Raw genomic sequence first — 56868 nt, forward strand, 5'->3', positions numbered from 1 at the left:
GGCCCAGGCTGCCGCTGCCCAGGCGGCCGTGCGCGCCGCCGAGGCGCAGCTGGTCGGGGCGCAGTCCACGGTCCGCGCGGCCGAGGCCGCGGTGGCGCGGATCCAGGCCGACATCGACGACAGCGCGCTCAAATCGCCGCGCGCCGGCCGGGTGCAGGTGCGCGTGGCGCAGCCGGGCGAAGTGCTCGGCGCCGGCGGGCGCGTGCTCAACCTGCTCGACCTGTCCGACGTCTACATGACCTTCTTCGTGCCCGAGACCAGCGCCGGTCGCATCGCCATCGGCAGCGAGGTGCGGATCGTGCTCGACGCCGCGCCGCAGTACGTGATCCCGGCCACGATCTCCTTCGTCGCCAGCCAGGCCCAGTTCACGCCCAAGACGGTGGAGACCGCCAACGAGCGCCAGAAGCTGATGTTCCGCGTGCGTGCGCAGATTTCCGAGGATCTTCTGCGTCGGCATCTGGAGCAGGTCAAGACCGGAGTGCCCGGGGTGGCCTGGATCCGGCTCGACAGCGACCAGGCCTGGCCCGCCGATCTGGTTGCCAATGTGCCGGCGGAGTGAGCGGACATGACCAAGCCGATCGCGCCCACCGTCGTCCACCTGCAGGGCGTGCGCCTGGACTACGGCAAGGTGTCCGCGCTGGATGGCGTCGATCTGGACATTCCCGCCGGCCGCATGGTCGGCCTGATCGGCCCGGACGGGGTCGGCAAGTCCAGCCTGCTGGCGCTGGTGTCCGGCGCCCGCCGGATCCAGGCCGGCCGCGTCGAGGTGCTGGGCGGCGACATGGCCCGGCGCGGCCACCGCAACGCGGTCTGCCCGCGCATCGCCTACATGCCGCAGGGTCTGGGCCGCAACCTGTATCCGACGCTGTCGGTCGAGGAAAACCTGCAGTTCTTCGCCCGCCTGTTCGGCCACGGCGCGGCCGAGCGCCGCCGCCGCATCGACGAGCTGACCCAGGCCACGGGCCTGTATCCGTTCCTTTCGCGCCCTGCCGGCAAGCTCTCGGGCGGCATGAAGCAGAAGCTCGGGCTGTGCTGCGCGCTGATCCACGACCCCGACCTGCTGCTGCTCGACGAGCCGACCACTGGCGTCGACCCGTTGGCACGGGCGCAGTTCTGGGACCTGATCGCGCGGATCAGGCGGCAGAGCCCGGAGATGAGCGTGGTCGTGGCCACCGCCTACATGGACGAGGCGCAGCGCTTCGACTGGCTGGTGGCGATGGACGACGGCAAGGTGCTGGCTACCGGCACGCCGGCTGAACTGCTGGCGCGGACCGGCTCGGCTTCGCTGGAAGAGGCCTTCATCGCCCTGTTGCCGGAAGAAAAGACCCGCGACCACCAACCGGTCGTGATCCCGCCATTGAGCGGCGATGACGGCGACATCGCCATCGAGGCCCAGGACCTGACCATGCGCTTCGGCGACTTCGTGGCGGTCGATCATGTGTCCTTCCGCATCCGCCGCGGCGAGATCTTCGGCTTCCTCGGCTCCAACGGCTGCGGCAAGTCGACCACGATGAAGATGCTGACCGGCCTGCTGCCGGCCAGCGAGGGCCGCGCCTGGCTGTTCGGCAACGAGGTCGACCCGCACGACATCGACACCCGCCGCCGGGTGGGCTACATGTCGCAGGCGTTCTCGCTGTACTCCGAACTGACCGTGCAGCAGAACCTGGTGCTGCACGCACGCCTGTTCAAGGTGTCCGAGGACGGCATCCCGGCGCGGGTGCAGGAGATGGTCGAACGCTTCGGCCTGGAGGCGGTCGTGCACAGCCTGCCCGCCAGCCTGCCGATGGGCGTGCGCCAGCGCCTGTCGCTGGCGGTGGCGATGGTGCACAAGCCGGAGCTGCTGATCCTCGACGAGCCGACCTCGGGCGTGGACCCGGTCGCGCGCGATGCGTTCTGGCGCCTGCTGGTGGAGCTGTCGCGCCGCGACCGGGTGACGATCTTCATCTCCACCCACTTCATGAACGAGGCCGAGCGCTGCGACCGCATGTCGATGATGCATGCGGGCAAGGTGCTCGACAGCGATGCCCCGGCCGCGCTGGTGGCCAAGCGCGGTGCGCAGACCCTGGAAGAGGCCTTCATCGGTTATCTGGTCGAGGCCGGCGGCGGCACGTCCGGGCAGACCGGCGACGACCCGGCGCCCGCGCAGCCCCGCGCCGATGGCCATCGCGACGCCCGTCGCAAGCCTTTCAGCCTGCAGCGCATGATCAGCTACGTCTGGCGCGAAGCGCTGGAGCTGCAGCGCGATCCGGTGCGCGCCACGCTGGCGCTGGTCGGTTCGCTGCTGCTGATGTTCGTGGTCGGCTATGGCATCAGCCTGGACGTGGAGGATCTGCGCTACGCGGTGCTCGACCATGACCAGACCAGCCTCAGCCGCAGCTATGCGATGAGCCTGGAAGGCTCGCGCTATTTCATCGAACGGGCGCCGCTGGCCGACTACGAGGAGCTGGACCGGCGCATGCGCAGCGGCGAGCTGGCGCTGGCCATCGAGATCCCGCCGGGCTTCGCGCGCGACGTGCTGCGCGGCAACAGCGTCCAGGTCGGCGCCTGGTTCGACGGCGCCATGCCCACCCGCGCCGAGACCATCCAGGGTTACCTGCAGGGCATCCACCTGCATTGGCTGGCCGAGCAGGCGCGCGAACGCTTCGGCATGCAGCTGGCCAGCCCGATCGCCATCGAATCGCGCTACCGCTACAACCCCGACGTGCGCAGCCTGCCGGCGATGGTGCCGGCGGTGGTGCCGCTGCTGCTGCTGATCCTGCCCGCCATGCTCACGGCGCTGGCGGTGGTGCGCGAGAAGGAGAGCGGCTCGATCACCAACCTCTACGTCACCCCGGTCACCCGCAGCGAGTTCCTGCTGGGCAAGCAACTGCCCTACGTGGCCCTGGCGATGCTCAATTTCCTGGCCATGGCGCTGCTGGCGGTCACCGTGTTCGGCGTGCCGATCACCGGCAGCTTCCTGGCGCTGACGCTGGCGGCGCTGATCTTCACCACGGTATCCACCGGTTTCGGGCTGCTGGCCTCCACGGTCACCCGCAGCCAGATCGCCTCGATGTTCCTGGTGGTGGTGGGCACGGTCATCCCGGTGACCCAGTTCGCCGGCCTGGTCGACCCGATCTCCTCGCTCGAAGGCGTCGGCCGGGTGGTGGGCGAAACCTATCCGGCCAGCCACATGATCGCGATCAGCCGCGGTGTGTTCAGCAAGGCGCTGCACCTGCGCGACCTGGGCGGCGCGCTGTGGCCGCTGCTGCTGGCCGTGCCGGTGGTGCTGGGGCTGGCCATCGCCCTGACCCGCAAACAGGAGCGCTGACGTGAAACTCCCCCACCTGGCCAACGTCTATCGCCTGGGCATCAAAGAGCTGTGGAGCCTGGCGCGCGACCCGATCCTGCTGGTGCTGATCGCCTATGTGTTCACCGTGTCGATCCACACCGCCGCCACGGCCATGCCCGAGAGCCTGCACAACGCGCCGATCGCCATCGTCGACGAGGACCGCTCGGCGCTGTCGCAACGCATCGCCTCGGCGTTCTATCCCCCGCAGTTCTCGCCGCCGGCGATGATCTCGCTGGGCGAGGTCGACCCGGGCATGGACTCCGGCGCCTACACCTTCGTGCTCGACATCCCGCCCAATTTCCAGCGCGACGTGCTGGCCGGCCGGCAACCCGCGCTGCAGCTCAACATCGACGCCACCCGCATGAGCCAGGCCTTCACCGGCAACAGCTACGTGCAGCAGATCATCAACCTGGAGGTCAACGAGTTCGTGCGGCGCCAGCGCGGCAGCACCGCGATGCCGGTCGAACTGGCGCTGCGCGCGCGCTTCAATCCGTCGCTGGACAAGACCTGGTTCGGCGGGCTGATGCGGATCATCAACAACGTCACCATGCTCTCGATCATCCTCACCGGCGCGGCGCTGATCCGCGAGCGCGAGCACGGCACCATCGAACACCTGCTGGTGATGCCGGTCACCCCGGCCGAGATCATGCTCTCCAAGGTCTGGTCGATGGGGCTGGTGGTGCTGGTGACCGCCTTCGTCTCGCTCAATCTGGTGGTGCGGGGTCTGCTGGGCGTGCCGATCGAAGGTTCGCTGGCGCTGTTCGTGGTCGGCGCGGCGCTGTGCCTGTTCGCGACCACCTCGCTGGGCATCTTCCTGGCCACTCTGGCGCGCAACATGCCGCAGTTCGGCATGTTGATGGTGCTGGTGCTGGTCCCGCTGCAACTGCTGTCGGGCTCGATGACCCCGCGCGAGAGCATGCCGCAGCTGGTGCAGGACATCATGCTGGCCGCGCCCACCACGCATTTCGTGGAACTGGCCCAGGCCATCCTCTATCGCGGTGCCGGCATCGGCGTGGTCTGGAAGCCCTTCCTGGCCCTGGCGCTGATCGGCTCGGCCCTGTTCGCGCTCGCGCTCACCCGTTTCCGCAGGACCATCAGCCAGATGGCCTGAATCCGTCCCTGACTCGGGACTTCCACTCAGTGAGGCACTACCCATGACCACCGAAACGCTTCCCCTGAACCTCCTCAAGGCCAACGCCGAACTGCAGTTGCGCCTGACTCGCTTGCTGCAGGAAAGCAGCCACCAATGGCTGGATTCGGTGAAGGAGGCCAGTTCGCAGGGTATCGCGGAAACCTCGGCCGAGATCGAAGGCGTGCTGCGTTCGGCCAACTGGCAGGCACTGGCGTCGTTGCCGCCTGAAGCCTTCTGGCGTCAGTTCCAGGGCCGCGTCGCGCACGTGCAGACGTTCCAACAGGTCGCGATCAAGAACCAGGCGGCCTTCACGTCGGGACTGCAGCAGGCCATCGAGAGCTGGCACAAGGCCGTGAGCAGCGCGCTCGGCAGCGACAATTCCGCGTCGCCCTTCGCCGACGTCTTCAAGCAGTGGAATGCCTTGTGGTCGCAGACGACCGAGGCCACCCAGCGCAAGGCGCCCAAGGGAGACTGATCGGAATGGGCAGCACAACACATACTGCGCTGGTCACTGGCGGCATGGGAGGGCTGGGCGAGGCCATCGCCCGCCATCTGCACGATGCCGGACATACGGTGCTGGTCACCCACGCCCGCAGCGACGAAGCCGCCAACTTGTGGCTGCGCAAAGAGGCCGATGCCGGTTACACCTTCCAGTGCTACGACGTGGACGTGGCCGACTGGGCTTCGACCCAGGCCATGGCCGAGCGCATCGCCGCCGACGGGCATGTGGTGGACATCCTGGTCAACAACGCCGGCATTACCCGTGACGCGACCTTCCGCAAGCTGAGCAAGGAGAACTGGGACGCGGTGCTCCGGGTCAACCTGGACTCGATGTACAACGTCACCCGGCTGTTCATCGACGGCATGCTCGAACGCGGCTGGGGCCGCATCGTCAACATCTCCTCGATCAACGGCTCCAAGGGCCAGTTCGGCCAGACCAACTACTCGGCGGCCAAGGCCGGCATCCACGGCTTCACCAAGGCGCTGGCGCAGGAGGTGGCGCGCAAGGGCATCACCGTCAACACCATCTCGCCAGGCTACCTGGCCACGCAGATGGTGATGGCCGTGCCCGAGGACGTGCGCAACCAGATCATCGCCGGCATCCCGGTCGGGCGCCTGGGCCGTCCCGATGAGATCGCCGCGCTGATCGGCTTCGTCGCCGGCGATGCCGCCGGCTTCCTCACCGGCAGCAACCTGTCCATCAACGGCGGCCAGCACATGTATTGACGCCGCGCCCGCCCCCCCGGCGCCTGTCGCGCCGGCGGTCAGGCGCCCTCCAGCGAAGAACAAGGACATGAGATGAGCAACGACATTGCAATCCTGGCGGCCACCCGCACCGCCATCGGCAGTTTCCAGGGCACGCTGTCCGGCCTGCCGGCCCACGCCCTGGGCGCGGCGCTGATCCGCGGCATCCTCGAGAAGACCGGCATCGCGCCCGCGGAGATCGACGAGGTCGTCCTGGGCCAGATCCTCACCGCCGGCAGCGGCCAGAACCCGGCGCGCCAGGCCGCGATCGCGGCGGGCCTGCCGCACGCGGTTCCCGCGCTGAGCCTCAACAAGGTCTGCGGCTCGGGCCTGAAGGCGGTGCACCTGGCCGCGCAGGCGATCGCCCTGGGCGACGCCGACCTGGTCCTGGCCGGTGGCCAGGAGAGCATGAGCCTGGCCCCCTACGTGCTGCCCAAGGCACGCACCGGCCTGCGCCTGGGCCATGCGCAACTGGAGGACAGCCTGATCCGCGACGGCCTGTGGGACGCGTTCAACGACTACCACATGGGCATCACCGCCGAGAACCTGGCCGAGCGCTACGGCATCACCCGCGAGCAGCAGGACGCCTTCGCCGCCGACTCGCAGCGCAAGGCCGCCGAGGCCATCGCCGCCGGCCGCTTCGGCGACGAGATCACCCCGATTTCGATCCCGCAGCGCAAGGGCGATCCGGTGCTGTTCGACACCGACGAGCAGCCGCGCGCCGGCACCACCGCCGACGCGCTGGCCAAGCTGCGCCCTGCGTTCAAGAAGGACGGCACGGTGACCGCCGGCAACGCGTCCACGATCAACGACGGCGCCGCGGTGCTGCTGCTGGCCAGTGCGCAGAAGGCCAAGGCACTGGGCCTGCCGGTGCTGGCGTGGATCCGCGGCTATGCCAGCGCCGGCGTGGACCCGGCGGTCATGGGCATCGGCCCGGTGCCGGCCACGCAGAAGACGCTGAGCAAGGCGGGCTGGCGCATCGGCGATCTCGACCTGATCGAGGCCAACGAAGCCTTCGCCGCGCAGGCGCTGGCGGTGAACCAGGAACTGGGCTGGGACACGGCCAGGGTCAACGTCAACGGAGGCGCGATCGCGCTCGGCCACCCGATCGGCGCGTCCGGTGCGCGCATCCTGGTCACCCTGGTCCACGAACTGATCCGCCGCGATGCCCGCAAGGGCCTGGCCACGCTGTGCATCGGCGGTGGCCAGGGCGTGGCCATCGCCATCGAACGCTGATCCCGACGCAGGCCCCGACGACATGAGCGACGATCGCGCCCCCCACGAGACGACCGGGGACATCCCCGCAGACTGGCCGACCGACCCGCTGCGGCTGGGTGCCGCCGCGGCCGAATACGCCATCGACGCCTGGCAGCGCGGCCTGCTGTATGCCGACGTACGCCGCCAGCGCGGCAACCAGTACCAGGCGCACCTGCGCGAGCGCGTGCCCAACGTGCTCGACTTCGAGGCCGAGCTGGTGCTCTCCGGCCTGGACTTGCCGCGCCCGGTCAACTACGGGCTGGCGCGCATCGTGCCCGGCGCCGGAACCCCGGTCGACCCGGCCAAGCGCCCGTTCGTCGTGGTCGATCCGCGCGCCGGCCACGGTCCCGGCATCGGTGGCTTCAAGCCCGACAGCGAGATCGGCGCGGCGATGAAGGCCGGTCATCCGTGCTACTTCGTCGGCTTCCTGCCCGACCCGGTGCCAGGGCAGACGGTCGAGGACGTGATGCGCGCCGAGGCCGCGTTCGTGCGCAAGGTCGGTGAACTGCATCCGGGCAACGGCAAGCCCGTGGTCATCGGCAACTGTCAGGCCGGCTGGCAGGTGCTGATGACCGCGGCGGTCTGGCCGGAGCTGTTCGGGCCGATCATCCTGGCCGGCGCGCCGGTCTCCTACTGGGCCGGCGACAACCCGATGCGCTACGGCGGCGGCCTGACCGGCGGCAGCTGGTTGACCGCGCTGACCAGCGACATCGGCGCCGGCCGCTTCGACGGCGCCTGGCTGGTGCAGAACTTCGAGCATCTGGACCCGGCCAACACCCTGTGGAAGAAGCAGTACCACCTGTACGCCAACATCGACACCGAGGCCGACCGCTACCTGGGCTTCGAGAAGTACTGGGGCGGTTACGTCTTCCTCAACGACGTGGAGATGCAGTACATCGTCGACAACCTGTTCATCGGCAACAAGCTGGCCACTGCCGAGCTGCTGACCTCCGACGGCGTGCGCGTGGACCTGCGCAACATACGCTCGCCGATCGTGGTGTTCTGCTCCTACGGCGACAACATCACCCCGCCGGGCCAGGCACTGGGCTGGATCACCGACCTGTACCGCGACAAGGACGACCTGGTCGCCCACGACCAGACCATCGTCTACGCCACCCACGACAGCATCGGCCATCTGGGGATCTTCGTCTCGGCCAGCGTCGGTCGCAAGGAACACCGCGAGTTCGCCGCCAACATCGACATCATCGACCTGCTGCCGCCCGGGATTTACCGCGCCGAGGTCGAGGACCATCCCGACGGCGTGCCGGCGGGCGAGCTCGACGACGCCGAGTACCTCATGCGCATCCGCGGCAGCAGCCTGGAGGAGGTCGGCCGGATCGTGCGACCCGATCCCGAGTCCGACCGCCGCTTCGCCGCTGCCGCGCGCCTGTCGGAGATCCACCTGGCGCTGTACCGCAACACGCTGCAACCCTGGATCCGGGCGATCTCCACGCCCTGGTCGGCGCGCTGGCTGCAGGCGCTGCAGCCGCTGCGGGTCGGCTTCGAGTGGTGGTCGGACCAGCACCCACTGGCCGCGCCGGTCGCCGCCGCCGCCGCACAGATCCGCAAGGAGCGTGCGCCGGCCGCCGCGGACAACCCCTTCCTGCTGGCGCAGGAGCGCCTGTCCGAGACGATCGTGCAGGCGCTGGATCAGTTCCGGGACCATCGCGACGCCTTGCAGGGACGCCTGTTCGAGCTGATCTTCGGCTCGCCCCTGTTGCAGGCGCTGGCCGGGCAGACCCTGTACCAGCCGCAGCCGCCCAGGACGCATCCGGGCGATTCGCCCGAGCACCGCGCCTTCCTGGCCGGCGAGCTGGCACGGCTGGAGGCCGACCTGGACCGGGGCGGGCTGGCCGAGGCGGTGATCCGCGGCCTGTTCTTCGTGCTCAAGACCCGCGGCGAGGCCGACGGACGCCATTTCCGCCATGCCTGGGAACTGCTGCAGCCGCGCCTTGACCGCCCCGACCTGGGCGTGCCGGACCTGGCGCGGTTCCGCGAACTGGTGCGCCGGCAGGGCCTGCTGGTCTGGCGCGACGGCGAGGCCGCACTGGCGGCGATCCCGCGCCTGCTGGCCGGCACGCCACCCGACATCATCCACCGCGCCAGCGACATCATCGCCGGTCTGGTGGAACTGGCCGGCAGCCTGTCTGCCCAGGAGCAGGCCAGCCTGCGACGCGTGCTCGACCTGTTCGCACACGCCGCGCAAGCGGCGACCGCTGCGGCCGCGCCGGCCGCCTCGGTGCCGGTGACACCTGCCCATGCGCCCAGCGTGCCTGCGAAGGTCGGCAAGGCCGCCACCGCCAAAGCGGCTTCCGCGGCAAAGCACGCGCCGCGTCCCGGGACTGCGCAGACGCGAAAGCGCGGCACCAAGGCAGGCGCTGCAGTCCCATCGGGGACCGCTGGCGAGCCCGCCACCCGTCCCGGCCCCTCCGGTTCGCCTGGGCGTCCCGGCAAGAAGGCCACCGGCAAGAAAGGAACCCGCCCATGACCGCGACAACCGGCCAGGCCGCCGGCAACGAAGGCCTGCTGCACCTGCTCGCCCACGTCGCGGGCAAGTCGGCGATTCGGGTCGCAGTGGTGCATCCCTGCGATGCCTTGAGCCTGTCGGCGGCCCTGGAGGCGAGGACGGAGGGATTGATCGAGCCCATCCTGGTCGCCCCGCGCCCGAAACTGGAAGCGGTCGCCAGCCAGGCCGGCCTGGAGCTGGCCGGCCTGGCCATCGAGGACGTGCCGCACAGCCACGCCGCCGCCGCGCGCGCGGTCGAACTGGCCCGCGAGGGACAGGTCGAGGCCCTGATGAAAGGCAGCCTGCATACCGACGAACTGATGTCGGCAGTGGTGTCCTCCACCACCGGGCTGCGTACCAAGCGCCGGGTCAGCCATTGTTTCGTATTGCAGACGCCGCAGTATCCGCGCCCCTTCATCGTCACCGATGCGGCCATCAACCTGGCCCCGGACCTGCTGCAGAAAGCCGACATCGTCCGCAATGCCATCGAACTGGCGCAGGTCATCGGCGTGGCCGAGCCCAAGGTCGCCATCCTGGCGGCGGTCGAGACCGTCAACCCGGCGATGCCGGCCACGCTGGACGCCGCCGCGCTGTGCAAGATGGCCGACCGGGGCCAGATCACCGGCGGCGTGCTCGACGGGCCGCTGGCTTTCGACAACGCGGTGTCGATCGCCGCCGCGCGTACCAAGGGCATCGCCTCGCCGGTGGCCGGGCAGGCCGACGTGCTGGTGGTGCCCGACCTGGAGAGCGGCAACATGCTCGCCAAGCAACTCATCTACCTGGGCAACGCGGAGAGCGCCGGCGTCGTGCTCGGTGCCAAAGTGCCGATCATCCTGACCAGCCGTGCCGACAGCCGCGAAACGCGCCTGGCCTCCTGCGCGATCGCCCTGCTGCTGGCGCACCGCTACCGGCAGATCCCGCCCTGAACAACGGCCCCCGATGCCGACGACGGTTCCATCAAACGAAGGAGATGACATGAAATACACATTCCAGGGTGACGTGGTGCTGGTCAGCGGCGCCGGCTCGGGCATCGGCGAGGCCACCGCCAGGCTGCTGGCCGCCAACGGCCTGCGTGTGGTGGTCTCGGACATCGACGCCGGCACCGCCGGGCGCGTGGCCGGGGCCATCGTCGCCGACGGCGGCACCGCCGTGGCCCACGCCGGCGACGTCTCGCGCCCAGAGGACGCCGAATCGGCGGTGGCGCTGGCCGTGCGCGAATTCGGCGCGCTGCAGCTGGCGTTCAACAATGCCGGCATCGGTGCCCCGTTCAAGCCGGCCGGTGAACTCACCACCGAGGAATGGCGCCGGGTCATCGACATCAACCTCAGCGGCGTGCAGTACGGCCTGCGCTACCAGATCCCGGCGATCCTGGCCGCCGGCGGCGGCGCCATCGTCAACATGTCCTCGATCCTCGGCCTGGTCGGCGACGCCGGCGCCCCGGCCTACGTGGCCGCCAAGCACGGCGTGACCGGCCTGACCCGCTCGGCCGCGCTGGCCTATGCCAGCCAGGGCGTGCGCATCAACTCGATCCACCCCGGCTACGTGGAGACGGCGATCCTGGCCAACCTGGACGGCGCCACGCGGCAGGCGCTGGTGGCCAAGCACGCGATCGGCCGGCTCGGCCGCGCCGAGGAGATCGCCCATGCCGTCGCCTTCCTGCTGTCCGATGGCGCCAGCTTCCTGGCCGGCAGCGCGCTGGTCGCCGACGGCGGCTACACCGCCGCCTGAACGCAGGCCGCATATCCATGTCCGAACCCACCCGAGACGTCCTGCTGGTGCTCAACTGCGGCTCGTCGAGCATCAAGTTCGCCGTGTTCGATGCCGGCGCCGTGCCGCTGCCGCGCAGGCCGCTGTGGAACGGCAAGGTGCAGGGCATCGGCGGGCCGGCGCCGGATTTCGGCGAGACCGACGTGGCGCCGTTCCCGATCGAACTGGGCCCGGACCACCCCTACCGCGACGCGCTGGCGCTGATCCGGCAGCGCGTCCTGGCCCGGCTCGACGGGCGCGGCGTGGCCGCGATCGCGCACCGCGTGGTCCACGGCGGTAGCAAGTACTTCGACCCGGTGCGCGTCGATGCCCAGGTGCTGGCCGACCTCAAGGGCTACATCCCGCTGGCGCCGCTGCACCAGCCGTTCGCGCTGGAGGCCATCGAGATCCTGCTGCGCGAGCGCCCGGACATCGCCCAGGTCGCCTGCTTCGACACCGGCTTCCACCACACCCTGCCAGTGGTCGAGCAGATGCTGCCGCTGCCCTGGGATGCGTGGCAGCGCGGACTGCGGCGCTATGGCTTCCACGGCCTGTCCTACGCCTACATGGCCGCGGTCCTGGGCGAGCGCCACGGTGCCGTCGCGCATGGACGCACCATCGTTGCTCACCTGGGCAGCGGCGCGAGCCTGTGCGCGATGCAGGATCTGCGGAGCGTGGCCACCACCATGGGCTTCTCGGCGCTGGACGGGTTGATGATGGGCACCCGTACCGGCGTGCTGGACCCGGGCGCGGTGCTGTATCTGATGGAGATCGAGAAGCTGTCGCTGGAAGAGGTCGGCCGCATCCTCTACCACCGCTCCGGCCTGCTCGGCGTGTCGGGAATCTCGGCCGAGCCGCGCGTGATCGTGCAGCACGAAGGCGACGATGGCGAACGCGGCGAGCGTGCCCGCATCGCACTCGCGCTGTACGTGCGCCGCATCGTGCGCGAGATCGGTGCGCTCACCGCCGTGCTCGGCGGGCTCGACCTGCTGGTGTTCACCGCTGGCGTCGGCGAGCACAACGCTTTTGTACGCGAGCGCGTCTGCCGCGCGCTGGGCTTCCTCGGCGTGCAACTCGACGACCAAGCCAACGCCGCCGACGCAGCGTTGATCTCCACTTCCGACAGCCCCGTGCGGGTCGCGGTGGAGCCGACCAACGAGGAGTGGATCGCCGCCGGCCATGCACTTCAAGTGGCCGGGTGAGTGGCGCCGCCATGCCCGTGAGCCATCGAGTCGGCAACCGTTTCCGGCGACTCCGGGCGATCTGCCTCGCGCTGGTGGTGCCGCTGCTGGCAGCCTGGGGCGCGTTGGCGCTGTGGTTCCAGGGTCCGGGGACACCGCCGGTACGTGGTTCGCTGGCCGCGCTGTGGTGTGTCGCCTGTGGCGTATCGCTGGGCCTGCGTCTTCGCGCACGCGCACCGCTCGCCATCCCGTTGCTGGTCCTGGCCACCGCGCTCCTGCTGGGCTGGTGGCAGACGCTGGCGCCATCGCACGAGCGCGACTGGGCCGATGACGTCGATCGCCTGCTGCGGGCAGAGATATCCGGCTCGCAGGTGGTGCTGCACGATGTCCGCAACTTCGACTGGCGCGACGAAGGCGACTACACCGCACGCTGGGAAACCCGCAGCTACGATCTCGACCGGCTGGTCTCCGCCGATCTGATCCTGTCGTACTGGATGGGGCCGCACGTCGCGCACACCCTGGTGTCGTTCGGTTTCGACGACGGGCGCCAACTCGTGTTCTCGCTGGAGATCCGCAAGGAACGCGGCGAGTCCTTCTCCGCCCTGGGCGGCCTGTTCCGCAAGTTCGAGGCCGTGCTGATCGCCGCCGACGAGAACGACATCGTCCGGGTGCGGACCAATGTGCGCGGCGAGGACGTCTACCTGTATCGGCTCGACCTGGCGCCGGAAGCGCTGCGCAGCGCCTTCCTTGGCTATCTCGAGCAGGCCGACGACATTCGCCGCCGGCCGCGCTTTTACAACACCCTGACCAGCAACTGCACGACCATCGTGTTCGGGCTAGCCAAGCGCCTGTCGCCGTCGTTGCCGCCGGACTACCGGCTGTTGCTGTCGGGGCATTTCGCCCGCTATGCCCACGATCACCAGGGCCTGGTGCCGGGGTACGACTTTCGGACGCTGCACGCGCGCGGCCACATTGTGGCGCGCGCGCAGGCTTTCGCGGGTACCGCGGAGGATTTCCCGAAAGCCATCCGGCATGGCGTTCCAGGCACGGAGCCTTCCCGATGACCCGGCATGCACGCTCCCTCCGCCTCGTGCTGCTGGCGACCGTGGTGCTGCCGCTGTTCAACGGTTGCGCCGTGTACCGCGAACTGCAGCCGGCGGTCAGATTCGACCCGATGAGCGCGGGCGAGTACATTGCGATGCAGCGCGGCGACATCCTCACCACCGGCAGGCTCAGTGCCGCAACCGTGCAGACGCTGCGCGTGGCGGGGCTCGATGCGTGCTGCAGCCAACCTTCGCTGGGCTGCATCGACGCGGCGGCGCAGCAGACCACGCTGTCCGACGAGCAGCGCCTGTCGGCGCTGTCCGAGCTTTGGCTGCAAGCGGCCATGCAGACGCCATCGGACGCTGCGCACGCCGAAGCGCGCATGCAGGCCTGGATGGAAAGCGCCCGCCACGCCTACGCCTATCTGTTCTTCACCCGGCGCGATCCCAGTGAACGCGCATTCGAGGATCGCCAGACTCAGGCACGCGACTGGTACAACCACGCGGTCCAGCAGGCCTCGACCCTGCTGTTCGACGTGCTGGACGAGCAGGGGCGCATCCATGCGGCGCAGGACGTCCCGCGCAACGATCAGCCAATCGCCTACGCCGGCTGGAATCTGCATCTGGACCTTAGCGGCATCCGTCTTCCCGAGGGCACACGACTGCCGCACGAACTCCTGCCCGCCAGGCAGTTGGCCTTCACCGGTCTGCGCAACACGTGGCGCCGCGACGGCTTCGGCGCCGAACTGGTCGCCTCGGTCGAACCCGCCGTTCGCCTGCTCGACAAAGCCGGGCGACCTGCGCCCTCCCTCGACGGCGACGGGGCCGCAGCGCGCGGCTGGAGCGAAATGCCGTCCCCCGGTGTCACCGCACTGTTTCGCTTCCAGGGCGATGACCTGGACGGCGTGCTCGGCACCCGGACGGTACTCGTCAGCGCCCATGACCCTTACCTGCAGGACAGCATCGCCTTGCAGGGCCAACGGGTTCCCCTGGCCGCCAACTTCACCGCCGGCTACGGCCTGTGGCTTGCTCGATCCGGCTTCAATCGGCAGTCCTTGCGCACCCTGTTCGGTCGCGGCGAGGGCATCGAGCGACCGCACCTGTACCTGCTGCAACCATGGGATCCGAACCGTCGCATCGTCCTGCTGCTGCACGGCCTGGCGAGCAGCCCGGAGGCCTGGGTGGACGTGGCCAACGAACTGCAGGCCGACCACGATGTGCGGGAGCACTTCCAGATCTGGCTGGCCTACTACCCCACCAACATGCCGATCGTCCTCAACCACGCGTGGCTGCGCGAGTCGGTGAGCAACACGCTGGCCCACCTGGATCCGCAGGGAACGGCCGCCGCCTCCCAGAACATGGTCCTGGTCGGGCACAGCATGGGCGGGGTCATCGCGCGGCTGATGGTGTCCTCGGCCGACCAGAAGCTGTGGAACTGGGCGGTCGAGCAAAGCGGATTGGACTCGGAGCGAATCGAACGACTGCGCCCGCGCGTGGACGCGGCCCTGCGCTTCGAGCCGATGGACAACGTCGGGCGGGCCGTCTTCATCGCCGCCCCGCACCGGGGCACCCCCGTTGCCGCGGACCGGTTGGCCCGGCTCGCCTCGCGAATGGTGCGCATGCCACTGACGGTGCTGGAAAGCCTGTCCGAAATGGCCCAGGGCGTCCCGCGCGAACAGGCACTGGAACGCCTCTCGCTGCTGCCCAACAGCATCGACAACCTGCGCGAGGACGATGCCTTCATGCGAGCGGCCGCCGACCTGCCGATCTCCGCCCGCGTGTCCTACCACTCGATCATCGCCCGCCGCGACCCCGCCGTCAGCCTGGCCGCATCCGACGACGGCCTGGTGCCGTATCGCAGCGCGCACCTGCCGGGCGCCCTGTCCGAAAGGGTGATCGACGCCGACCACAGCGTGCAGGGCACCGCGCAATCCGTCCTCGAACTTCTCCGCATCCTGCGCGAAGACATGGCCATGCATGGCAAATCGTTCCCACCACCGGAGCAGCGCTCCCTGTCCATCGTAGAGGTAGTCCCATGAGCATTCGGCATGTCACCCTGGTCGGCGCCGGCGTCCTCGGCGCGCAGATCGCCTTCCAGACCGCCTTCAAGGGTTTCGACGTCAGCGCCTATGTTCCCGACCAGGCCGCCCTGGACAAGGCCGGCAAGGCCATCGACTGGCTGCAGCGGCGCTACCTGCAAGACATCGACGGCGCCGATCCGCAGGCGCTGGCGGCAGCGGCGGGACGCATCCGCTGGACCACTGATCTGGCCGCGGCCGTCAAGGACGCCGATCTGGTCATCGAAGCCATTCCGGAACAGCTGGAGCTCAAGCGCAGGGTATATGCCGAACTGGGGCGCCTGGCACCGGCGAAGGCGATCTTCGCCACCAATTCCTCGACCCTGCTGCCCAGCGCGATGGCCGACGCGACCGGCCGCCCGGAGCGATTCATTGCACTGCATTTCGCCAACGAGATCTGGCTGCACAACGTGGCTGAAGTCATGGGGCACGCCGGAACCGACCCCGAAGTGTTCTCGACATTGGTTCGCTTTGCCAACGACATCGGCATGGTGCCGGTCGAAATCCATAAGGAAAAAGCCGGCTACGTGCTCAATTCGCTGCTGGTACCGCTGATGTCCGCGGCTTCCGAACTCCTGGTCGATGGCATCGCCGAGCATGAGGCCATCGACAGGACCTGGAAGATCGCCACGGGTTCGCCGAGAGGACCGTTCGAGATATACGACATCGTCGGCTTGGGCACCGCGTACCACATTTCCTTGGCCGGCGGGCCAAAGCAGCAGGCGTTCGCCCGTCTCCTCAAGGAACGCTACATCGACCACGGCAAGCTCGGCGTGGAGACCGGCGAAGGATTCTATCGTTACGAGTCCTGATCATGCGGGCACGGCCGTCACCAACGCTGCAGCGACTCACGTGATGCACCATGGAGGAAGAAATGGAACTTCGACACCTTCGCTGCTTTCTTGCGGTTGCCGAAGAACTCCACTTCGCCCGAGCCGCCGAGCGGCTGCATATCGAGCAATCGCCACTGTCACGCACCATCAAGGAACTGGAAGAAGAGCTGGGCGAACAACTGTTCGTTCGTACCAGCCGGAGCACGCGCCTGACCCGTGCGGGCAAGTTGTTCCATGAACATGTGCCACGCGTCTTCACCGCCCTGCAGCAGGCCCGCGACAGCGTCAAGGCGGCGGCCAACGGCTTCCACGGCCAATTGCGCATCGCCCTGTCCGATGGCATCACCCCGTCGCGTCTACCGAGCTTGCTGGCCCTTTGTCGGCAGGAGGAGCCAGAAGTCGAGATCCGTCTGTTCGAGGTGCCGCTGTCGCAGCAGATCAAAGGGATGAATGACGATCTGTACGACGTCGGCTTTGCGCAGTCCGACGAGGTAGGCGAAGGCATCGCAACAGTAGCGGTATGGAGCGATCCATTGATGGTGGCAGTTCCTGCCCGTCACCCGCTGCTCAGGCACAAGCGCATTCCGCTGGAAGAGGTGCTGCGCCATCCCCTGGTGCTGTGCGATCCGCAGGTTTGCGAGGGCTATGCCCGTCAGGTGGATCGCGTGCTGCGACGTGCGGACATGGAGCCATTGATTGCCGAGCGTGTGGCGTCGTTCGACCTGATGATGGCACTGGTCGCGGCGGGCTTTGCCTTGGGTCTGGCCGGAGCGCCACACATCACGGGCAGCCGCGAACCCGGTGTGGTCGCCCGTCCGCTGGCGGGGCGCTCCCCCATGCTGACCACTTACGTGCTGTACCGCGAAGGTGAATCCTCCGACGTGCTGGCGCGTTTCATCGAGCGGGTGCAGGCCATCGAATCACCAGAAGGCCACAGATCCACACCACCTGTTGAACCTGACCCCCAAGAGGAATTCGAGCCATGATCGTGAAGCTGATCGCGCCTGTTCTGATGTTGGCTGTGCTGTCTGCCTGCCGCCCGTCCGAGCCACCGAAGCAGGGAGCCAATATGCCGACCGTGGAAGAACTGGCCTCCGACCCCGAACGCTTGAAGGAACTGCGCCGCCAGTGCAAGACCGAGCGCCCGACGATGGGCGACGTGCTGTGCAACCGCGTGGCCGAAGCGACGAACAAGCGCTTCTTCGGCGACGGCAAGGTGCCTTACACGCCACCTGAAACGCCGCCGAAGTTCTGACCGTTAGCGGCTTGCTGCACATCCTGATTTTCTTTCTCGACACGCCGCAGCGCGCCCACGCCTGCGGCGTTTTGACTGGTCTCTTCCCTGCATGAAACCATGCTTTTTGCATCACCTTGCTGCCGATAACGGTCTTTGACCGGCACTGAATCGGCACCGATCCTGACGCCTGCGGCACGCCGATGTGCCGCGTTTTCCACGAGGAATCAGCGCAGGAGAAATCGGAGGCCAAGGTATGCAGGCTCAGGGCGTGTTGTTCGGGCAGATCGCCGCCGTCTTCGGCATCGTGATCGCCGGTGTGTGGGGTGCCACGCAATGGACAGCCGCTGCATTGGGCTATCAGCTACGCCTTGGCTCGCCCTGGTTCGACTTGTACGGCACGCCGATCTACTACCCGTGGAAGCTGTTCGAGTGGTGGTTCTTCTTCGACGCCTACGCGCCGCAGGTCTTCGACACCGGCGGCATGATCGCGGTGGGCAGCGGCCTTTTTGCCGTGGCGGTCGCCATCGCCATGTCGGTGTGGCGCTCGCGCCAGGCGCGCCAGGTGACGACCTATGGGTCTGCCCGCTGGGCCGATGCCGCCGACATTCGCAAGGCCGGGTTAACACAGCCCGCTGGAGTGTTTCTCGGCCAGCATGATGGCCACTACCTGCGCCACGAAGGGCCGGAGCACGTCCTGACCTTCGCGCCGACCCGCTCGGGCAAGGGCGTGGGTCTGGTGGTGCCGACGTTGCTGTCGTGGCCGGCATCTACCGTCATCCACGACATCAAGGGCGAGAACTGGCAGATCACGGCCGGTTGGCGTTCGCGCTTCTCGCATTGCCTGCTGTTCAACCCGACCGATGCGCAGTCGGCGGCCTACAACCCGCTGCTGGAGGTACGGCGCGGCGCGCATGAAGTGCGCGACGTGCAGAACATAGCCGACATCCTGGTCGATCCCGAAGGCGCGCTGGAGAAGCGCAACCACTGGGAGAAGACCAGTCACGCGCTACTGGTCGGCGCGATCCTGCATGTGCTCTACGCGGGCGAGGACAAGACGCTGCGCGGCGTGGCGAACTTCCTCAGCGACCCGGCTTGTCCCTTCGAGCTGACGCTGCATCGGATGATGACGACCAGGCACCTGGGCGATGCACCGCACCCAGTTGTCGCGTCCGCCGCGCGTGAAGTGCTCAACAAGTCGGACAACGAGCGATCGGGCGTGCTCTCTACCGCCATGTCGTTCCTCGGCCTGTACCGCGATCCCACGGTGGCCGAAGTCACGTCGCGCTGCGACTGGCGCATCGCCGACCTGATCGCATCCGAACATCCGGTATCGCTGTACCTGGTGGTGCCGCCTTCGGACATCAGCCGCACCAAGCCACTGATCCGTCTGATCCTCAACCAGATCGGGCGACGACTGACCGAATCGCTCGACGGTTCCGACGGTATCGAGCGCCGCCACAAGCTGCTGCTGATGCTCGATGAGTTCCCGGCGCTGGGGCGCCTGGACTTCTTCGAGACGGCGCTGGCCTTCATGGCCGGCTACGGCATCCGCAGCTTCCTCATCGCCCAAAGCCTGAACCAGATCGACAAAGCCTACGGCCAGAACCATTCGATCCTGGACAACTGCCATGTGCGCGTGACGTTTGCCACCAACGACGAACGCACGGCCAAGCGCATTTCCGAAACGCTCGGTACGGCCACCGAACTGCGCGCGCAGCGCAACTACGCCGGCCATCGCCTGGCGCCGTGGCTCGGGCACCTGATGGTGTCGCGGCAGGAAACGGCGCGGCCGCTGCTGACGCCGGGCGAGGTGATGCAGCTTCCGCCCGATGAATCCGTGGTGATGGTGGGAAGCAGTCCGCCGATCAAGGCGAAGAAGCTGCGCTACTACGCCGACACCAACTTCAAGCGTCGCGTGTTGCCGCTGCCCGTACTCGCGGCCGGGCAGTACGCCGACGCGCCGCCGGCTCGCCCCGACGACTGGAGCGCCTTGGCGATTCCCGCCGTCCCCGCCGCGCCGGCCACGGCATCCGCCGATGCCCTGGGCGGCCCCGATGACGGCGGCCCGCGCCGCCAGCCGGAGCTGACCGAAGTCACCGAATACAGCCCCGAGCCACTGATCGCAGGCAACGACCTGGGGCTGCTCGATGACGACGACGACCTGCCGCTGCCTTACATGGCCTCTCTCCCCGGCCAGTTCGACCCGGCCATGCAGCGCACGGCCCGGCTGGCTTCCCTCGACCCCAACGACGGCATCGACTTATGAGCCAATACCGATTGAACCTGTTCATTCAGCACGAGCACGCAAAGCGCTTGGAAGAATTGGCCGCCAAGAAAGGCGTGTCGAAGTCGTCCATCGTTGCGGCGGCGCTGGCGTCCTGGCTGTCGCCGGACGCGGGCGACCAGCGTGAGGCCGCCATCGCCAAGCGGCTGGATCGCCTGTCGCGGCAGGCCGAGCGCCTGGAGCGTGACCAGAACATCCAGATCGAAACGCTCGCGCTGTTCGTCCGCTACTACCTGACTGTCAGCACGCCGGTGCCCGAAGCCCATCAGGATGCTGCCCGCGCGCAGGGTAAGGCGCGCTTTGAGCAGTTCGTCGAACAGCTCGGCCGCCACCTGCTGCGTGGCCGCAGCCTGGTGCGCGACGTGGTGGAAGAACTGCATCCCAACCCGATGCGGATGGATGACGCCGCGGCGCTGGCCGAAGCGCAGGAGCGTTCCTCATGAGCGCCGTCCCCCAGATCCCGCCCGAACCGCATTCGTCGGCAGCGGCGTCCCAGGATCGCCGCATCCAGATGCTGCGCACGGCGATGGGGCCAGTGATCGCTGCCGCGCTTGAAGACCCGGACGTGGTGGAGGTGATGCTCAACCCCGACCGGACATTGTGGGTGGATCGCCTGTCGTCTGGTCGGATGCCTGTCGGCGTCGAACTGCCCGAGGCCGATGGCGAGCGGATCATCCGCCTGGTCGCCGCCCATGTCGGTGCGGAGGTGCATCGCGGCCAGCCGCTCTTGACCGCCGAGCTGCCGGAGACGGGAGAACGCTTCGAGGGCATCTTGCCCCCGGCCGCGCCCGGCCCGGCCTTCGCGCTGCGCAAGCGGGCCGTGAGCATCATCGGCCTGGATCACTATGTAGCCGACGGCATCCTGACCGCCGGACACGCGGACTTCCTGCGCCGCGCCGTGCACGAGCGCCAGAACATCCTGATCGCGGGCGCGACCAGCAGCGGCAAAACCACGCTCGCCAATGCCTTGCTGGCCGAGATCGCCGCCACCGGCGACCGCGTGCTGGTGCTCGAAGACACCATCGAGCTGCAATGCGCGGCCCGCGACCATGTACCGCTGCGCACCCGCGTCGGCGTGGTGTCCATGACCGAGCTGGTGCGCGCCACGATGCGGCTGCGCCCCGACCGCGTGATCGTCGGCGAAGTACGCGGCGGCGAAGCCCTCGACCTCATCAAAGTGTGGGGAACGGGGCATCCCGGCGGCATTGCCACCATCCATGCCGGTTCCGCGTTGGGCGCGCTGCTGCGGCTGGAGCAACTGATCCTCGAAGTCGCGGTGAACCCGCCGCGGGCGCTGATCGCCGAAGCGGTCAACGTCGTCATCCACATCGCCGGGCGCGGCCGCAAGCGCCGCGTCGGAAGCATCGCCCGCGTCGTCGGCTTCGACGGAGTGGGCTATCGCCTGGCGGACGCCTTCGAAACACCGTTTCCCGAGCTGCCGCCACTTTCTTCCCCGTCCCCTCACCAACCTGGAGAACTGCCATGACGCAGATGCACGTTCGCGCTTTCCGCTTTTCCGTCAATCCGCTTCCCCGCCTGTCCAGCCTCGCCCGGCTGCGCAGTCTGACCCGTCCTGCGGGGCAAGGGCTGCTGCTGGCCGCGCTGCTGCTGTTTCTGGCCGGCACGGCCCAAGCCGCCGGTTCCTCGATGCCCTGGGAAGGGCCGCTGCAATCCATTCTGGAGTCGATTCAGGGGCCGGTGGCGCGCATCGTCGCGGTCATCATCATCATAGCCACCGGCCTGGCGCTCGCCTTTGGCGACACGTCGGGCGGCTTCCGCAAGCTGATCCAGATCGTCTTCGGCCTGTCCATTGCGTTTGCCGCGTCGTCGTTCTTCCTGTCGTTCTTCAGCTTCTCCGGCGGGGCGGTCGTATGAGTGCGGCCAACGATCTTCCGGGCTTTGAAGTGCCGCTGCATCGCTCGCTGACCGAGCCGATCCTGATGGGCGGCGCGCCGCGTACCGTGGCGATCGCCAACGGTACGCTGGCCGCCGCCGTCGGGCTGGGCCTGCAACTGTGGATTCCCGGCGTGGTGCTCTGGATCGTCGGCCATTCGCTGGCCGTCTGGGGCGCGCGCGTGGATCCGCAGTTCATGCAGGTCTTCGCCCGGCACATCAAGCACAAGCCGCTGCTGGACGCGTGAGGGAGATGCCGCGATGCTGAATCTTGCCGAATACCGCCAGCGGCCCGCCTTGCTCGCCGACTGGCTACCCTGGGCCGGGCTGATCGCGCCGGGTGTCGTCTTAAACAAGGACGGCAGTTTCCAACGCACGGCCCGCTTTCGCGGCCCCGACTTGGACAGCGCCACGCAAGGCGAGCTGATCGCCGCATCGGCGCGGCTCAACAACGCGCTGCGCCGACTGGGATCGGGCTGGGCCTTGTTCATCGAGGCCGAGCGCTGCGCAGCGGCTACCTATCCACGCTCCGAGTTTCCCGAACCACTGTCATGGCTGGTGGACGAGGAGCGCCGCGCCGCCTTCGAGGAGTCGGGCCATCACTTCGAGAGCGGCTATCACCTGACGCTCGCATACCTGCCGCCGGAGGAATCCCGCGCTCGCGCCGCGAAGATGCTCTACGAGAACGCACCCGGCGACGGCGTGGACTGGCGCGGTCGCCTCAGTGCGTTCGTGGCGGAAACCGATCGCGTATTCGACCTGCTCGACGGCGTAATGCCGGAAATCGCCTGGCTCGATGATGCCGAGACGCTGACCTATCTGCACGCCACCGTCTCGACGCGCCGCTACCGCGTGGGCGTGCCCGAAGTGCCGTTCCACCTCGACGCGCTGCTGGCCGATTCCGCGCTGGTCGGCGGTCTGGCGCCCGCACTGGGCGTCCAGCACCTGCGCGTGGTGTCGGTGCGCGGGTTCCCGACGTCCACCTGGCCGGGTCTGCTGGACGACCTCAATCGCCTTGGCTTCGGCTACCGCTGGAGTACGCGCTTCCTGTGCATGGACAAAGCCGAGGCGGAAAAGGAACTCGGCCGCCTGCGCCGCCAGTGGTTCGCCAAACGCAAGAACGTCGTCGCGCTATTGCGCGAAACGATCTTCCAGCAGGAAAGCCCGCTGGTCGATACGGACGCCAGCAACAAGGCCGCCGATGCTGATGCGGCTTTGCAGGAGCTGGGCAGCGATCAAGTCGCCTTCGGCTATCTCACCGCCACGGTGACGGTGCTCGACGCCGCCCCGGCCGTGGCCGACGAGAAGCTGCGCATGGTGGAGCGCGTCATTCAGGGCCGTGGTTTCGTGACGATCCCCGAAACGCTCAACGCCGTGGATGCGTGGCTGTCCTCGATCCCGGGCAACGCCTATGCGAACGTGCGACAGCCCATCGTCTCGACGCTGAACCTGGCGCACATGATGCCGCTCTCGGCGGTATGGGCCGGGCCGGAGAAGAACGACCACCTCGACGGCCCGCCGCTGATCGTGACGCGCACCGATGGCGCGACGCCGTTCCGGCTGGTCACGCACATCGGCGACGTGGGACACACGATGATCGTCGGCCCGACCGGCATGGGCAAATCGGTCCTGGTCGCCATGATGGCGATGCAGTTCCGCCGCTATCCCGGCTCGCGCATCTTCGCCTTCGACGTGGGCCGATCCATTCGTGCTGCCACCCTGGGCCTGGGCGGCGAGCACTACGACTTGGGCGCGGATGGCGACATTGCCTTCCAACCGCTGGCGCGGATCGACGACGAGGGCTACCGCACCTGGGCCGCCGATTGGGTCGAAGGTCGGTTGATACGCGAAGGCGTGGCAGTCGGCCCCGACGAGAAGGCGGCGATCTGGTCGGCGCTGGAAAGCCTGGCCGGTGCGCCCGTGGCGCAGCGCACGATGACGGGGCTTTCCGTCTTGCTGCAATCGAACGCGCTGCGCCAGGCACTTTCGCCCTACGTGCTCGGCGGCGCCCACGGCAAGCTGCTGGACGCCGACCACGACCGGCTGGGCATGGCGGACGTGCAGTGCTTCGAGATGGAGGAGCTGATGCACAGCAAGGCCGCTGTTCTGGCCGTGCTGAATTACTTGTTCGCGCGTCTGGAAGAGCGATTCGATGGTGCTCCGACCATGCTTTTCCTCAGTGAAGCATGGACTTTCCTGGATGACCCGGTGTTCGCCGCACGGCTGCGGCAGTGGCTGAAAACCTTGCGGAAAAAGCAGGTCTCCGTCGTCTTCGATACGCAATCCCTCGCGGACATCAAAGAGTCGTCCATCGCGCCAGCCGTCATCGAAAGCTGCGCCAGTCGGATTTTTCTACCGAACCCGCAGGCCACCGAGCCGCAGATGCGTCCGATCTACGAGGGCTTCGGCCTCAACAGCCGACAGATCGAGATCGTCGCGAACGCCCAGCCCAAACGTGACTACTACTACCAATCGCGGCTCGGCAATCGCGTGTTCGACCTCGACCTGGGGCAGGCCGCGCTCGCTTTCGCGGGCGCATCCACTCCCCAAGACCAACGCGACATCGACCGCGTGCTGACACAAGCCGGCGCTCCCGGCTTCGCCGGTGCGTGGCTGCGCCATCGCGGCCTCGATTGGGCTGCTGACCTGCTGCCGTCCTCACCGCCAGCGGCTTCCTTCCTCGCGTCTCAACGACCGGAGGTTTCACCATGAAGACCAAACCCCGTTTGCTGTCTGCCTCGCTCGCCGCCGTGCTGTCGGTGTCGCTGCTGGCCGTGCAGCCCGCATCCGCGCTGACGGTGTTCGACCCGTCGAACTTCGTACAGAACACGCTGACCGCCGTGCGCACGCTGGAGCAGATCAACAACCAGATCAACCAGCTTCAGAACGAAGCGCAGATGCTGATGAACCAGGCGCGCAACCTCGCGAATCTGGACTTCAACATCGTCAATCGCCTGCGCTCGACGCTCGCCACGACCGAGCGCCTGATCGCCGAGGCGCGCGGCCTAGCCTACGACGTGCAGAGCATGGATGCCACGTTCGCCCGGCTGTACCCGGAGCAGTATGCCGCAACCGTCAGCGGCGACCAGATGCTGCGCGATGCGAAGGAACGCTGGACGAACACCTTGAACGGCCTGCACACCGCGATGCGGATGCAGGCGCAGGTGTCGCAGAACCTGGCGCAAGACGAGAGCGCTCTGTCCGATCTGGTCAGCCAGAGCCAGTCCGCCACCGGCGCGCTGCAAGCCATGCAGGCGACCAACCAGCTTCTGGCCCTGCAGGCCAAGCAGTCGATCCAGGCGCAGCAGCTCCAGATCACGCAGGAACGCGCCGCCGCACTGGAACTGGCACGCCAAGCGGCGGCTGTCGAGCGCGGCCGGGAAGTAACGCGCCGATTCCTGGGCGATGGCACGCCGTACACGCCGCAGCGTGTGGATTTCTACGGCAACTGACGGGAGACGGCCATGCGATGCGTTTTCTTCCTGCTGCCCGTGCTGCTGGTCGCTTGCAGCCAGCAGCCGACCGAAGACCTGGCCGCCACCTTGGCCGCCGATCCCGTGCGGCTCAAGGCGCTGCGTGCCCGATGCGCAACCGACCTGCAAGCCGCAGGCGAAGGCGCCTGCCGCGCCACCGCCGAAGCCTTCCGGCAGCGCTTCTTCGCCGGCCAGACCGGGCCAGACGAGTACCGGGCGCTGGCCGACTTGCCGCCGATTCCGCCGAGCTTCGATACGCCCGCCGACGACGTACACGAAGGCGACGCGCCACCCGCATCGCCGGAGGACGTGCCATGAACGACGTGACGGTGATCGACCGCTTTCTCGATACTTTCTCGCGCTACATCGACTCGGGCTTTGGGCTGCTGCAGGGAGAAGTCGCGTTCCTCACCGCCACGCTGATCGTCATCGACATGACCATCGCCGGGCTCTACTGGGCGATGAGCCATGCCACCGGCCAGGGCGATGACGTGATCGCCAAGCTGCTGCGCAAGGTGCTCTACGTCGGTGCCTTCGCCTACATCATCAACAACTTCAACTGGCTGGCCAGCATCGTCTTCCGCTCGTTCGCGGGCCTGGGCCTGACGGCCAGCGGCTCGACGATGAGCATGGGCGAGTTCCTGCAACCAGGACGCCTGGCCAAAACCGGCATCGACTCGGCGGCCCCCATCCTTGAGCAGATCAGCGACATGGCGGGCTTCCCCGAGGTATTCGTGAACATGACGCCCATCGTCGTCATGTTCCTGGCCTGGGCGGTGGTGATCCTGTGCTTCTTCGTGCTGGCGATCCAGCTTTTCATCACGCTGATCGAGTTCAAGCTGACCACGCTCGCGGGCTTCGTGCTGGTGCCGTTTGCACTGTGGAACAAGACCAGCTTTCTCGCCGAGAAAGTGCTGGGTAACGTCGTGTCTTCAGGCATCAAGGTGCTGGTGCTGGCCGTCATCGTCGGTATCGGCTCAGGCCTGTTCGCCGAGTTCCAGGTGCATCCGTCCGAGCCGTCCATCGACCATGCGGTGGTCATCATGCTGGCCTCGCTCACGCTGCTGGCGTTGGGAATCTTCGGCCCTGGCATTGCCACCGGGCTGGTCTCCGGCGCACCACAGTTGGGTGCCGGGGCGATGGCCGGTGCTGCGATTGGTGCCGCAGGCGCGGCGGTGGCCGTGGGGGCCACTGCCACCGGCGTGGGCGGTGCGGTCATGGCCGGAGCGCGCATGGCACCGGCTGCCGCCAAACTCGCCGGGGCTGGCGCGCGGGCCGCGACCTCGGCGGCTGGCAGCGCGAAGTCGGCATTCCAAGCTGGTTCCGCCGCTGCGGGCGGCGGAGCCAAGGGAGCGATGGCAGGGCTGGGTGATGTCGCCAAGGGCGGTGCACAGGCGGCAGGCCAGCGCGCCGGTGCTGGCATCAAAACGGCGGCAGCCAAGGCCGCTGCGCCATTCAAAGCAGGCTGGCAAGGCTCTGGCGCAGATGGTGGCTCAGGCGGTGGCACTACTGGGCCAGCCGCCACGGGTGATGCCGCTGGCACCACGGCCACCGCACAGAAGCAGGAACAACCCGGCTGGGCAAAGCGCCTGCAACGCCGCCAACGACTCACCCAGGCCACCACCACTGCCGCCCACACGCTGCGCGGTGGCGATGGCGGCGGCTCCGGGCAAGGCCCGAGCCTGCGCGATTCCGATAGCTGACTTTAAGGAGAACCCCATGCGATTCAAGCGACCGCAGGTGCGCTATGCCGACACGCCGCAGCCTGCTACTCCCTATCAAGCTGCCGCCCAGGTGTGGGACGACCGTATCGGCTCGGCCCGTGTGCAGGCGAAGAACTGGCGGCTGATGGCCTTCGGCTGCCTGGTGCTCGCGCTGCTGATGGCCGGCGGCCTGGTGTGGCGCTCGGCCCAATCCATCGTCACGCCCTATGTCATCGAGGTCGATCAGGCCGGCCAGGTACGTGCGGTCGGCGAAGCCGCTACGCCGTACCGGCCCGCCGATGCACAAATCGCTTTCCATCTGGCGCACTTCATCGGCCTGGTTCGATCGCTGTCCATCGACCCGGTCGTCGTGCGCCAGAACTGGCTCGATGCATACGACTACACCACCGACCGGGGCGCGGCGGTGCTCAACGACCATGCCCGCACCAACGACCCGTTCGCCCGCATTGGCAAGGAGTCGGTGACGGTGCAGATCACCAGCGTCGTGCGCGCCAGCGACACGTCTTTCAACGTGCGTTGGACGGAACGCCGCTACGTCAATGGCGCAGCTGCGGGGCTGGAGCGATGGACGGCCGTGGTGTCCATCGTCCTGCAAACCCCGCGCACCGAACAGCGCCTACGCCGCAACCCGCTGGGCATCTACGTCAACGGCCTGTCGTGGAGCCGTGAACTGGATTCTTCTGAAGGAGTGAAGCCATGAATGCGCTTTTCCGCAAATCCGCCTTGCCGGGGATTCTTTTTGCCTTGGCCGGCTGCGCCTCGCAGGGCAAACCGCCGCCGACCATCTCGCTCGATGAGCCGGTGCTGGCCCAGCCATTGCCCGAACCGCCCATGCCGATGGAAGTCGTCGCCGTCCCCGAACCGCTGCCGATGCCGGCGCAGTTGAAGCCGTTGCCCGAGGCCGAGGACGCTGAACCTGCACCAGAGCCTGCCGACGAGAAGGTGCGCGTCTCCCGCGCCAACGCGGAGGCGCGCATCGCACCGACCCGTGAGGGCTACGTCAATGCGATCCAGGTCTGGCCGTTCACTGACGGTGCGCTGTACCAGGTCTATGCGTCGGTGGGCCGCGTGACGGTGATCGCGCTCCAGCCCGGCGAGGAACTGGTGACGGTCGCTGCGGGCGATACCGTGCGCTGGATCGTGGGCGACACCTCCAGCGGCAGCGGGGCCGATCTGCGCGTCAATGTGCTGGTCAAGCCTATCCGTTCCAGCTTGAAGACCAATCTGGTCATCACCACCAGCCGCAGGACGTACCTGCTGGAACTGATCTCGACCGACAAGGCATGGATGGCATCGGTGTCCTGGGACTACCCCAGGGATCGGATGCTGGCCTTGCAGCGCCAAGCACAGGCTGCCAACGCTGCCGCGCCGGTAGATGTGGGCCTGTCGTTGGAGAACATCCGTTTTCGCTATGCAATCAGCGGCAGCAATCCACCGTGGAAGCCGCTGCGCGCCTTCGACGATGGCGAGAAGGTCTATATCCAGTTCCCGCCGGGCATCGCCCAAGGCGAGCTGCCGCCGCTGTTCGTCATCGGCGCGCAGGGCGACGGGCAACTGGTGAACTACCGCTTCCGCCCGCCGTACTACATCGTTGATCGGCTGTTCGGTGCGGCTGAACTGCGCCTGGGCGGGGATAAGGGCGACGTGGTGCGCATCGAGCGCACGGATGGTACGCGGAGGAACTGACCATGAGCCAGGACGACACTCCCGACGTTGCCGTGCCGCAGGCGGGCAAGGTCGAACCCGAGGCGGTGGCGCTGCGCGCCCAGCCGCGTCCGGTCACACGGCTGAACCGGCGCACGCTGGCCATCCTCGCCGGCGGCCTGTCGGTCGTCGTGCTCGGCGCGTTGATGTGGTCTTTGCAACCGCAGCGGCGCGCGGCCAACGAGCAGACCGAGCTTTACAACGTGGATCGCGTTTCACGCTCCGAAGGACTCGACCAGCTTCCGGCCGACTATTCCAAGCTGCCGCCGACCTTGCTCCCCGACGTGCCCGAGCTGGGGCCGCCGCTGCCGGGCGACCTTGGGCCGGCCATCGTGAACTCGCAGCAGCCGGCCGTGGCCGCCTACGCCACACCCGGTCACGACCCGGCCGAGGCGGAACGCTTGGCGCGGTTAAAGGAGGCCGAGGAAGCGGCTGCATCGTCGGTGTTTTTCCGCACCGGCACCCAGCAAGCCGCGCCGGTGGCGCAGTCGCAGGTGGCCGCCGCGCCGGGCTTCGCCGCCAATGCGGCCTTCGACCCGATGGCAGCCGGGCCGGCTTCGACGGCGGCCCAGCCCGCCGACCCGACGGCCGTGCAGAACAGGCAAGACCAGAAAGAGGCGTTCCAGCAAGCCGGAACCACGGAAACCCGTAATTCCGGCAACCTGCAAATGCCCGCATCGCCGTATCAGGTGATGGCCGGAACGGTGGTCGCCGGGGCGCTGGTTACGGGCATCAAGTCGGACTTGCCCGGCGACGTGATCGCCACAGTGACGGAGCCGGTCTATGACACGGCCACCGGGCGCTTCCTGCTGATTCCGCAGGGTTCGCGCATCCTCGGCCGCTACAACAGCCAGGTCAGCTACGGGCAGAGCCGCGTTCAAGTCGTCTGGAACCGGATCATCCTGCCCGACACGTCCTCGCTCACGCTCGACAACCTGGCCGGCACCGACCCGGCCGGCTACGCGGGCCTGGAGGATGGCGTCGATTGGCATTGGGATCGCATCTTCGCCGGTGCGGTGCTGACCACGCTGTTAGGCGTCGGCGCCGAGCTGGCCGCGCCGGAGAACCGCCAGGACGGCGATCGCATCATCATCGCCGGGCGCGACAGTGCGCAGGACAGCATCAATCAGGTCGGCCAGGAGATGACCCGGCGCAACCTCAACATCCAGCCCACCTTGACCGAGCGACCGGGCCTGCCGGTTCGCATCATCGTCAATCGGGATCTCGTGCTGCGGCCGTACCAGCCGTTGTTCTTCAATCGGGGGGCTTCGCGATGAGCACGACCAAAAGGCTGCGGCTGGGGCCGCTGCCCAAGACCGAAAGCGTCAAGCTGACCTTCGCTTGCCCGGCCGGCCTGAAAGCCGACCTCGACCGCTACGCCGCGCTGCACGCGCAGACGTATGGCGAGGCGGTCGATGCAGCGACGCTGATCCCGCACATGCTGGAGGCGTTCATCGCGGGGGATCGGGGGTTTCCGGGCGGCAGGAGAAACCGGGCGCGATTGCGACAATAATTGAGTACACTCATAAATGAGCAAACTCAGTCAATCGCCATCCATGATCACGACCGACGCGCTCGCCCGACCCGGTCGGCGCGACCGCAACATGCAGGACAAGCATGGCCGCATCTTCCAGGCGGCCGCAGCGCTGTTCGAGGCGCATGGCTATGCCGGCGTCACCACGCAGGCGATCTCCGAGCGCGCCGACGTCGGCGCGGGCACGCTGTTCCGCTACGCGTCCTCCAAGGACGAACTGCTGCTGATGGTTCTTAACCAGGCGTTGCGCGCGGCGCTGGCACAGGGCGCCGCGCGGGCCCGTGGATTGCGCGACCCGGTGGACATCGCGGTGGCGATGGTCGCGCCCATCCTGCAATTGGGCGGCCGGCATGCGGAGAACCTGGCGGTCTACCAGCGCCAGCTGATGTTCGGCGCCCCGGGCGAGAAATACCGCAACGAAGGCCTGGCACTGCTGGCCGGGCTGGAGGCGGCCGTGGCCGCCGGCCTGCTCGAGCAGGCCGGCGCGCGCGGCCTGCCGGCACGCCCGGAGCTGGCGCGAGTGGCCAGCATCTCGATCTTCGGCGCTGCGCATCTGGCGGTCTCGCGCGCCTCCACCGGCGCCTATCCCGGCCATGTCCCGATGGACGACCTGCGCGCGCAGGTCCGGCAAATCGTGGACGGCTATTTCGCGGGCCTGGCTACCGAAGGGCCAGCCTAGCCCTGTTCCCTTCGATACAAGGAGTTGTGCTTTGGACAAGATTAACAAGGTGACGGTGCTGGGCACGGGCGTGCTGGGTTCGCAGATCGCGTTCCAGACCGCCTACAGCGGCTTCGAGGTATCGGTCTACGACATCGACGAGGCGGCCATCGCCAAGGCGCGGCAGCGCCTGGACGGGCTGGTCGAAACCTACGAGGAGGAGGTGGCCGGCGCCGACGGCGACAAGCTGCACGCCGCATTGGCGCGCATCGCCTTGCACACCGACCTGGGTGCGGCCGTGGCCGATGCCGACCTGGTGATCGAGGCCATCCCCGAAGTGCTGGAACTCAAGCGCCAGACCTACGCCAGGCTGGACCGGCTGGCGCCGGAGAAGACCATCTTCGCCACCAACTCGTCCACGCTGCTGCCGAGCGCGATCCAGGACGCCACCGGCCGACCCGACCGCTTCATCGCCCTGCATTTCGCCAACCAGATCTGGAAGTACAACACCGCCGAGGTGATGGGCACGCAGGACACCGACCCGAAGGTGTTCGACGCGCTGCTGGCTTTCGCCGCCGACATCGGCATGGTGCCCATCGCGCTGCATAAAGAAAAAGCGGGCTACGTGCTCAACTCGCTGCTGGTGCCGCTGCTCAACGCGGCCGCCGAGCTGGCCGCCGGCGGCTATGCCGACCCGCACGACGTGGACAAGGTCTGGCGCATCGCCACCGGCGCGCCGCTGGGGCCGTTCCAGATCTACGACATCATCGGCCTGACTACGCCCTACAACATCCTGTCCCACGGCAACACCCACACCCAGCAGCTGGCGGCCTGGCTGAAGGAGCACTACATCGACCACGGCAAGCTCGGCGTCGCCTCCGGCGAGGGCTTCTACCGCTACGACAAGACCCCGAACTGACCCCTCATAAGGAAAGGACAACGCATGTACTACAGCAGCGGCAACTACGAAGCCTTCGCCCGCCCGCGCAAGCCGGCCGGGGTGGAGAACAAGACCGCCTGGTTCGTCGGCTCGGGCCTGGCTTCGCTGGCCGGCGCGGCCTTCCTGGTGCGCGACGGACACATGCCCGGCGAGCGCATCACCATCCTGGAGCAGCAGGCGATCGCCGGCGGTGCGCTCGATGGGCTGGACGTGCCCGAGAAGGGTTTCGTGATCCGCGGCGGGCGCGAGATGGAGGACCACTTCGAGTGCCTGTGGGACCTGTTCCGCTCGATCCCCTCGCTGGAGATCGAAGGTGCCAGCGTGCTCGACGAGTTCTACTGGCTCAACAAGGACGATCCCAACTACTCGCTGCAACGCGCCACGGTGAACCAAGGCGAAGATGCGCGCACCGATGGCCTGTTCACGCTCAGCGAGCAGGCGCAGAAGGACGTGATCAAGCTGTTCCTGGCCACGCGCGAGGAGATGGAGAACAAGCGCATCGACGAGGTGCTGGGCCGCGACTTCCTCGACAGCAACTTCTGGCTCTACTGGCGCACCATGTTCGCCTTCGAGGAATGGCACTCGGCGCTAGAGATGAAGCTGTATCTGCACCGCTTCATCCACCACATCGGCGGGTTGCCGGACTTCTCGGCATTGAAGTTCACCAAGTACAACCAGTACGAGTCGCTGGTGCTGCCGCTGGTGAAGTGGCTTCAAGGCCACGGGGTGAAGTTCCAGTACGGCACCGAGGTGACCGACGTCGATTTCGACATCGCCCCGGGCCGCAAGCAGGCCACCCGCATCCACTGGAAGCGCGACGGCGCCGATGGTGGCGTGGACCTTGGCCCGGACGACCTGGTGTTCATGACCATCGGCTCGCTGACCGAGAACTCGGACAACGGCGACCACCACACCCCAGCCAGGCTCGATGAAGGCCCGGCCCCGGCCTGGGACCTGTGGCGCCGCATCGCGGCCAGGGCACCGGACTTCGGCCGCCCGGATGTGTTCGGCGCGCATATTCCCGAGACCAAGTGGGAGTCGGCCACCGTCACCACGCTGGACGCGCGCATCCCGCAGTACATCCAGAAGATCGCCAGGCGCGACCCGTTCAGCGGCAAGGTGGTCACCGGCGGCATCGTCAGCGTCAAGGATTCGAGCTGGCTGCTGAGCTGGACGGTCAACCGCCAGCCACATTTCAAGAAACAGCCCAAGGACCAGATCGTGGTCTGGGTGTACTCGCTGTTCGTGGACACGCCCGGCGACTACGTCAAAAAGCCGATGCAGGCGTGCACCGGCGAGGAGATCACCCGCGAGTGGCTGTACCACCTGGGCGTGCCGGTGGAGCAGATCGACGAACTGGCCGCGACCGGCGCCAAGACGGTGCCGGTGATGATGCCGTACATCACCGCGTTCTTCATGCCGCGCCAGGCCGGCGACCGGCCCGACGTGGTGCCGGAAGGCGCGGTCAACTTCGCCTTCATCGGCCAGTTCGCCGAGTCCCGGCAGCGCGACTGCATCTTCACCACCGAATACTCGGTGCGCACGCCTATGGAAGCGGTGTATACCCTGCTGGGTGTGGAGCGCGGCGTGCCAGAGGTGTTCAATTCCACCTACGACGTGCGCACGCTGCTGGCGGCGACCGGCCGCCTGCGCGACGGCAAGGTACTGGACATTCCCGGCCCGGCGTTCCTGCGCAACCTGCTGATGAACCGGCTCGACAAGACCCAGATCGGCGCGCTGCTGCGGGAGTTCAAGCTGGTCACCGAAGATTGAAAACGCCGCGCGTGTAGACGCACGGCCTCATGCCGGGAGGCTCCATGCACACACCTCATCCGCCTGCCGGTCAGGCAAGCACAAGCGACAAGACCACCAGCCCACAGGTGGAGCATGGCCCTGGTGCGCACGGCCCTGGCAGCGCGCACCAGGTCACGCCGTTGCACGACCCGGTCTGCGGCATGGCGGTATCCGGGGACTCGCCGCACCGCGTCGAGCATGCCGGGGCCACGCAGGTGTTCTGCAGCGCCCGCTGCCTTGAGAAGTTCGTCGCCGAGCCCGATCGGTATCTCGCGCCCGTGCAGGCGACCGCTGCGGTGCCATCCGCCCCTGGCGGGCACGGGGCACACCATGGCGAACATGCCGCACCGGCCGCTTCTGCCTCGCAGGCAACAGGGGCGCCGTCTCGCGCCGGGATGCTCTACACCTGCCCCATGCACCCGGAGATCCGCCAGGACCACCCCGGCACCTGCCCAAAGTGCGGCATGGCCCTGGAGCCGGAATTGCCCAGCCTGGAAGACGACGACAACCCCGAGCTGAAGGACTTCTCGCGCCGCTTCTGGTGGACGCTGCCGCTGTCGGTGGTGGTCATGCTGCTGGCAATGGCCGGCCACCGGCTGCACCTGTTCGACATGGCGACCCAGAGCTGGGTGGAACTGGTGCTGGCCGCGCCCGTGGTGCTTTGGGCCGGCGCACCGTTCTTCCAGCGCGGCTGGCAATCGCTGGTCCATCGCAGCCCCAACATGTGGACGCTGATCGGCCTGGGCACCGGCGCAGCCTTCGTCTACAGCGTGGTGGCCACCGTGGCGCCGGGCGTCTTCCCCGCGTCCTTCGTCTCGATGGGGCGGGTCAACGTCTACTTCGAGGCGGCGGCGGTGATCATCTCGCTGACGCTGCTGGGACAGATGCTGGAACTGCGCGCGCGTTCGCAGACCTCGGCAGCGATCAGGTCACTGCTGGGGTTGGCGCCCAAGACCGCCCGGCGCGTGCGCGAGGATGGCACGGAGGAGGACGTGCCGCTGACCCACGTGCAGGTGGGCGACCGCCTGCGCGTGCGGCCCGGCGAGAAGGTGCCGGTCGACGGCATCGTGCTCGAAGGCGCAAGCGCGCTCGACGAGTCCATGCTGACCGGCGAGCCGCTGCCGGTGACCAAGCGCGCAGGCGACCGGCTGATCGGCGCCACCCTCAACACCAGCGGCGCGCTGCTGATGCGCTGCGAGCGGGTCGGTACCGACTCCGTGCTGTCGCAGATCGTGCAGATGGTCGCCCAGGCGCAGCGCTCCAAGGCGCCCCTGCAACGCATGGCCGATGGCGTGGCCGGTTGGTTCGTGCTGGCCGTGGTCGGCGTGGCCATCGTCACCTTCTTCGCCTGGGGGCTGTTCGGCCCCGCCCAGGGCTGGGTGTTCGGCCTGATCAACGCGGTCTCGGTGCTCATCATCGCCTGCCCGTGCGCGCTGGGCCTGGCCACGCCGATGTCGATCATGGTGGCGACCGGGCGTGGCGCCAGCCAGGGCATCCTGTTCCGCGACGCGGCGGCCATCGAGAACCTGCGCAAGGTCGACACGCTGATCGTGGACAAGACCGGCACGCTGACCGAGGGCCGCCCGGCCTTCGACCGGGTGGTGCCCGCCGAGGGCTTCGCCGCCGAGGAGGTGCTGCGCCTGGCGGCCAGCCTGGACCAGGGCAGCGAGCACCCGCTGGCCGACGCCATCGTCCGCCAGGCGCGCGAACAGGGCATCGCCTTGGATGCGGTGGAGCAGTTCGACTCGGGCTCGGGCATCGGCGTGCAAGGCCGCGTCGCCGGCCGTTCGCTGGCGCTGGGCAACACCGCGCTGATGGCCCGGCTCGGCGTGGCCGTCGAGGTGCTGGCGGCGCCGGCCGAGGCCCTGCGCCGGGAAGGCGCCAGCGTCATGCACCTGGCCGTGGAGGATCGGCTGGCCGGGCTGCTGGCCGTTTCCGACCCGGTCAAGGCGAGTACGCCCGAAGCCCTGTCGGCGCTGCACGCGGCGGGTATCCGCATCGTCATGGCCACCGGCGACGGCGTGACCACCGCCCGCGCGGTGGCCGCGCGCCTGGGGATCGACGAGGTGCACGGCGAGGTCAAGCCCGAGGACAAGCTGGCGCTGGTCGAGCGCCTGCAGGCCGAGGGTCGGGTGGTGGCGATGGCCGGCGACGGCATCAACGACGCCCCGGCGCTGGCGCGCGCCGACGTCGGCATCGCCATGGGCACCGGCACCGACGTGGCGATGAACAGCGCCCAGGTGACCCTGGTCAAGGGCGATTTGCGCGGCATCGCCGTGGCGCGCGGGCTGTCGCAGGCCACGGTGGCCAACATGCGCCAGAACCTGGCGTTCGCGCTGGTCTACAACGGCCTGGGCGTGCCGCTGGCCGCCGGCGTGCTTTACCCGCTGACCGGCTGGCTGCTCTCGCCGATGTTCGCGGCCCTGGCCATGAGCCTGAGCTCGGCCTCGGTGGTGGGCAATGCGCTGCGGCTGCGCGCCCAGCGTATCAATCCAAGCCGAACTGGCTGATCCCGCACATGCTGGAGACGTTCATCGCGGGGATCGGGTTTCAAGAAGAGGCGCATTCCACAGGCACGATCGCCAAAACACAGCGAATGGGAAAACCCCTTTCTCATGGCTTCAGCAAGACCTTGCCCTTGCGCCCCGGTTGCAGGCTGGCGGCCGCGGCCTGGGCTGCATCGGCCAGGTCGTAGATCGCCTCGACCGGCAGCAACAGTTCACCGGCCAGCGTGCGCTGCAACAGTTCGCCCACCAGCCGGCGCTTGTCATCCGCCGACAAAGCCTGGCTGACCTTGCTGCCCCAGAAACCCTTGACCGTGGCCTGCTTGAAGATGAGTGAGCCCGAGTCGATCTGCATCGGCTCTCCTGCCATCGTGCCGAAGGAAACAAGCGTGCCGCCTTCGCCCAGCAGGCCCAGCAGCGCTGCACTGGCCGCGCCGCCGATGGAGTCGACGGCCGCGTGGGCCAGGGTGGAGCCAAGGAGCGCGCGGGCGCGTTCCTGCCACTCCGGCTGCGCAGTGGAAATGACGTTGCCGATGCCCAGGGCCGCCAGTTCGTCCACGCCCGCGTCGCGGCGCACCAGACTCAGCACCTGCACACCGCGTGCGGCGGCCAGCATGGCCAGCGTCTTGCCGACCGCGCCGTTGGCCGTGTTCTGCACGATCCACTGGCCCGGCTCGGCGTGCAGGAACTCCAGCAGCATCAACGCACTGAGCGGCATGGCGATGAGCTGCGCGGCGGTCTCGTCGGGCAGGGCCTGCGGCACCGGCACCAGCAGCCGCGCCGGGGCCAGGAAGTACTCGGCCCAGGTACCGTGTGCTGAGGCCACGGCAACACGCTGGCCGACGGTGGCGCCTTCGACACCCTCGCCCAGTGCATCGACGATGCCGACCGCCTCGCTGCCGCCGATGGCGGGAAGTTCCGGCTTGTAGCCGTAGCGGCCGCGGATCGTCCACAGGTCATGGTTGTGGATCGGCGCCAGCGAGGTCTTGATGCGGACTTCGCCCGCGCCAGGCTGCGGCACCTGACGGTCGCCGAGTTCGAGGACGTCGGCAGGCTCGCCAAATGTGGTGTGGATGGCACTGCGCATGATGCTGTTCTCCTGCTCAGGCCACGGAAACATGCAGGCGCACGTCGATATTGCCGCGCGTGGCATTTGAATACGGACACACCTGATGCGTGGCCTCCACCAGCTTGCGCGCAGCGGCCTCGTCCAGGCCCTGGACTTCCACATGCAAGTCCACGTCCAGTGCATAGCCGCCGGTGGCCGTCTGGCCGATGCCGACCTCCACCGAGGTGCGCGTCCCGGTCGGCGCCAGGCCCAGTTGCTTGGCGGCCACGGGCAAGGCGTTGTCGAAGCAGGCGGCGTAGCCCATGGCGAAAAGCTGCTCGGGGTTGGCGCCGGTCTTGCCGGAACCGGGCGTGGCCAGGTCGAGCGCCAGGCTGCCGTCGTCCAGCGCGGTGCGGCCGGAACGGCCGCCCGTGGCGGTGGCGCGGGTCTTGTAGAAGATCTTCATGGCTGGCTCCTGTTGGATGAGAGAGGCAAAGGATGAAAGCGGAACGTCACGCAACGCCGGCGAGCGCGGCCTGCGCCTGCGCCAGCGCGTCGGCATACGGTGCGCGCAAGCGCAGGTTGGACGCGCCATCGGCGCTTTGCACCACCACGGCCTTGGCGTAGCTGAAGCGACGGAAGCCGTGGATGCCGTGGTAGGCGCCCATGCCGGACGGGCGCACGCCGCCGAAAGGCACGCTTTCGACCACGGCATGCGTCATCACGTCGTTGATGACCGCGGCGCCGGAGGTGGTGCGGTCGAGAAACGCCTGCTGCCTGGCTGGATCGTTTCCGAAGTAATAGGCCGCCAGCGGACGCGGATGCGCGTTGTCTGCATTCATGACGCTTCTACGTCCCGCGCCAGCAGGGACAACAGCGCCTGGGCCACGCCCTCGGAACTGCCTGGGTTCTGCCCGGTGACCAGGCGGCCATCGGTGACGACGTGCGCCTGCCAGTCCGGGCCCTTCTGGTAGTGGCCGCCCAAGCGGATGAATTCGTCTTCGATCAGGAATGGCACGACGGCGCTCAGACCCACGGCCGCTTCCTCGCTGTTGGTGAAGCCGGTGACACGGCGTCCCGCGACGAGCGGCTGGCCGTTCGCTGCACGCACCTTCACCAGCGCGCCCGGCGCGTGGCAGACCAGGCCCAGCGGTTTGCCGGCGCGCTCGAAGGCTTCGAGCAAGGCGATGGAGGCGGGATCGTTGGCCAAATCCCACAACGGGCCGTGGCCGCCGGGGTAGAACACCGCATCGAAATCCGCGGCGTCCACCTGCGCAAGCGGTACGGTGGCAGCCAGGGCCGCTTGCGCCTGGACGTCCTGGCGAAAGCGTTCGGTCGCGGCCGTTTGCGCATCGGGTTCGTCGCTCTTGGGATCCAGCGGCGGCTGGCCGCCTGCGGGCGAAGCCAGCGTGATGGCGGCGCCGGCGTCCTTGAACACGTAGTAGGGGGCGGCGAACTCCTCCAGCCAGAAACCGGTCTTGTGGCCGGTATCGCCCAGGCGGTCGTGGGAAGTGAGTACGAACAGGATTTTCATAAAAAGCTCCAGGCGTTATCGGGAAAGTGCTTGGTCGGCCGCGATGTGCCGTGCCGTGCCGCAGGCCAGCAACTGCCCCGTGGCGTCGCGCGCCTGCGTCAAAGGCGTCTTGTCCTGGCTCAACTTCGCCAGCAGCGCCGCGCCCAGCCACATCTGGTAAAGCACCCGGGCCAATGCCGGCGATGGTGAGCCAGCAGGCAAGGAGCCGTCCGCGCGGGCTTCGTCGATCAGTGCCGCGATCCTTGCCAGAAGCCGTTGCACACCGGCATCGAGTACCCGGCGCATGTCTTCGGAAAGGTCGGCCACTTCCGCCGCCAGCTTCACCACCAGGCATTCGTCGGCCCATCCCTGTGCCGGATCGGCGGGATCTGCGATCCAGGCATCCCAATACCGCATCAGGCGCTCGTTGCCGTTGCCGGGCACCGAAAGCAGGCCATCGAGCTTGCGCGCGTAGCCATCGACGTACTGTTGCAGCAGCTCGCACCCGAAGGCTTCCTTCGACGGGAAGTAGTGATAGAACGAGCCCTTGGGCACGCCGCAGGCCTTGAGGATTTCGAGCAGCCCCAACGCGGAAAACCCTTTGTGCAGCACGAGCCGGTGCCCCGTATCGAGGATGTGCTGGCGTGTCGCTTCGGCTTTCTTGGTCAGGTGCATGCTGGGCATTATGCATTAAAATAGACCGGTCGTCTATATCTCGGATTCAATCAACACGAAGACAGCCATAGCGCCTATCGGTCCCGCAGCCCTCGCGGAGTAAACCGGCTTTGGCCGGCGCGTCGGGCCGCCTCGATCAGCGCCGTGCTGGCCGGGCTGTCCTTGCCGGCGAAAGCGTAGAAGCGCGCCGCCGGCAGTTCGGGCAGGCCATCCTCACCGCCCAGCACGCGCAAGCCTTCGCCGCGCTGGCTGTCGGCGATGACCGTGGCGGCGAAACCTGCCCGCGCCGCCGACAGGCAGCCTGCCATGCTGCTGCTCTCGAAGACGATGCGCCAGGTGCGATCCGTCTGGCCCAGCGCCGTGACCGCCGACTCCCGGTAGACGCACGGTTCGGGAAAGACCGCCAGCGGCAACGGTGCTTGCGCCGGCAACGGGTGATCGGCGGCAAACGCCCACACCAGCGGTTCTTCCCACAGCAGCGTGCCGCTACCTTCGACCCGGCTGCATTGCTTGCCGAACACCAGATCCAGGCGGCCACGTTCCTGCTGGCGCAGCAGGTCGGCGGTGATACCGACTTTCAATTCCACCGTGGCTTCGGGATGCCACTGGGCAAAGCGTTGCAGCACCTGGGGCAGCCAGGCACCGGCAAAGTCTTCCAAGGCGCCGATGCGCAGACGCCCGCGCAGCGGGGTGCCCCGCAGCTTGGCGCGGGCCTCGCGCTCCAGATCGAGGATGTTGCGGCCGTAGGCGTACAGGGTATCGCCCGCCTGGGTCAGCTCCAGCCGGCGCGTGGTGCGCGCCAGCAGGCTGGCACCGGCGATCTGTTCCAGCCGCCGCATGTGCCCGCTGACGGCAGAAGGCGTCAGCGCCAGCCGCTCGGCGGCGGTAGCGAAGCTGCCGCTGTCCACGATTTCGAGGAAGGTGCGCAGCAGTACCGTTTCCAGCGGCGGGCCATCGGCGATGGGAGATAGGTTCATTCAGTAATTCAACACGAAAAATCATCAATGATGAATGATTATTCTCCAATCAAATGGAGTCGTCCAGCTACGCTGGCGCATCTTCACGACGGGAGACAAACCCATGCAGGACTATCAAGTCGCCACGACCGAACGGCTCGACATCGCCTATCTCGAATGGAACCGGCAGGGAGCGCGAACCGCCATCCTGCTGCACGGTTGGCCGGACAGCCCCGAGTGCTGGAAGGCCGTGGCGCCCATCCTGGCCGACGCTGGCTACCGGGTGCTGGCGCCGGCGCTGCGCGGTTTTGCGCCGACCCGGTTCCGAGAGGCCGGCGCGCCACGCAGCGGCCAGTTGTCCGCCCTGGGCCGTGACCTGCTGGACTTCATCGACGTGCTCGGCTTGGCGCAGCCCGCGCTGATCGGCCATGACTAGGGCGCACGGGCCGCCGCCAATGCCTGCGGCCTGCGCGATGGCGTGGCCTCGCACCTGGCGATGCTGTCGGTCGGCTACGGCACCAACGACCCGAACCAGCCACTGTCCTTGGCGCAGGCGCGCAACTACTGGTATCACTGGTACATGGCCACGCCGCGCGGCGAGCGCGTGGTGCGGGAAGAACGCGAGGCGTTCGCCCGGCAGATGTGGGACACCTGGGCACCGGCCGGCTGGTACGACCCTGCCGATTTCGACGAGGCAGCGCGGGCATTCCAGGGCGAGGACTGGGCCGAGATCGTGCTGCACTCCTACCGCCACCGCTGGGGCTTCGCAGAGGGCGACCCGGCCTATGCGGAGGACGAAGCGCGCCTGAACCCCGCGCCCGTCCTGTCGGTTCCGACCCTGGTGCTGCACGGCGGGGCCGATACCTGCAACCACCCCGACAGTTCCAAGGGGCGGGAAGCGTTCTTTACGGGCCGCTACGAGCGACAGGTGCTCGATGGCGTCGGCCACTTTCCGCAGCGGGAGGCGCCGCAGGCGGTCGCCGAGGCTGTTTCGCGGTTCTGCGCATCGGCGTGAGCGCCAATGCGTCGCCGCGCTGACCTCTGAAACGCAGAACCCGCCATCGCTGGCGGGTTCTGTTCGTCAATGCGCCTGCGGCCGTTCAGAGCACGGCTTCCAGGCCCTTGCGTTCGATGATGTCCAGCAGTTTCTGCGACGGGCCGCTGGGGCGCTTGTCGCCCACTTCCCACTTACGGACGGTGGACGCGCTGGTGTTGAGCACCGAGGCCAGCACGGCCTGGCTCAGTTGCAGGCGCTCGCGCAGCGCCTTGATCTTGGCGGCATCGTAGTCCTGCACCGGCTCCAGGCACAGCAGGTCGTACTTCTGCATCTTGCGCTTGTCGATAAACCCCAGGTGGTGCAGATCGCGGGCGCCTTCATGCACCGCTTCCAGAATGCGGCTCTTGGGTTGGGCTTTTTCAGTCATCGGTGATCTCCAGCAAAGTACCGTCGGCAGCGGCGGCATCCAGTTGCGCGGCCGTGCGCTCCAACAAATCGGCGGCGTAGTCCTGCAAGGCTTGCAGTTCGGCGTCGCTGATGTTGTCCCGCTCGTTCTTCTCAAACCCGAAGACGAAGAACCAGCGGTTGCCCTTGTTGGTGGCGACCAGCGTTCTCACTCCGCCGCGCTTGCCGCGCCCGGCCAATCCGATACGTTTCTTCACCACGCCACCGCCGAGATCGGCGTCGATCAGTCCGGCGGTCATTTCAAGGACAGCCTTGCGCAGATCAGAATCGCCCAATGCCGTCTTGCGCATCCACCGCTGGAAGTGACGGGTTTTGAAGATGTGCATCGCTGTCCTCACTATACCACTCAGTGGCATGACTTGTCCATGAAGGGATGGATGCTGCCAGATCGCTAGGCAGGCTCGCTTGCCGTGGCAGGTACGGCCCGGCCAGGCACGCCCAGCGGAACGAAGCCGGTCAGTTCAAGCGGCACGGGCGTCCATCCGCAAATGAAGGAAGGATGCCGCAGGCTGGCGCGGCCGGAAACTCGCTGGGGCGTGCTCCGGCGTAGCAGTCGAAAGCCACCGGCCGCGCGAATTGTCGTATCGGTGATACGACAATTCGGGGCTGGGCGAGGACGGAAAATGTCGTGTCGCCGTCACGACATTTCTCCGCTAGAGCCTGGGCCGGCATCACGCGGCTTCCAGTTTTTCCAGCAGTTCGGGCGAACGCTTGAGCAGCTTGAACAGCTCGGCCAGCGCCTGCGGCAGTTCCGTCGCTTCCTCGGCCTTCGCGGGCGCGGCCTGCTGGCCGCTGGCGATCAACTTGCGCAGCTTCGCCACCACGTCGCTGGCCTCGCGTTCTTCCTGATCCTGGGTGTGGACGTAGCGCATGAACATGCCCACGGTCTTGTGCGCCGTCAGTGCCATGCCCACCTTGATCGGCACGCCGGAATTGGCAATGTCGGTGGCCGAGCGGTGGCGAATGCCGTGGGTGCCGACATGAGCCAGGCCGGCGCGCTTGGCGAGCGTGACCCACGCATGGTAGTAAACGCCCTTGGACATGGGCCGCTTGTGGTCGCATGCGGCCGTGATGACGTAGGGCGAATCTTCATACCTCGTGGCATTGGACAGCAACCGCTGCGCTTCCTCGCTGATGGGCTTGGACATGGGGCCGGTCTTGCTATCGGGCCAGTTGATGCGGCGGTTCTCGAAGTCGATCCAGTCCCATTGCAGAGAGAGGATTTCCGACATGCGTGCCGCGAACTCGAATTGCAGGCGGATCGCCAGCAGGGTTTCGGGGCGGACGGTGCGCTCGATCTCCGCTTGATCGAGGTAGGCGAACAGCTTGCCCATTTCCTCGTCGGTGATGAGCCGGGATTCGCCTTTCTCCGGAAGCCCCTTGATGTGCCGGCACGGATTGGAGCCTTCGGGCCGGTAGCCCCACACTTCGGCCAGGTTGAACATCACCCGCAGCAACGAGTAGGTGCGATTGCCGCAGGTCGGGATGTGTTCCATCTTCTTCATCATCGCGGCAATGTCGGCGCGCTTGACCTCAGAGACTTTGAGCTTGCCGAGCTTCGGGATGATGTGGTTGTCGATGTAGGTCTGGTAGGTCTTCTGCGAAGACTTCTTGTTGTGGCGCTTCGAGTGATCTTCCATGAAGCGCGTGCATAGCTCCTTCATCGTCGGCACCTTGCGCGCCTCGACCTTGGCCGCGCCGGGATCGCGGCCTTGGCGGACTTCCGCCAGCCAGTTTTGCGCCTTGGTGCGGGCCTGCTCGACGGTCAGTTCGCCGAACAGACCGAGCGAGGGCTTGCGGCGGTCGCCGGCATTGGTACGGTACTGGAGCATGAACACCTTGCGACCAGCCGGCGTGACCTTGCAGAGAAAGCCGGGCACGAGGGTGTCGCGCAGTTCAACGTCGTGGGCTTCGGGTTCCGCCGAATCGACCACGGATTTGGTGAGTTTGATCTTGGCCATGAACAGTCCTCGGGATGACCGATTCCAGGGGCCAAGTAGGAGCCTGGCGAGGGGGAATCAGGTCGGGTTGCAGAAAGCACCGGGATATGGTGAATCCGCGTCATCCCTAGGAAAACTCGCTGCGGCGAGGGCTGGCGTAGTCCCGCGTATCTCGGTGCGGAACCTATGTTCAAACTGTTCGACAAGGAATACGTGGGCCGTTGCGAGGGCATCTCCAACTGCATCTACGGACAGGGCCGGCAGGTCATCGCCACCTTCACCTGGAAGCTGTAGTCGCCGCTGCCGCCCCGGTGGCGGCGGCGGACAGGCAAGGCACCACCTTGTCTCCGCATCCGCCGCTTGGCGGCTGCCGGTGGGCGTCCGCACGGATGCCCGCCGGCCAACCCCACACCGCGGATATTCCTGTTTCGCCCATATCGAGGAGCAAATCGATGACCCCACGTCCGTCCCTGCTTGCGGCCGCCACGATGACCTGCATGGCGGCACTGGCGCCGGCCTTCGCGCCGGCGCATGCCGCCGACCTGCTGTACCGGCTCACCGCCACCGCCACCCTGCCCAGCACCGACACCGGCTGGGACTACATCAAGATGGAGCCGGACAGCAACCGGCTGTTCATCGCGCGCGACGCCGACGGGCTGACGGTATTCGATGTGGATGCCAACAAGACGGTCACCACCGTCGCCGATTCCGTCGGCGCCAACGGGCCGCTGCTGCTGCCGCAGTACAACCGCGGCTACCTGGCGATGACCGACGGCTCGTTCCTGAGCTTCGAGCTGGATTCGCTCAAGCCGATCCAGCGGCTGCAGCTGGACGGCAACGGTGGCATAAACAGCGCCATCCATGACCCGCTGACCCGGCGCATCCACGCCATCGTCGGCACGCGCCCCAGCGAATCGACCTGGTACACGCTGGACGCGGCCACCGGCAAACTGCTGGGCAGCAAGACGTTTCCGTTCCGGAAAATGGACGACCCGGCCACCGACGGCAAGGGACGCCTGTTCGCACCGGCGCGCCGCGACAACCTGATCCTGCTCCTGGACTCCAAGACCCTGGCCGAACGGGCGCGCTGGACGGCGCCGTGCAACGTCTCCAAGGTCCGCTACCAGGCGCACAGCAACCGCCTCCTCGCGGCGTGCGGCGGCGACAATCCGATGTTCTTCGCGCTGGATCCGGACAGCGGCCGGGTCGTTGCCAGCCTGCCGATCGGCAACGGCATCGACGGCTTCGCCGTCGACGAGCAGCGCAAGCGCATCATCACCTCGAACAACGAAGGCACGCTGACCGTTATCAACCAGGAGGGGCCGGACAGCTACTCTCTGGCCGGAACCGTCTCCACCCGTCCCAATGCCCGGATGATGACCATGGACGAACGCACCGGCCGGCTGTTCGTGGTCACCGCCGAGTTCACCCGCACGCCACCGGATGGCAACGGCGAGACCTCCAACCGCTACCATCCCGACAGCTTCGTGGTGCTGACCTACCAGCCGCAGTAAGCGCGGCAGGAAGACCCCCGTGGCGCCGGGATCCGCCGGCCGCCACGGGGCCTGGCCGGCGGATCTCAGCCGGCGGCCGGACGATCATGCGTAACCGGCCGGAAACGCGACCAGCTCGGCATCGGCACGCGGGGAGCGCGTGCGGCCTGCGGGCCTGAAGATCCGCGTCGCGTTTGTCGGGAGCAACCGGCGCGATGCCGGCGAGTGCGATGGCGGTCTGTCGCATCGGCCCCGCCCCTGCCTGTGGCGATTACCGCCGAGCACGGCGCTGAACGTATCCGGCCCGCTGCGGCGCATCTGCCGCATCGCTCCCGTCCGGGCGCCACGGCCACATCGCGGCCGAAGCGGCCTGATCCGCCGTACGGAACGATGGCTGGCCCGCGTCTGCTCCCCAGCGGCAATGAATGCGAGTGTGGCCAGGCACCGGGCCGCGCACCGCCCCGGCAGTGTGCTCGCCCCGCATGGACAGCTTCCGCGCTGCCCGGCCGCCAGGCCACGCGTCCCGCTTCAGCGCGGATGCTCGCGATCCATCAACCTGGGCGCCGGGCTCACGCCGGCAGGCAGCAGCGATGCCCCATCCGCCCGGACGCTGGACCATGCCCCACAAAGTGGACAGCGGGCCGCCAGCGACCGGCCCGGGCATTCCCGCGCATTGCATCGGGCATCGTCAGCCGGAACCGGCCGCTGCCGGAGGGGCAGTGACGGAGAGTCCGTCACGGCGCCCGCTTGCGTGCCTGCACCACCGGCTTGCCCAAGCGCCGCTCAAGCAACCGGTGTCTGGAACGCAGGCAATGGCGGTGATCCGTCGATCAGCAGCGCCCTGCGGTCGGCCGCCCGTATCCGGAGCATCAGCCGTGTCCCGGTGCCGAGCGGGTATGTGCGGGATTCCTGGAACGGTGGCCTCGTCCCCGGCGGTTCCTCGCCTGATCCGCCACCAGTCCCGTGCAACGGATCGACGTCAACGGCGCGGACACGCGCCGTCGAGGCCGGCATTCCCGACCATCGCAGCCGGACATCACGGGATCGGGGAGAACGCCGAAGTGGACCGGATGCCGGAGCCATGCGGCCCCGCGGCTGCAGATCGACCGCCTCGGAGCACCCTGCCCGCGCGGTGTCGCCCGATCAGGGCAACAGACGGACGACGCGGAAACCCAGGGTATTGTTCTGTCGCGCGGGGTCGTCGCCGGCGTAGCGCTGCGCCGAACGCACCGTCTCGGGCTTGTTGTACCAGCCGCCGCCGCGCACCACCCGGCGCACGCAGTCGCCGCTGAGCCATGCACTGCCGTCGCCGGGAGCGCCCTCGTAGCCGGGGTTGTAGCAGTCCTCCACCCATTCCCAGGCGTTGCCGGCCGTGTCGTGCAGGCCGAATCCGTTGGGCTTGAAGTGGCCCACCGGAGCGGTGGTCCTGGCGTAGCCGTCGTTGCAGTCGTGCAGCGGCCATTCCGGGCGCTCCACGCGCAGCGCATCGTCGCCTACGTTGCCGAACTCGCAGGCCCGTTTGGCGTCCTCGCCCCAGAACCACGGGGTCGAGGTGCCGCCGCGGGCGGCATATTCCCACTGGGCCTCGCTGGGCAGGCGGTACGGCTGCCCGGTCTTGTCCGACAGCCAGCGGGTATAGCCGACCGCCATCTCGAAGTTCACGTACAGCACCGGCCTGCGGCCGCGCCCCCAGCCCTCGTCGGGTACCGCGGTGCAGCCGCCGTCGGCCACGCAGGCGTCCCACTCATCGAACGTGACCTCGTACTTGCCGATGGCGAACGGCCTAGCGAACACCACTTCATGCCGTGGCGCCTCATTGATGTCGTGGCCAGGCTCGGTGCTGGCCGAGCCCATCATGAACCTGCCGGCCGGCACCACCACCATCTCGGGGCATTCGGCGCAATCGCGGTTGCCGGGCATGGCGAACGCGGAGGCGTCCGTCGTGGCGGCGACCGTCCCGGCACTGGCGGCCAGGCCGGCGACCAGCAGCAGGCAGGCTGCCCCCTGCCGCAGTTGCCGCGGTACCGCTCCGGCCGGCCGCGTATTCCCTCTGATGGTTGCTGCTGTCGTCATGCTGGTACGCACTGGTGCACCTTTGCCGTTGCTGTCGGGGGTTCTGCCCCGGGGAAGGATCCGCGCGGACGGCGTCCGCGCGCATGGAGACTGGTCGCTCAGGGACTGGCCGTGGCCGCGCCCGGATCGGGCGTGCCCGGCGGACGGTCATCCCAGTACCACGGACGCGGCAGTGCGCGTGCCGTGGGCCACAGTTCGTCCAGGGTGTCGCCGTCGTACAGGCGCCCGTTCTTCATCACCTGCACGATCGACAGCGTATGCGCGATGTCCTGGCGCGGGTCCTGTGCGAGCACGACGAGATCGGCGTACTTGCCGGGCTCGATGCTGCCGAACTCCGCGGCGCGCCCGATGGCGGTCGCACTGCCCAGGGTGCCGGTATGCAGCGCCTCGGCCGGCGTCATTCCGCCGGCCACATGCGCCTGCAGTTCCCAGTGCATGCCGATGCCGGGCATCTCGCCATGCGAGCCCATCCCGGCGACGCCGCCGGCGCGTACCACCTCGGCGACGCCGGCGGCCACGCGCCGGTACAGGTATTCATCCGGTTCGCGCCAGGTCCGCGAGCGGGTCTTCATGTCGACGATGAAGCCGGGCGCGAAGCGGCGCAGCTTGCGGTCGTGGGCGATGCCGCCGCGCGATATGAAATCGTCCTGCCCTTCCGGGCCGCCGTTGCCGATCATCAGCGTCGCCGAATAGGCGGTGCCGGCCCCGGCGAACAAGCGGATCACATCGCGCTGCAGGGGCACCGCGACGAGGGCGTGCTCGTTGCCGGCGTAGCCATCGAGCACGTGGGTCAGGCCCAGCTTCATCGACAGCGCGCCCTCGGTGGTCGGCATCAGCCCCAGCTCGCGCGCCGCCATCGCCACCCATTGGCGCACGCGGCGGTTGCCGCTGCGGTACATCTTGATGTTGCCCAGGCGGTAGTGGTCGCGGTAGCGCGACAGCACCGCGTGCACCTGCTCATAGGATTGGAACTCGTTGAACGCGAACACCGCCGGTCCGGTGGAAAAGATCCGCGCGCCTGGCATCAGCCCGGCCTCGACCAGGTCCTGGTAGGCCAGCATGTCGATGCTGAGCGTGGAGGGATCGAACAGCGTGGTCACGCCATAGGCGAGATTGGCGAGCGGGCCCCAGCTCTGCAGATCCAGTACGTCGCGGCGGACATCGGCAATGTGGGTATGGGTGTCGATCAGCCCGGGGATGATGGTGCGCCCGGAGACGTCGCGGACCACCGTGCCGGCGGGCAGCGCAACGCTGCCACGCGGACCGAGCGCGGCGATGTGCTCGTCGACCACCAGCAGGTCGGCATCGGCGATCGCCTCGTCGCCGCGCATGCTCAGCACTGTCGCCCCGCGCAGCAGCAACGCCCCGCGCGGGGTGTCGCGCGGCATTTCGACAACCGCCTGGAACGCCTGCACGTCCGCGCCCGGACCGTCGGCATCCGCCGCGGCGTCCGGCGGCAGGTGCACCGGGTCCAGCGGGCGCCGGTACCAGGTCGATCCCAGCGCCCAGTGCAGGCTGCGCCCGCCCTCGCTCCAGCCGAAGAAATCAGCACCGACGGAGGTCAGTCTGCGGTGGACGACACCGGGGGCGGCAAGGTCGAGCGTGCGGCCCTCATCGTCGGGCATCGCCAGCAGGTGCAGCTGCTGCGCGATCTGGGCCAGCACCCAGCGTCCGTCGGGGCTGAGCTGCAGGTCGTCGACCATCGCGCGGCCCTCGGCGAAATACCAGCCAGGACCGGTGACGCGCAGCAGCAGGGTCCGTGCGCCATCGTCCAGCGCGACCCGGTTGAGGCCGTCGTCGAAATTCAGGTACAGCCGCGACCGGTCGCCATCGAAATGCGGCCGGCCGCCCATCCTCCCTTTGGCAAGCACGCGCGCCTCGCCGCCGCGTACCGGGAAGACCGCCAGCTCGGCGTCGCGCAGCGGGCCGTACTCCATGTAGCTGTGCATGCGCACGGCATTGCTGGAACGTACCGCGACGATGTGTTCGCCATCGGGCGTGAACACCGGCCGGGTATGGAACGCCGGCGTGGCGCTGACCCGCACCGGCACCGCAGCCGGCTCGTCGACGGCAATGCGCCAGACGTGACCGGCTTCCTTCGCGGTCCAGTCCACGTAGACCAGTTCGCGCCCGTCCGGCGACCATGATGGATGGAAAGCCGGATGCGCTCCGGTAACGATGCGGCGGACCGTGCCGCTGCCATCCAGCGGCATCAGGTACAGCGCACCGAGCGCGGAGAATGCCAGCCGGCGGCCGTCGGGCGAGGGTTCCGGCGCCTGGACCAGCCGCGCGCGCACCGGCCCGGTCTCCTGCGCGACCGCCTGCCGGGTTGCAGGCCCGATGTCGAGTTCGACCCGCGCCTGGAACGGGATCGGGTGCTGCGTTCCGTCGGCGAGCAGGATGCGGCGCAGTTCGCCGTCGATGTTCACGACCAGGGCGCTGCTGTCGGGCGAGAACGCATGCCGCGGCATCAGGTCGCGCCAGTGCGAAGCGCCGAGTTCGTCCTGCTGCACCGGGAAGGCCAGCCAACGGTCCTCGCGGGTGTGCAGGTCGAGCACGCGCAGCCCGGTGTTGGCCTGGTGGCGGGCACCGTAGACCAGCCAGCGGCCGTCGGGCGAGACCGCCGGCCGCATCGCGGTGCCGAGCACCAGGTCGGGGCGTGGGCTGCGCGGCGCGGATACCAGGGTTTCCTCGCTGCCGTCGCGCAGGTCGCGGCGGCGGATGGTCCATTCCGGCACCCGCCCGGTGTCGCGCGGGCCGACGAGCACCGCATAGTAGAGCCAGCGTCCGTCGCGCGACGGCGCCGCTCCAAGGGTCGAGCGCCAGGTGCTGCGCGGCTGCCCGGCGTTTTCGCGGATCGGCACCAGCAGTTCGCCATGGCCGCTGGCCGCGTCGACCTGCCAGAGTTCCCAGGCCTCGCGGTCGGCGCGGTAGCGCGAGACGAACAGCGCGCGGCCGTCGGCACTCCAGGCCGGCGAGGCGAAGACCGGATCACCGTCCAGCAGGGTCAGTTGCCGCGGCGAACCGCCGTCGGCATCGGCCAGCCACAGGTTTTCCGCGCCGGAACGGTCGCTGAGGAAGGCGATGCGGCGTCCGTCCGGCGAGAACACTGGTTGCGAATCGAATGCCGCGCCCTGGGTGAGCGCACGGGCGCGCCCGCCCTGCGCCGGCATCAGGTACAGGTCGCCGAGCAGTTCGAACACGATGCGGCGACCGTCGGGCGAAAGGTCGGGCGACAACCAGGTGCCGCGATCCGTCTCGAACGCCAGCCGGCGCGTCGCCGGCATCGGCAGCACCTGTCCCGGCGCGGCCGACAGCTCGGCCTGCTCGAACGTCGGCCCCTGCAGCAGGAACGGCGGTGGCGGCACACCATGCTCGCCGTCGTGCCCCCGCGCCGCGGGCACCAGCAACAGGGCCGCGGCCCGCAGCAACCACCGGTGCGGGCTCAACGGCCGGCCTCGCGTCGCAGCGACGCCGGGAGGTAGCGGTCGCGCAGCCGGGTCTGGCGCGTACGCAGCGGGATCTCCTGTCCGGCGATGAATACCGCCGCCGGCGCCGTGGCCGGTTCCAGCGGGTCGCCGTCCCACAGGACGAGGTCCGCATCGGCGCCGGCCGCAAGCGTGCCGATGCGCTCGTCCAGCCCCCAGATCCGCGCCGGTACGCGGGTGATGGCGGCGAGCGCGACGTCGTCCGGCAGGCCGTAGGCGGCCGCCAGTCCGGCGGCCTGGCGCAGCGACGGGCCGGCGTTCCAGCTGGTGTAGATGCCCTGCGCCGATGCCGCAAACGCGATGCTCACGCCCGCGCGGTGCAGCCGCGCCGCGTTGTCGTGGCGCGCGCCCAGCCGGTCGTAGTCCGATGGCAGCGCATCCAGCGGATCGAGCACGACCGGGATGCCGGCGGCCGCCAGCTCCGGCGCGACACGCCAGGCTTCGGCACCGCCGACCACCACCACGCGCAGCTTCCAGCGCTGCGCCAGGGCGATGGCCTGGCGGATGTCCGCCTCGCGGTGCGCGGCGATCGCCAGTGGCGCCGCCCCGCTTGCCACCGCCTGCAGCGCGACGGCGTCGGCGCTGGCCTCGGGGTCGCCGCCATCGGCCGCGGGTGCCGCGCGCGCGCGACCGAGCTCCTCGTGCAGCCGCTGCCATGCCGCCGCGTGCGAATGCGCGCGCGAACCATCGGTACCGATCGAAGCAAACTGCACCACGTCGCCCGTGCGCTCGACGATGTCGGCGCCGGCTCGCAGCCGCAGCAGCAGCGCACGGCCGGAAAACACATCGTCGCCGGCGGCCGATGGCACCACCAGCGCCCGTGCGACGCCGTCGGCGCGCGCCTGCTCGATGTTCTGGGTGTTGGCGTCGATGCCGTAGTGCAGGGCGTAGCCGGCACGGGGCTTGCCGGCGGCGGTGGCCTCCTGGCCACTGCCGACCTCGGACAGTCCGATCTGGGTGGCCGGATGGAACAGCGCCGGCGTCAGGTCGCGGCCACCGGCATCCACCACGCGGGCGCCGGCCGGCGCCGGTGCGCCGGCCTGCACCGACACGATGCGGCCGTCGCGCAGCACCACCGTCGCGTCCTCGACCACGGGCGCCGACACCGGATGGGCGCGCGCATGGACGATGGCGATGCTGTCGCTGGCCTGCGCGGTGACGGACAGCAGCGTGCAGGCAAGAACGAATATGCGTTCGCGGATCATGGTCCCGGCTCCATTGCGCGGCGGCCCAGTTCGAAATCGGCCTGCGGGCGTTGCCCATCCTCGATCTGCACGACCCCGTCCATCATCACCAGCCGCACCCGGCTGCGTACGAGCAGCGGGTCGCCGCTCCACAGCACCAGGTCGGCGTTGTAACCGGGCGCGATGCGGCCGATGCGGTCGTCGAGGCCGAGTGCCCGCGCCGGGTTGGAGGTGATCCAGCGGATCGCATGCTCGGACGGAATGTCCAGGCCGGCGCGGCGGCCCGCGGCGGCGGCCTTGGCGGTCTCCACATGCAGCAGGTTGCCCAGTACCGGGATGTCCGAATGCAGGATCGCGCATCCGCCGGCGGCATCGACGAAGGCCGCGTTCTCGCGGATGCCGTCCTCGGCCTCGCGCTTGAAGCCCCACCAGTCCGGCCACACCGCCGCGCACGCACCGTGCTCGCGCAGCCGGTCGGGGATCTTGTAGGCCTCGGTGGCATGGTGGACCGCGGCGATGCGCAGGCCGAACTCATCGGCGACCGCCAGGATCGTGGCGATGTCGTCGGCGCGGTAGCAGTGCAGGTGGATCTGGAGTTCGCCCCGCAGCGCCATCGCCAGCGTGTCCTGCGCAAGATCCGGCATCGCCGCGCGCTTGCCGCTGCGCATCCGCGCACTGGCCTGCGCCAGCAGGTCGCGCAGGTGGGCGACCACGCCCATGCGGCTGTCGGGGAATCCAGGGCGCCCCTCCGCGGACAGCGAAGGATTGCTGCCGCAGGCCATCTTCAGCCCCTGCGGCGCGCCCGGGAACTTCATCGCCGCCACGGTCGTGGCCGGGATCGGCTTGAGCACCACGGCGCGCCCGCCGATCACCGACGAGGAGCCGGGCAGCACCTGCAGGGTGGTGACCCCGGCGGCAAGCGCATGCAGGAACGCCGGGTCGCTGGCGCGTATCGCATGTTCGATCCAGACATCGGCGCTGTCCGGCCGGCTGGTTTCGGACACGTCCGCAAACGCATGCGCGCCGTGCTCGTACGGCTGCGCGAACGTGCCCAGGTGGGTATGCACGTCGATGATGCCGGGCGTGAGCCAGGCCCCCTGCGCATCGATGACCCGCACGCCCGGCGGCCGTGGCAACGCGCGGCCGATGGCGACGAGCTTGCCCCGTTCGACCAGGACGTCGTGGCCCTCCAGGCGCGCGCCCAGGCCGTCGAGCACGGTCGCGCCGACGATCAGCGTGGCCGGCGCGTCCGCGGCGCGATAGGTGCTGGCGTAGGGATCGCGGTCCGCGGCGGCGGCCGTGAGCGGGATGGCCAGCGCAAGCAGCAGGCCCGACAGGATCGCGGCGCGCCGTGCCATGCGGTCAGTCCCCTTTCCGCATGCGCCGCATCCAGGCACACAGTCCGGCGGAGTCGTGGCCGGCGACGATTTCGTCGAACGTCCCGCGCCCTTCGTCCTGCCCGAGCTTGAACGTGGCGTGGGTGGCCAGCACATGCGCGCGGAACGCGATGATGTGCTGGCCGAGCTGGGCATAGCGTTCGCCCATGCGCTCCACCGTCCATGGATCGTCGCGGCCGGCTTCCAGGTGCGCGGCAAGGCGGCGCAAAGCGGCGTCGTTCTCGTCCGGCACGAATTCGATGCGGGTGTCGAAGCGCGCCACGGCGTAGTTCCAGGTCGGCCCCCAGGCGGGCCTGGAAACCAGCCGCGGCGGAACGTAGCCCTGCGGCCCCTGGAACAGCAGCAGCGCGCGCGGCGCGGCACGCAGCGCGGCGACCATGGGATTGCGCAGCGCGCAATGCCCGAACAGCGACACGATGCGGCCGTCGGCGTCGGTTTCGGCCAGCAGCGGCAACGGCGTGGCGGGCGCCTCGCCTTCGCGCGCTATGACCCAGGCCAGTGGGAAGTCCTGCACCAGTGCCAGGACATCGTCGGGAGAGTGTGGATCGAACAGGGTATTCATCACGCGCCGAGTCGCTCCTTCAGCCACGCGGACGCATCGTCCAGCGCGCGGTTGGCCAGTGTGGAGATCGACATCGCCTCCAGGAAACTGTGGGTGGCACCGGCATAGGTATGGGCCTGGACGGTGCACCCCGCGTCGCGCAATGCCTGCGCCATCGCCTGGTTGCCGTCGGCGAGGATGTCGCATTCGGCCACCGCCAGGAATGCCGGCGGCAGGCCGTGCAGGTCGGCATGCAGAGGCATCGCCAACGGGTCGCCGCGGTCGCGGTCGTCCCGCAGGTAATTGAGCCAGAAGCGGTGCATCTCCTCGACCTCGAGCATGTAGTCCGGGCCATCGTAACGCGTACATGACGGCGTCGGCCGGTCGCTGTAGGCGCCGTAGTTGAGCAGCATCGCCGACACCACCGGCTGCCCCGATTCGCGCAGGCGCAACTGGCTGGCCACGGACAGGTTGGCGCCGGCCGAATCCCCGCCGACGGCCAGCCGCGCAGCATCGATGCCATGCTCGGCGCCGTGCGCGCGCAACCACTGGATGACGTCCGTCGTCTCCTCCAGCGCACGCGGAAACTTGACCTCCGGCGACAGGCTGTAATCCACCGCGACCACCGCCACGCCGGCACGGCCGGCGTACTCGCGCATCAGGCGGTCGTGGGTATCGATGCTGAACATCGTCCAGCCGCCGCCATGCAGGTATACGAGTGCGGGCAGGCTGGCGTCGCCGTGCTGCGGCCGCAGGATGCGGATGCGCGTGTGCGTTGCGCCGACGCGCAGCTCGGTGGTCGTGGCCATCGCCGGGCCGCCTTGCACCCACTGCGCGCGCACCGTTTCGGCGATGCGCCGCGCTTCCGGCAGCGAAGCCTGGGCCAGGCCCGGGAATGCCGCGTAACCGGCGTTCATGCGTTGCAGGAACGTGCGGACCTCCGGATCGACATCGTCGTGGCGGGCGGCGGTGGATGACTGGTCGTTGCGTTCCATGATTCCTCCTTGGCGGTCCACATTAGCCCCGCGACCACCCGCACCACTGACCGGGAAAGGTCGCAGAATCTCGCAGTCGGGCCAGATGCCGCGCGGTCGCCATGAATGGTGTTGCGTGTCCGCAACGAATACGGTGTGATCGGCCCATGCCACACAAACCGCACCGCCGTTCCATGAAACACAGCCAGGACTATCCGCTCAACGCCAGGCCGATGATCGGACTGGAGGACGAATACCCGGCCGGCTTCGTCGACCCCTGGCATTGCCACGAGCGGGCGCAGTTCCTGTATGCCAGCGCCGGGGTGATGTCGGTGGTCACGCCGCAGACCAGTTTCGTGATCCCTCCGCAGCGCGCGGTGTGGCTGCCGGCGAACACCATGCACGAGGTCTCGTGCCGCGGCGCGGTGTCGCTGCGCACGCTGTACATCGACCCGGTGCATGACAACGCCCCCGACAGCTGCCGCGTGCTGGAAGTCTCCGACTTCCTCAAGGCGCTGGTGCTGGAAGTGGTGAAGTTCCCGGCCGCCTATGATCTGGACGGCCGCGAGGGCCGCATCGCATGGCTGCTGCTCGACGAGATCCGGCGGATGCCGGGGGCGCCCTACCACGTGCCGATGCCCTCCGATCCGCGGCTGGTGCATGCCTGCCGGGCGATCATCGCCGACCCGGCGGACCGCCGCGACATCGATGCCTGGTCGGTGCTGGTCGGCATGAGCCGGCGCACCTTCACCCGCACCTTCAAGCAGGAACTGGGCATGGGTTTCGCGCTGTGGCGCCAGCAGGTGCGGCTGATGCAGGCGGTGTCGCTGCTGGCCTCCGGGCGCTCGATCACGTCGGTGGCGCTCGATGTCGGCTATGAGAGCCCGAGCGCGTTCACCGCGATGTTCCACCGTGCGTTCGGCGAGCCGCCGAGCGCTTATGTCTCGCGCTGAGCCGCGCCCAGGCGCGAGTGGCGGTAGCCGTAGCGCGCATAGATCCAGACCCCTGCCAGCAGGTACAGCACCAGGATCGTCGCCGGGAACACGTCGCCATTGGCGGCCTTGGCGCCGATGTCGTACAGCACCGGCCCGGCCATGCACAGGCACAACAGCAGCGCGCAGACCGGCACGGTACCGATCCAGATGCCGCGGATGCGCACCCCGCCCAGCGGCACCCGGAACGGTCGCGGCAGTTCCGCATGGTGCGTGCGCAGCCACATCACGCTGATGGCCACGATCGAGAACGCGAATGCCACGCCCAGGCTGACCAGATCGCCGAGGATCGAGATCGGCAGCAGCATGGCCGCGATCGCGGCCATGCCGGCCACCACCAGGGTGCCCTTGTGCGGCGTGCGGAAGCGCGGATGCACCTGGGCGAACAGCGGCGGCAGCAGGCCGTCGCGCGACATCGCATAGCAGATCCGGGAATGGCCGTAGGTATTGACCATCAACACCGACGACAGTCCCGCCACCGCACCGACCTTGATCAACAGCGCCATGGCAGGCTGGCCGATATGGTCGATGGCCAGCGCGATCGGATCAGGGACGCCGAGCATGCGGTAGGGCACCAGCCCCGTCAGCACCAGTGCGACGGCCACGTACAGCAGGGTGCAGATGACCAGCGAGCCGAGGATGCCGATGGGCATGTCGCGCTGCGGATTGCGCGCCTCCAGCGCCGCGGTCGAGACCGTCTCGAAACCGAGATAGGCGAAGAACAGCACCGACGCGGCACGCAGCACACCGGCCATTCCGTAGCGGAAGTCGCCTTCGTTCGGCGGTATCAGCGGCGTCCAGTTGGCGGTGTCGACGTACTGCGCACCGACGATCACGAACAGCAGCAGCACCGACAGTTTCAACACGACCATCACCGTGTTCACGGCGGCCGATTGGCTGATCCCGCGGATCAGGACCCAGGCGAATCCCAGCACGCACAGTGCCGCCAGCAGATTCACGCCGCCGCTGATGCGGAACACCAGCCCGACTTCGGTCATCACGCCCTGCACCAGCGGCGTGTTCAGCGCGGCCGGCACG

General features: G+C 68.3%; 51 protein-coding genes and 1 pseudogene (1 of these 52 only partly in view). 36 read left to right on the forward strand and 16 right to left on the reverse strand.

Features of this window, described 5'->3' with window-relative positions:
* From QMX80_RS03760 to QMX80_RS03915, 32 genes and pseudogenes are all read left to right on the forward strand, one after another.
* The coding region (locus tag QMX80_RS03760; RefSeq protein ID WP_282275364.1) for an HlyD family efflux transporter periplasmic adaptor subunit at positions 1-559 on the forward strand (559 nt) is incomplete at its 5' end.
* A gap of 6 nt (positions 560-565) precedes the next feature.
* Positions 566-3307 (forward strand): ribosome-associated ATPase/putative transporter RbbA, encoded by a 2742-nt coding sequence (rbbA, locus tag QMX80_RS03765; RefSeq protein ID WP_282275366.1) that lies wholly within the window; start codon positions 566-568, stop codon positions 3305-3307.
* 1 nt (position 3308) lies between these two features.
* Positions 3309-4439, forward strand: a complete 1131-nt coding sequence (locus QMX80_RS03770; RefSeq protein ID WP_282275368.1) for an ABC transporter permease — start codon at positions 3309-3311, stop codon at positions 4437-4439.
* A 43-nt stretch (positions 4440-4482) separates the two neighbouring features.
* A complete protein-coding gene (locus tag QMX80_RS03775; RefSeq protein WP_033474837.1) occupies positions 4483-4935 on the forward strand; it encodes a hypothetical protein in 453 nt (150 codons plus the stop codon).
* A 5-nt stretch (positions 4936-4940) separates the two neighbouring features.
* Complete coding sequence (gene phbB / locus QMX80_RS03780; protein WP_053462378.1) at positions 4941-5687, forward strand: acetoacetyl-CoA reductase; 747 nt, start codon at positions 4941-4943, stop codon at positions 5685-5687.
* Between the two features lie 72 nt (positions 5688-5759).
* Complete coding sequence (locus QMX80_RS03785) at positions 5760-6941, forward strand: acetyl-CoA C-acetyltransferase (RefSeq protein WP_282275374.1); 1182 nt, start codon at positions 5760-5762, stop codon at positions 6939-6941.
* Positions 6942-6963: 22 nt separating this feature from the next.
* Positions 6964-9450, forward strand: coding sequence for a DUF3141 domain-containing protein (locus tag QMX80_RS03790; protein ID WP_080375623.1), 2487 nt, complete (start codon positions 6964-6966; stop codon positions 9448-9450).
* Between the two features lie 17 nt (positions 9451-9467).
* Positions 9468-10394: pseudogene (locus tag QMX80_RS03795) on the forward strand (bifunctional enoyl-CoA hydratase/phosphate acetyltransferase); the annotation flags it as partial.
* Between the two features lie 49 nt (positions 10395-10443).
* Entirely contained in the window at positions 10444-11196 is a 753-nt protein-coding gene (locus QMX80_RS03800) for an SDR family NAD(P)-dependent oxidoreductase (RefSeq protein ID WP_033474840.1), read from the forward strand.
* A gap of 17 nt (positions 11197-11213) precedes the next feature.
* Positions 11214-12416, forward strand: a complete 1203-nt coding sequence (locus QMX80_RS03805; RefSeq protein WP_033474841.1) for an acetate/propionate family kinase — start codon at positions 11214-11216, stop codon at positions 12414-12416.
* An 11-nt stretch (positions 12417-12427) separates the two neighbouring features.
* Entirely contained in the window at positions 12428-13459 is a 1032-nt protein-coding gene (locus tag QMX80_RS03810; protein ID WP_033474842.1) for a DUF4105 domain-containing protein, read from the forward strand.
* Positions 13456-15477 carry an alpha/beta fold hydrolase gene (locus tag QMX80_RS03815; protein WP_282275380.1) on the forward strand — a complete coding sequence of 674 codons (2022 nt, stop codon included), beginning with the start codon at positions 13456-13458 and terminating at the stop codon, positions 15475-15477. The genes QMX80_RS03810 and QMX80_RS03815 overlap by 4 nt, the downstream gene beginning before the upstream one ends.
* Complete coding sequence (locus QMX80_RS03820) at positions 15474-16328, forward strand: 3-hydroxyacyl-CoA dehydrogenase (protein ID WP_053462375.1); 855 nt, start codon at positions 15474-15476, stop codon at positions 16326-16328. The genes QMX80_RS03815 and QMX80_RS03820 overlap by 4 nt, the downstream gene beginning before the upstream one ends.
* Before the next feature lie 62 nt (positions 16329-16390).
* Complete coding sequence (locus QMX80_RS03825) at positions 16391-17335, forward strand: LysR family transcriptional regulator (RefSeq protein ID WP_033474846.1); 945 nt, start codon at positions 16391-16393, stop codon at positions 17333-17335.
* The gene (locus tag QMX80_RS03830) at positions 17332-17604 is read left to right on the forward strand and encodes an EexN family lipoprotein (RefSeq protein WP_033474847.1); all 273 of its coding nucleotides are present in this window, start codon (positions 17332-17334) and stop codon (positions 17602-17604) included. Before QMX80_RS03825 ends, QMX80_RS03830 begins: the two co-directional genes overlap by 4 nt.
* Before the next feature lie 235 nt (positions 17605-17839).
* Positions 17840-19852: a conjugal transfer protein TraG gene (locus tag QMX80_RS03835; protein ID WP_033474848.1), complete on the forward strand. Its 2013-nt coding sequence runs from the start codon at positions 17840-17842 to the stop codon at positions 19850-19852.
* Positions 19849-20313, forward strand: a complete 465-nt coding sequence (locus QMX80_RS03840) for a CopG family transcriptional regulator (RefSeq protein WP_033474849.1) — start codon at positions 19849-19851, stop codon at positions 20311-20313. The genes QMX80_RS03835 and QMX80_RS03840 overlap by 4 nt, the downstream gene beginning before the upstream one ends.
* Positions 20310-21356, forward strand: a complete 1047-nt coding sequence (gene trbB / locus QMX80_RS03845; protein WP_033474850.1) for a P-type conjugative transfer ATPase TrbB — start codon at positions 20310-20312, stop codon at positions 21354-21356. The genes QMX80_RS03840 and trbB overlap by 4 nt, the downstream gene beginning before the upstream one ends.
* Complete coding sequence (locus QMX80_RS03850; RefSeq protein ID WP_033474851.1) at positions 21353-21745, forward strand: TrbC/VirB2 family protein; 393 nt, start codon at positions 21353-21355, stop codon at positions 21743-21745. Before trbB ends, QMX80_RS03850 begins: the two co-directional genes overlap by 4 nt.
* Positions 21742-22011, forward strand: a complete 270-nt coding sequence (locus QMX80_RS03855) for a VirB3 family type IV secretion system protein (RefSeq protein WP_033474852.1) — start codon at positions 21742-21744, stop codon at positions 22009-22011. The genes QMX80_RS03850 and QMX80_RS03855 overlap by 4 nt, the downstream gene beginning before the upstream one ends.
* A 13-nt stretch (positions 22012-22024) precedes the next feature.
* The gene (gene trbE / locus QMX80_RS03860) at positions 22025-24475 is read left to right on the forward strand and encodes a conjugal transfer protein TrbE (RefSeq protein ID WP_033474853.1); all 2451 of its coding nucleotides are present in this window, start codon (positions 22025-22027) and stop codon (positions 24473-24475) included.
* On the forward strand, positions 24472-25215 hold the full coding sequence (gene trbJ / locus QMX80_RS03865) for a P-type conjugative transfer protein TrbJ (protein ID WP_033474855.1): 744 nt from the start codon (positions 24472-24474) through the stop codon (positions 25213-25215). The genes trbE and trbJ overlap by 4 nt, the downstream gene beginning before the upstream one ends.
* Before the next feature lie 12 nt (positions 25216-25227).
* On the forward strand, positions 25228-25554 hold the full coding sequence (locus QMX80_RS03870; protein WP_033474856.1) for a hypothetical protein: 327 nt from the start codon (positions 25228-25230) through the stop codon (positions 25552-25554).
* Positions 25551-26939, forward strand: coding sequence for a P-type conjugative transfer protein TrbL (gene trbL / locus QMX80_RS03875; RefSeq protein ID WP_282275386.1), 1389 nt, complete (start codon positions 25551-25553; stop codon positions 26937-26939). Before QMX80_RS03870 ends, trbL begins: the two co-directional genes overlap by 4 nt.
* Positions 26940-26955: 16 nt before the next feature.
* Positions 26956-27660, forward strand: coding sequence for a conjugal transfer protein TrbF (gene trbF / locus QMX80_RS03880; protein ID WP_033474858.1), 705 nt, complete (start codon positions 26956-26958; stop codon positions 27658-27660).
* On the forward strand, positions 27657-28646 hold the full coding sequence (gene trbG, locus QMX80_RS03885; RefSeq protein WP_033474859.1) for a P-type conjugative transfer protein TrbG: 990 nt from the start codon (positions 27657-27659) through the stop codon (positions 28644-28646). Before trbF ends, trbG begins: the two co-directional genes overlap by 4 nt.
* Positions 28647-28648: 2 nt before the next feature.
* Complete coding sequence (locus QMX80_RS03890; protein ID WP_282275387.1) at positions 28649-29941, forward strand: TrbI/VirB10 family protein; 1293 nt, start codon at positions 28649-28651, stop codon at positions 29939-29941.
* Positions 29938-30177 (forward strand): DUF2274 domain-containing protein, encoded by a 240-nt coding sequence (locus QMX80_RS03895; protein WP_033474861.1) that lies wholly within the window; start codon positions 29938-29940, stop codon positions 30175-30177. Before QMX80_RS03890 ends, QMX80_RS03895 begins: the two co-directional genes overlap by 4 nt.
* 43 nt (positions 30178-30220) lie before the next feature.
* Positions 30221-30877: a TetR/AcrR family transcriptional regulator gene (locus QMX80_RS03900; RefSeq protein ID WP_282275388.1), complete on the forward strand. Its 657-nt coding sequence runs from the start codon at positions 30221-30223 to the stop codon at positions 30875-30877.
* A gap of 31 nt (positions 30878-30908) precedes the next feature.
* Positions 30909-31775 (forward strand): 3-hydroxyacyl-CoA dehydrogenase, encoded by an 867-nt coding sequence (locus QMX80_RS03905; RefSeq protein ID WP_033474862.1) that lies wholly within the window; start codon positions 30909-30911, stop codon positions 31773-31775.
* Between the two features lie 24 nt (positions 31776-31799).
* Positions 31800-33569: an oleate hydratase gene (locus tag QMX80_RS03910; protein ID WP_033474863.1), complete on the forward strand. Its 1770-nt coding sequence runs from the start codon at positions 31800-31802 to the stop codon at positions 33567-33569.
* A gap of 107 nt (positions 33570-33676) precedes the next feature.
* Positions 33677-36100, forward strand: coding sequence for a heavy metal translocating P-type ATPase (locus QMX80_RS03915; protein WP_239505162.1), 2424 nt, complete (start codon positions 33677-33679; stop codon positions 36098-36100).
* A 103-nt stretch (positions 36101-36203) separates the two neighbouring features.
* Here QMX80_RS03915 and QMX80_RS03920 read toward each other — a convergent pair whose 3' ends face one another.
* From QMX80_RS03920 to QMX80_RS03945, 6 genes are all read right to left on the reverse strand, one after another.
* Complete coding sequence (locus QMX80_RS03920; RefSeq protein ID WP_033474915.1) at positions 36204-37181, reverse strand: zinc-binding dehydrogenase; 978 nt, start codon at positions 37179-37181, stop codon at positions 36204-36206.
* A gap of 16 nt (positions 37182-37197) precedes the next feature.
* On the reverse strand, positions 37198-37608 hold the full coding sequence (locus QMX80_RS03925) for an organic hydroperoxide resistance protein (RefSeq protein ID WP_033474864.1): 411 nt from the start codon (positions 37606-37608) through the stop codon (positions 37198-37200).
* A gap of 46 nt (positions 37609-37654) precedes the next feature.
* On the reverse strand, positions 37655-37984 hold the full coding sequence (locus tag QMX80_RS03930; protein WP_033474865.1) for an aldehyde dehydrogenase family protein: 330 nt from the start codon (positions 37982-37984) through the stop codon (positions 37655-37657).
* A complete protein-coding gene (locus QMX80_RS03935; protein ID WP_033474866.1) occupies positions 37981-38676 on the reverse strand; it encodes a type 1 glutamine amidotransferase domain-containing protein in 696 nt (231 codons plus the stop codon). The genes QMX80_RS03930 and QMX80_RS03935 overlap by 4 nt, the downstream gene beginning before the upstream one ends.
* Positions 38677-38691: 15 nt before the next feature.
* The gene (locus tag QMX80_RS03940) at positions 38692-39330 is read right to left on the reverse strand and encodes a TetR/AcrR family transcriptional regulator (protein ID WP_081044035.1); all 639 of its coding nucleotides are present in this window, start codon (positions 39328-39330) and stop codon (positions 38692-38694) included.
* 74 nt (positions 39331-39404) lie between these two features.
* Positions 39405-40307 (reverse strand): LysR substrate-binding domain-containing protein, encoded by a 903-nt coding sequence (locus QMX80_RS03945; protein ID WP_033474867.1) that lies wholly within the window; start codon positions 40305-40307, stop codon positions 39405-39407.
* Positions 40308-40410: 103 nt separating this feature from the next.
* Here QMX80_RS03945 and QMX80_RS03950 point away from each other — a divergent pair, with 103 nt between their 5' ends.
* Together QMX80_RS03950 and QMX80_RS03955 are read left to right on the forward strand one after the other, a co-directional pair.
* Positions 40411-40722, forward strand: a complete 312-nt coding sequence (locus QMX80_RS03950) for an alpha/beta fold hydrolase (protein WP_282275393.1) — start codon at positions 40411-40413, stop codon at positions 40720-40722.
* A gap of 42 nt (positions 40723-40764) precedes the next feature.
* Positions 40765-41301, forward strand: coding sequence for an alpha/beta hydrolase (locus QMX80_RS03955; protein ID WP_282275394.1), 537 nt, complete (start codon positions 40765-40767; stop codon positions 41299-41301).
* A gap of 85 nt (positions 41302-41386) precedes the next feature.
* On the opposite strand, the gene QMX80_RS03960 is transcribed toward QMX80_RS03955, so the two are convergent.
* From QMX80_RS03960 to QMX80_RS03970, 3 genes are all read right to left on the reverse strand, one after another.
* Complete coding sequence (locus tag QMX80_RS03960; RefSeq protein WP_033474869.1) at positions 41387-41710, reverse strand: DNA-binding transcriptional regulator; 324 nt, start codon at positions 41708-41710, stop codon at positions 41387-41389.
* Positions 41703-42074 (reverse strand): type II toxin-antitoxin system RelE/ParE family toxin, encoded by a 372-nt coding sequence (locus QMX80_RS03965; protein WP_033474870.1) that lies wholly within the window; start codon positions 42072-42074, stop codon positions 41703-41705. The genes QMX80_RS03960 and QMX80_RS03965 overlap by 8 nt, the downstream gene beginning before the upstream one ends.
* Before the next feature lie 345 nt (positions 42075-42419).
* Positions 42420-43709, reverse strand: a complete 1290-nt coding sequence (locus QMX80_RS03970; RefSeq protein WP_282275398.1) for a site-specific integrase — start codon at positions 43707-43709, stop codon at positions 42420-42422.
* Positions 43710-44140: 431 nt separating this feature from the next.
* Here QMX80_RS03970 and QMX80_RS03975 point away from each other — a divergent pair, with 431 nt between their 5' ends.
* Complete coding sequence (locus QMX80_RS03975) at positions 44141-45202, forward strand: hypothetical protein (RefSeq protein ID WP_282275400.1); 1062 nt, start codon at positions 44141-44143, stop codon at positions 45200-45202.
* A 1122-nt stretch (positions 45203-46324) separates the two neighbouring features.
* On the opposite strand, the gene QMX80_RS03980 is transcribed toward QMX80_RS03975, so the two are convergent.
* The 6 genes from QMX80_RS03980 to QMX80_RS04005 all read right to left on the reverse strand — a co-directional run bounded on the left by QMX80_RS03980 (position 46325) and on the right by QMX80_RS04005 (position 54859).
* Positions 46325-47254, reverse strand: a complete 930-nt coding sequence (locus tag QMX80_RS03980; protein ID WP_282275402.1) for a formylglycine-generating enzyme family protein — start codon at positions 47252-47254, stop codon at positions 46325-46327.
* A 98-nt stretch (positions 47255-47352) separates the two neighbouring features.
* Positions 47353-50685, reverse strand: a complete 3333-nt coding sequence (locus QMX80_RS03985) for an amidohydrolase family protein (RefSeq protein WP_282275404.1) — start codon at positions 50683-50685, stop codon at positions 47353-47355.
* A 14-nt stretch (positions 50686-50699) separates the two neighbouring features.
* Positions 50700-51947 carry an amidohydrolase family protein gene (locus QMX80_RS03990; RefSeq protein WP_282275406.1) on the reverse strand — a complete coding sequence of 416 codons (1248 nt, stop codon included), beginning with the start codon at positions 51945-51947 and terminating at the stop codon, positions 50700-50702.
* Complete coding sequence (locus QMX80_RS03995) at positions 51944-53284, reverse strand: amidohydrolase family protein (protein WP_055768265.1); 1341 nt, start codon at positions 53282-53284, stop codon at positions 51944-51946. The genes QMX80_RS03990 and QMX80_RS03995 overlap by 4 nt, the downstream gene beginning before the upstream one ends.
* A gap of 4 nt (positions 53285-53288) precedes the next feature.
* Entirely contained in the window at positions 53289-53885 is a 597-nt protein-coding gene (locus QMX80_RS04000; RefSeq protein WP_282275407.1) for an FMN-binding negative transcriptional regulator, read from the reverse strand.
* A complete protein-coding gene (locus tag QMX80_RS04005; protein WP_282275408.1) occupies positions 53885-54859 on the reverse strand; it encodes an alpha/beta hydrolase fold domain-containing protein in 975 nt (324 codons plus the stop codon). The genes QMX80_RS04000 and QMX80_RS04005 overlap by 1 nt, the downstream gene beginning before the upstream one ends.
* A 173-nt stretch (positions 54860-55032) precedes the next feature.
* Between QMX80_RS04005 and QMX80_RS04010 the strand changes: the two genes are divergently transcribed.
* Positions 55033-55791: a helix-turn-helix transcriptional regulator gene (locus tag QMX80_RS04010; protein ID WP_055768256.1), complete on the forward strand. Its 759-nt coding sequence runs from the start codon at positions 55033-55035 to the stop codon at positions 55789-55791.
* On the opposite strand, the gene QMX80_RS04015 is transcribed toward QMX80_RS04010, so the two are convergent.
* On the reverse strand, positions 55776-56868 hold the 3' portion of the coding sequence (locus QMX80_RS04015) for an amino acid permease (RefSeq protein ID WP_055768253.1). The gene runs 431 nt beyond the window's last position; only the last 1093 of its 1524 coding nucleotides appear in the window; its start codon lies off the right edge, out of view; its stop codon occupies positions 55776-55778. The two genes, QMX80_RS04010 and QMX80_RS04015, sit on opposite strands and share 16 nt — an antisense overlap.

It is taken from the genome of Stenotrophomonas sp. PS02297, assembly GCF_029959705.1.
GTDB classification, from domain to species: Bacteria; Pseudomonadota; Gammaproteobacteria; order Xanthomonadales; family Xanthomonadaceae; genus Stenotrophomonas; species Stenotrophomonas nitritireducens.

What these genes read in the sequence shown, in the direction of transcription:
- rbbA (WP_282275366.1), top strand. Translation starts at nt 566, where the DNA reads ATGACCAAGCCGATCGCGCCCACCGTCGTCCACCTGCAGGGCGTGCGC.
- QMX80_RS03775 (WP_033474837.1), top strand. Translation starts at nt 4,483, where the DNA reads ATGACCACCGAAACGCTTCCCCTGAACCTCCTCAAGGCCAACGCCGAA.
- phbB (WP_053462378.1), top strand. Translation starts at nt 4,941, where the DNA reads ATGGGCAGCACAACACATACTGCGCTGGTCACTGGCGGCATGGGAGGG.
- QMX80_RS03785 (WP_282275374.1), top strand. Translation starts at nt 5,760, where the DNA reads ATGAGCAACGACATTGCAATCCTGGCGGCCACCCGCACCGCCATCGGC.
- QMX80_RS03790 (WP_080375623.1), top strand. Translation starts at nt 6,964, where the DNA reads ATGAGCGACGATCGCGCCCCCCACGAGACGACCGGGGACATCCCCGCA.
- QMX80_RS03800 (WP_033474840.1), top strand. Translation starts at nt 10,444, where the DNA reads ATGAAATACACATTCCAGGGTGACGTGGTGCTGGTCAGCGGCGCCGGC.
- QMX80_RS03805 (WP_033474841.1), top strand. Translation starts at nt 11,214, where the DNA reads ATGTCCGAACCCACCCGAGACGTCCTGCTGGTGCTCAACTGCGGCTCG.
- QMX80_RS03810 (WP_033474842.1), top strand. Translation starts at nt 12,428, where the DNA reads ATGCCCGTGAGCCATCGAGTCGGCAACCGTTTCCGGCGACTCCGGGCG.
- QMX80_RS03815 (WP_282275380.1), top strand. Translation starts at nt 13,456, where the DNA reads ATGACCCGGCATGCACGCTCCCTCCGCCTCGTGCTGCTGGCGACCGTG.
- QMX80_RS03820 (WP_053462375.1), top strand. Translation starts at nt 15,474, where the DNA reads ATGAGCATTCGGCATGTCACCCTGGTCGGCGCCGGCGTCCTCGGCGCG.
- QMX80_RS03825 (WP_033474846.1), top strand. Translation starts at nt 16,391, where the DNA reads ATGGAACTTCGACACCTTCGCTGCTTTCTTGCGGTTGCCGAAGAACTC.
- QMX80_RS03830 (WP_033474847.1), top strand. Translation starts at nt 17,332, where the DNA reads ATGATCGTGAAGCTGATCGCGCCTGTTCTGATGTTGGCTGTGCTGTCT.
- QMX80_RS03835 (WP_033474848.1), top strand. Translation starts at nt 17,840, where the DNA reads ATGCAGGCTCAGGGCGTGTTGTTCGGGCAGATCGCCGCCGTCTTCGGC.
- QMX80_RS03840 (WP_033474849.1), top strand. Translation starts at nt 19,849, where the DNA reads ATGAGCCAATACCGATTGAACCTGTTCATTCAGCACGAGCACGCAAAG.
- trbB (WP_033474850.1), top strand. Translation starts at nt 20,310, where the DNA reads ATGAGCGCCGTCCCCCAGATCCCGCCCGAACCGCATTCGTCGGCAGCG.
- QMX80_RS03850 (WP_033474851.1), top strand. Translation starts at nt 21,353, where the DNA reads ATGACGCAGATGCACGTTCGCGCTTTCCGCTTTTCCGTCAATCCGCTT.
- QMX80_RS03855 (WP_033474852.1), top strand. Translation starts at nt 21,742, where the DNA reads ATGAGTGCGGCCAACGATCTTCCGGGCTTTGAAGTGCCGCTGCATCGC.
- trbE (WP_033474853.1), top strand. Translation starts at nt 22,025, where the DNA reads ATGCTGAATCTTGCCGAATACCGCCAGCGGCCCGCCTTGCTCGCCGAC.
- trbJ (WP_033474855.1), top strand. Translation starts at nt 24,472, where the DNA reads ATGAAGACCAAACCCCGTTTGCTGTCTGCCTCGCTCGCCGCCGTGCTG.
- QMX80_RS03870 (WP_033474856.1), top strand. Translation starts at nt 25,228, where the DNA reads ATGCGATGCGTTTTCTTCCTGCTGCCCGTGCTGCTGGTCGCTTGCAGC.
- trbL (WP_282275386.1), top strand. Translation starts at nt 25,551, where the DNA reads ATGAACGACGTGACGGTGATCGACCGCTTTCTCGATACTTTCTCGCGC.
- trbF (WP_033474858.1), top strand. Translation starts at nt 26,956, where the DNA reads ATGCGATTCAAGCGACCGCAGGTGCGCTATGCCGACACGCCGCAGCCT.
- trbG (WP_033474859.1), top strand. Translation starts at nt 27,657, where the DNA reads ATGAATGCGCTTTTCCGCAAATCCGCCTTGCCGGGGATTCTTTTTGCC.
- QMX80_RS03890 (WP_282275387.1), top strand. Translation starts at nt 28,649, where the DNA reads ATGAGCCAGGACGACACTCCCGACGTTGCCGTGCCGCAGGCGGGCAAG.
- QMX80_RS03895 (WP_033474861.1), top strand. Translation starts at nt 29,938, where the DNA reads ATGAGCACGACCAAAAGGCTGCGGCTGGGGCCGCTGCCCAAGACCGAA.
- QMX80_RS03900 (WP_282275388.1), top strand. Translation starts at nt 30,221, where the DNA reads ATGATCACGACCGACGCGCTCGCCCGACCCGGTCGGCGCGACCGCAAC.
- QMX80_RS03910 (WP_033474863.1), top strand. Translation starts at nt 31,800, where the DNA reads ATGTACTACAGCAGCGGCAACTACGAAGCCTTCGCCCGCCCGCGCAAG.
- QMX80_RS03920 (WP_033474915.1), bottom strand. Translation starts at nt 37,181, where the DNA reads ATGCGCAGTGCCATCCACACCACATTTGGCGAGCCTGCCGACGTCCTC.
- QMX80_RS03925 (WP_033474864.1), bottom strand. Translation starts at nt 37,608, where the DNA reads ATGAAGATCTTCTACAAGACCCGCGCCACCGCCACGGGCGGCCGTTCC.
- QMX80_RS03930 (WP_033474865.1), bottom strand. Translation starts at nt 37,984, where the DNA reads ATGAATGCAGACAACGCGCATCCGCGTCCGCTGGCGGCCTATTACTTC.
- QMX80_RS03935 (WP_033474866.1), bottom strand. Translation starts at nt 38,676, where the DNA reads ATGAAAATCCTGTTCGTACTCACTTCCCACGACCGCCTGGGCGATACC.
- QMX80_RS03940 (WP_081044035.1), bottom strand. Translation starts at nt 39,330, where the DNA reads ATGCACCTGACCAAGAAAGCCGAAGCGACACGCCAGCACATCCTCGAT.
- QMX80_RS03945 (WP_033474867.1), bottom strand. Translation starts at nt 40,307, where the DNA reads ATGAACCTATCTCCCATCGCCGATGGCCCGCCGCTGGAAACGGTACTG.
- QMX80_RS03950 (WP_282275393.1), top strand. Translation starts at nt 40,411, where the DNA reads ATGCAGGACTATCAAGTCGCCACGACCGAACGGCTCGACATCGCCTAT.
- QMX80_RS03960 (WP_033474869.1), bottom strand. Translation starts at nt 41,710, where the DNA reads ATGACTGAAAAAGCCCAACCCAAGAGCCGCATTCTGGAAGCGGTGCAT.
- QMX80_RS03965 (WP_033474870.1), bottom strand. Translation starts at nt 42,074, where the DNA reads ATGCACATCTTCAAAACCCGTCACTTCCAGCGGTGGATGCGCAAGACG.
- QMX80_RS03970 (WP_282275398.1), bottom strand. Translation starts at nt 43,709, where the DNA reads ATGGCCAAGATCAAACTCACCAAATCCGTGGTCGATTCGGCGGAACCC.
- QMX80_RS03975 (WP_282275400.1), top strand. Translation starts at nt 44,141, where the DNA reads ATGACCCCACGTCCGTCCCTGCTTGCGGCCGCCACGATGACCTGCATG.
- QMX80_RS03980 (WP_282275402.1), bottom strand. Translation starts at nt 47,254, where the DNA reads ATGACGACAGCAGCAACCATCAGAGGGAATACGCGGCCGGCCGGAGCG.
- QMX80_RS03990 (WP_282275406.1), bottom strand. Translation starts at nt 51,947, where the DNA reads ATGATCCGCGAACGCATATTCGTTCTTGCCTGCACGCTGCTGTCCGTC.
- QMX80_RS03995 (WP_055768265.1), bottom strand. Translation starts at nt 53,284, where the DNA reads ATGGCACGGCGCGCCGCGATCCTGTCGGGCCTGCTGCTTGCGCTGGCC.
- QMX80_RS04000 (WP_282275407.1), bottom strand. Translation starts at nt 53,885, where the DNA reads ATGAATACCCTGTTCGATCCACACTCTCCCGACGATGTCCTGGCACTG.
- QMX80_RS04005 (WP_282275408.1), bottom strand. Translation starts at nt 54,859, where the DNA reads ATGGAACGCAACGACCAGTCATCCACCGCCGCCCGCCACGACGATGTC.
- QMX80_RS04010 (WP_055768256.1), top strand. Translation starts at nt 55,033, where the DNA reads ATGAAACACAGCCAGGACTATCCGCTCAACGCCAGGCCGATGATCGGA.